A 55,333-nucleotide genomic window follows, 5' to 3' on the forward strand; every position below is an offset into this window, starting at 1 on the left:
GCGCCCGTCGGGGGCGGCGCCCCGGGGGGCGGGTTGCGGCCCGGGGTATTTCCGCGGGGGGGCGGGCCGTACGCGGACGCCTGGGCGGGCACCTGCGCGACCGGCGGCCCGTAGCCCGCCGGTGACTGGGGATTCGGGTAGGGGTAGGCGCTCGGGGCTGCCGCCTGGGTGGGCGGCTGCGCCTGGACCGGCGTCTCCGCCTGCGTCGGTGTCGGGACGGGAGTCGGCCCCGGCGGCTGGCTCCGGGGGTCGGGCTGTCCCGGCGGCGGCCAGGCCGGGGACGCGGACGGCTGGTCCTGCGGCTGGGGCTGCGCCGGCGCACCCTCGGGGCGGTCGGTCATCGGCTTCTCCTCGTGTCGTGGTGGACGGGTCCCCGGAGCGTCGGCCGCGCCTGAAGATCCAAGCCTCGCAGAACGCCGCCCGCGCGGTCGTCCGTAGAACTACGCACCTCTCCTACGCAACCCGACGGCCGGACCGGGGCGGGGGCGTCATGGGGCGGAGGCCGCCGCCCGGTGCTTTCATGGGATCCATGACCAGCAGGAGTGTCGTAGTCGAGCGGCGGGTCGGCGCTTCCCAGGGACGGGTGTGGGAGGCCCTGACCGACCTGCGCCGGATGGATCGGATGCTGAGCGGTGTCACGCGGGTCGAGGTCCTGACGGACGGGGTCTTCGGGGTGGGCACGCGATGGCGGGAGACCCGGCGCATGTTCGGCAAGGACGCCACCGAGGAGATGTGGGTGACCGTCAGCGAGCCGCCCGAGCGCTATGTGGTGGAGGCCGAGTCGCACGGCTCCCGCTATGTCTCGCAGTGGCTGCTGCGGGCCGACGGGCCGGAGTCGACGACGATCCTGCTGACGTTCTCGGCCGAGCCGACCGGTGCCGTCGCGGGGCTGCTCGCCCGGGTCATGGGGCCCGTGGGCGCCCGCGCCGTGCGCAGGGCGGTCGCGAAGGACCTCGACGACGTCGCCCGGTGGGTGGAGGGCGGCGGGGGCTGAGTCGCCCCGGCCGCCCCGTACGGTCACCGTGACCGGCCGCTCGTCAGGAGTCCAGGCCGAAGCCCGAGGTCACGTAGGCGCATTCCGTGTAGATGTAGCCCGACTGGAGCTTGGCGGTGTCGGAGGCGGCGCTGGAGGCGTTGTCGCCCTTCGGCTTGTGCAGGAAGTACGTGGTGCCGACCGGCAGGCTGATCGTGCGCTGCGGGTACTTGTCGTTGCCGCTGCACGGCTTGAAGCCGCTGGCGAGTGTGCTGCTCCAGTCGTAGCTGGAGCAGGTGCCGCAGCCCTTGAGCGTGAAGGTACCGGTCACCGGGCCGGTGTACATGACCTGGATCTCGTCGGGGCTGTCGTTCTTGACCGTGACGGAGATGCTGCCGCCGGAACGCGTCGTGGGCAGCTTCTTGCCCGCCGCCGGGACCTCCTGCGCGATCTCCGCAGCGATAGCGATCTTCTTGGCGCGCGGCGCGTTCTTGTGCTTCTTGTGGGCGTCGACGAAGTCGTTCATCGAGGTGACCGCCTCGGCGAAGTCCCCGTCCCGGTACTGGTCGACGCCGCAGGTGTAGACGCCGGTGGACGCGGAGTCCTCGGCCCGTCCGGCGTCGGCGGCCAGGGCGTCGGCCACCCCGGCCTTGTCCCCCGGCAGGGCCTTGACCTGGGAGCCGAGCGTCTTCAGCCGGTCCACGGCGGTGCACGGGTCGTCGCCGCCGACGGCCTTGACCGCCTTGTCGACGGCCCGCTTCACGTCGGGCTCGACCTTCGCGGCCTGGTCCGAGTCGGGGAACGTGGTCAGAAGGTCGCTGAACTGGTCCTGCCAGCCCGCGGTGTCGGCCGCGAGGCCGGCGGAGGCGCACTCGTACAGCGAGGTGGCGAGCCGGTCGTCGGGCCAGTCGGCCAGCGAGCCGAGGTCGCGCTTGCTCACGGTCTGCGGGACCGTGCGCAGGTATGCGAGGGGAGCGACCGCGTCGCAGTACTCCTGCTTCGCGTACGGGGCGCCGACCGTCGTGTAGAAGGTCTTCAGCCGGTCCGGGACCTTCTCGGCCGCCCGGGAGTCGGGGTGGTCGGTACTGAGGTCGTCGTAGGCGGTCAGAGCCCGGCGGAACTCGGACTGGGTGGTGGAGAAGGACTCCCCGGAAGCCTTGTCCACGAGGTCGTCGGCCTTCTCCAGCCGCTCCAGGAGCATCTCCTCGACGGCTTCCTTGCGCGCGGTCTCGTACAGCAGACCGCCCGCGACCGGTACGCCGAGGAGGAGGACGCCGAGCACGATGGCGAGCGGGGACTGCGCGGGCCACACCAGGCGGGTGCGCAGGCCCAGGAAGGCACCGTGGGCGGCGGCGAGGAGGAGGAACAGACCGTAGACGGCGAGGGTCGCGCCCGAGACGCCGTCGGGGTCGGCCGGCAGCACCGTGAAGATCAGGAGACCGGTGGCCACCCAGCACACCAGCGTCAGGAGCGGGCGGCGGATCAGGGCGTAGCCGAGGCCGAGTCCGCTGAGGTTCAGCAGGCCCACACCGACGGCCCGCCAGGCGTCCGCCGGGCCGGGCGGCGGCCCCGGTGGCATGGGCGGTACGGGCGGCACGACGTAGCTGTGGCTCCAGCCGTCCTGGTCTCTTGCCCCGTACTGATCCCCGGACATCTCGGATCCCCCCGTCAAGTCCACCCGCATGCTTACGAATTGTCAGTGTACGGCCGAAACTCGATGCCGCGACAGGCGTTTCCCGGGCACCGGCGGAGATCGATTTCCATTCGTGACCACCGCCCGAGTGGTGCTCCGCGGGGTCGCGCGCACCGCCCGTCGATGCGCGAGGACACGGACCCCACAACCTGTTGACGCGCGGAGGTCACCGCCCGGTTCGCTCGGCGAGCGGGGTATGCGCCGCGTCCGGAGCGGGGCCGGCGGAGGCCGCGTGCGCGAGGAGGACGGCCACCGCCGCTGCCGTGGTGAGGACGCCTGCCGCAAGCAGGATCCCGAGGGGGACGGTCGGGTCGTACGGGGCGCGGCCGGTGTGGGCGGTGGCGGTGACCGCCGCGAAGGCAGCGGTGTAGCCGAGGGCCGCCACGGCCAGGACGGCCGCCGCTCGCCGGGGCCCGAGGCGGCCCGTGTCCCCCAGGATCGCGAGCAGGGCGAGGTCCTTCGGGGCGAAGTACGCCAGCACACCGGGCGGGACGAGCAGCGCGCCGGGCGCGGCCCGGCGGGGGCTCGCGCACAGGCCCAGCGAGTGGACGGCGCCGCGCCCCGCCGGCCGGGGTCAGCGGACCCGGGGCCGGCCCACAGGGCCTCGACGGCGAGCCCGGCCGTGCCCACCGCGAACCCGGCCGGCGGGGCGCGGCGCCGGAACGCCAGGCTCCGGCGATCACCGCGGCGAGCGCGACCGCCACGGCCGGGGAGGCGTCGGTGCCGCTTCTGGCACCCAGCCGGACGGCCACCATCGCCACGAACACGACGGCTGCCGCCGCGACATCACCCGGCGGCAGCCGTCGTGCCCCGACCTCCGCCATGCTCCGCCCCGGGTCGTTCGGTACAGGATCGAATCCCGTCCAAATGAACAAGGCCGGCGGAGCATGGGGATCCCTCCGGCCCGTATCGCGCGGGTCAGTAGTTCCCGCGCCGGACCCGGCGGAGCAGGACGATTCCGGCGAGCACGGCCACGCCGCCGATCATCGCCGGCCACAGCTGCGCCCCGGTCTCGGCGAGGTCGCCCGTCGCCGACTGCGACCCCTGCGATCCGGACTGACCGGCGGGCGAGGGGGCGTTGGCGGCGGGCGTCGTCTGCGCGGGGGCCACGATCGCGCCGGAGTCGTCATCGCCGCCCTCGCCCTTGTCGGCGCCCTTGTCGGCGCCGGGGTTGCCTCGCTGGGTCGCCTTCAGCGAGCCGAGGACCTGGGGCTCCTTGTCGTCGCCCTGGTTCGCCCGGTCGTCCCCGGCGCCGGGAGCCTGCGCGGACTTGGTCGGCTCGGCAGGGTTCTCGTCCTGGTCCTGGTCGCCGCCCGGCTTCTCCTGCCCCTGGTCCTGATCGTTGCCGGACTGGTCCTGCCCCTGGTCCTGGTCGTTGTCGCCACCCTGGTCGCCACCGCCACCCTGGCCGCCGCCGTTGCCCTGGTCACCCTCGCCCTGGCCGCCACCATCGCCCTGGCCGGCGTCGTCGCCCCGGCCCCCGCCGATGTCGGCCGCGTCGCACTCGCGGCCGTCGTTGATGCAGTCCACCATCTCCCGCATCAGGTCCTCGTCGAAGACGTTGATGAAGTCGCCGTGGTCGGTGACGGGCTTGTGCAGCTGCTCGGGGAAGGCGTCCACGGCGAACAGCGGGCTCGTGCGCCCGCCGTCCTGCAGACTCGGGGCGTCGACGTCGTAGACGATGCGCTGGACCAGCTGCGGGATGGCCTTGAAGCCGGCGCCGCAGCTGCCGTCCGCCGCGGCGAAGGCCACGTGGGTGCGGTGGTTGGCGCTGTCGATGTTGCGACCGTCCCAGCAGCTCTGGAACTTGAACGTGCGGACCACGTCACTGCCGGCGGGGCAGAGCGGGTACTTGTCCTTCAACTGCCGGTCCTCGAACCCGGTGCAGCTCCAGGACGCGTTGGCGTTGGCCGTGCCGTTGACGAATGCCTTGGCGTCGCCGGTGATGATGCGCAGCAGTCGCGGCATCTCCGTGACGTCGCCGCGCGGGCTGCCCTCGAACGTCATCGTGACCTGCTTGGGCGTCACGATCTCGCCGACGTTGCCCTCGATGCCGCCGCCGGGCGAGTTGGCGTCCTGCTCGGCGGTGCCGTTCTGCAGGCGGATCACCGGCCAGAAGTACGAGGACCTGTCGCCCTGGTTCTCGCAGCTGGTGTCGGCCGTGGCGAGGTCCTCGTCACTGGCGAACGCGCTGTTGCCCTGGTTGCCGACGTAGTCGTGGAAGTGGTGGGCGCCGTTGGAGACACCGGGGGCGACGATGACGTTGTCCGAGTTGAACAGGCCGCCCGCGTTCACACCGCAGTCGGTGCTGAAGGAGCCGGTGGAGCCGTTCTGCCGCCGGTCCCCGGCGCCCGCGTTCGGCTGGACGCTCGTGATGTCGGCGTAGTCCGCGGCCACCGGCCCGTTGCCGGCCTGGCCGCCGTTGCCCTGCTGGCCCTGGTCCTGACCGCCCTGCTGGTCGCCCTGGCCGTCACCGCCGTCGTTCTGGTCACCACCGTTCTGACCGCCCTCGTTCTGGTCGCCACCGTTCTGCTCTCCGCCGTTCTGGTTCTCGGCGGGGCGCAGCGCGCAGGCGGCCAGGGAGTCCAGTCCGTCGGGGCGGTCACCGACGCGGGCGATGGCGATCGCGATCCGTTCGATCGTCGCGGCCCGCTTCTCCTTGAGCGGATTCATGATCGCGTTGTCGGCGAAGCCGCCGTCCTGCTGCTGGGCCTGTGCGGAGTTCTGCAGCCGCTGGTAGGCCTCGGCTATCTGCTGGTCCAGGGCGGCGAGTTCCTTGTCGACCTCGGCGCGGGCCCCGTCGGGCACCTCCGTCAACTTGTCGCCGACGTCCGGGCAGTCGATCGTGCCGGCGGCGGAACCGACCTGCTGGACGGTGTCGTCGGCCGGGTCCTCCTCGGTGGCCGACGCGTAGACGTTGACGGCCACGAGCCCGCCTCCGCCCAAGATCAGCGCGATCGCGGCCGAGGTCGCGCGCCGTGCTCCTGATGGGCGTCTGCGCCTGGTGGTGCGTCCCACGGATAGCTCCTACAACGTCGTGATCGGGTCCGGGCATGAAAATCCCCAGCTTCATACGGAGCCGGAGCCCGAAGTGTTCAAACGTCCCGGGAATTCACAGAAACCTGACAGGTAGCGGTAAGTCACACATGGTCAAAGCGGCAGCAAGCGCTCTCCGCGCCGCTTCGCCGACGGCACCGGCCGTGACCGGGTGCGACCCCCTCTCGCCTCCGGGCGCGGGGCAGTGTAGACATGGGCACATGGTCCGTCTCCTGGGTCGATCTCGCTCTCAGTCGACCCGCCGCCTCCAGGGTCGGCCCGCGCAGGGCCCGGACGACCGCGGCCGGCGGGTACGGCACGGAGCCGACGGCGGCGCGAGCCGGGAACCGGAACACCGCGGGGGCCCGCTCGCGGGGCTGCGGTCGGCGGTGGGCGGACGCAGTGTCGCCGGGCAGGTCTTCCTGCTCCAGGTGGTGATCGTGCTGGTACTGGTCGTGTCGGCCGTCGTGGCCCTGGTGCTGCAGGTGCGGCACGACAGCAGCGAGGAAGCGCACAACCGTTCGCTCGCCGTGGCGGAGACGTTCGCCAACGCGCCGGGCACCCGGGAGGCGCTGTCCGCCGACGATCCGACGGCGGTGCTCCAGCCGAGGGCCGAGGCCGCCCGGGTCCAGTCCCAGGTGGACTTCATCGTCGTGATGAACACCGACGGGATCCGCTACACCCATCCGAAGACGGACCGTATCGGCAAGAAGTTCGTCGGCACCCTCGAGCCCGCGCTCAAGGGCGAGTCCTTCACCGAGGAGGTCAACGGCACCCTCGGCCCGCTCGTCCAGGCCGTGGTACCGGTCAAGGACCCCGACGGAAAGGTCGTGGGCCTGGTCTCGGCCGGGATCACCACCGAGAACGTGGGCGGGGTCGCGGAGCAGCAGCTGCCCTTGGTGCTGATCGCCGCCGCGGCGGCGCTCGCCCTGGCCACGGCGGGCACGGCGCTCGTCAGCAAGCGGCTCCTGCGGCAGACCCACGGCCTCGGCCCGTCCGAGATGACCCGCATGTACGAGCACCACGACGCGGTGCTGCACGCCGTGCGGGAGGGCGTGATCATCGTCGGGGGCGGAGGGAAACTGCTGCTCGCCAACGACGAGGCGCACCGCCTGCTCGGCCTCCCCGCGGACGCCGAGGGGCAGGACGTCCACGCCCTGGGCCTGGAATCCCCCATGGCCGACCTGCTGGCCTCGGGGCGCGTCGCCAACGACGAGGTGCACCTGGTCGGCGACCGGCTGCTCGCCGTCAACCAGCGGGCCACCGATCTGCAGGGCGGCCCCTCCGGCAGCGTCGCCACGCTCCGCGACTCCACCGAGCTGCGCGCCCTGTCCGGCCGCGCCGAGGCCGCCCGGGAGCGCCTGCGACTGCTCTACGACGCCGGAGTGGGCGTCGGCACCGGGCTGGACGTGACCCGTACCGCCGAGGAGCTGGCGGAGGTGGCCGTCCCCCGGTTCGCGGACTTCGTCACGGTGGACCTCGCCCCGGCGGCGCTGAACGGCGACGAGCCCGACACGGTCACCACGCTGCGCCGTACGGCGTGCAGCGGCATCCGCAAGGACGCCCCCCTGTACAAGGTGGGCGAGCGGATCGACCTGGTCGCCTCCTCGCCGCAGGCCCGCAGCATCGACAGCGGCTCCTCGACCCTGGTGACCGACCTCAGCCGGGCCTCCGGCTGGCAGGCGCAGGATTTCGAACGGTCCGCGCAGGTCGTGGAGTACGGCATCCACTCGCTGATCACCGTGCCGTTGCGGGTGGGCCAGCTGACGATGGGGGTCGCCAACTTCTGGCGCTCGCAGAAGCCGGAGCCGTTCGACCAGGAGGAACTGGCGCTCGCCGAGGAACTCGTCGCGCGGGCGGCGGTCTCCATCGACAACGCGCGCCGGTACACCCGCGAGCACACGATGGCCGAGACGCTGCAGCGCAGCCTGCTGCCGCGCAACCTTCCCGAGCAGAGCGCCCTGGACGTCGCCTACCGCTATCTTCCGGCGCAGGCCGGGGTGGGCGGGGACTGGTTCGACGTGCTCCCGCTGTCCGGCACCCGGGTCGCGGTCGTGGTGGGCGATGTCGTGGGTCACGGGCTGCACGCGGCGGCCACGATGGGACGACTGCGCACCGCCGTGCACAACTTCACCGCGCTGGATCTGCCGCCGGACGAGATCCTCGGGCTGCTCGACGAGATGGTCAGCCGTATCGACCAGGACGAGGCGGCCCTGGACGGCACCGCGCCGATCACCGGGGCGACGTGCCTGTACGCGATCTACGACCCGGTCTCGCGGCGCTGCGACGTCGCCCGGGCCGGTCATCCGCCGCTCGCGGTGGCCCGGCCGGACGGGAGCGTGGAGTTCCCCGAGGTGCCGGCCGGTCCGCCGCTCGGCCTGGGCGGCCTGCCCTTCGAGACCGCCCGGCTGGAGCTGGACGAGGGCAGCCGGCTGGTGCTCTACACCGACGGGCTCGTCGAGCACCGTGAGCGGGACATCGACGACGGTCTGGAACTGCTGCGCACGGCGCTGACCGGGGCCGACACCTCCCCGCAGGGCACCTGTGAGGCCGTGCTCGACGCGCTGCCGCCGAGCCGCGCGAGCGACGACATCGCGCTGATCGTCGCCCGCACCCGGGCGCTGGACCGGGACCGTGTCGTGGAGTGGGAGGTGCCGGGCGACCCTGCGGCCGTCCGCCGGGCGCGCTCCGACGCGACCCGGCAGCTGACCGCCTGGGGCCTGGAGGAGCTGGAGTTCACCACCGAGCTGATCCTCAGCGAGCTGGTCACCAACGCCATCCGGTACGGCGGCGGCCCCATCCGTGTCCGGCTGATCCACGACCGGCAGCTGATCTGCGAGGTCACCGACAGCAGCCACACCTCGCCCCATCTGCGGTACGCCGCGACGACCGACGAGGGCGGCCGGGGGCTGTACCTGATCGCGCAGCTCACCCAGCGCTGGGGCACCCGCTACTCCCCCACGGGCAAGACCATCTGGACCGAACAGGCACTGCCCTGACGGTCCCCGACAGGCCCCGCCCGCGGGGGCGGGGCCTCCATCTGCGCAAGGAGAACCGGAGCATGCGTATCGGACTGCTCGGAACCGGACCGTGGGCCGAGATGGCCTACGCCCCCGCGCTCAGCGCGCACCGGGAGCTGGACTTCGCGGGGGTGTGGGGCAGGCGCCCGGAGGCGGCCAAGGCCCTCGCCGCCCGGCACGGTGGCGTACCGGTGTACGAGGAGGTGGACGCCCTGTTCGCCGACGTGGACGCGGTCGCCGTGGCGCTGCCGCCCGCCGTCCAGGCCCCGCTGGCGGCGCGGGCCGCCCGGGCCGGCTGCCATCTGCTGCTCGACAAGCCCCTGGCGACGGACGTCGGACAGGGGCGGGCCGTCGTCGAGGCGGTGGAGGCGGCCGGGGTGGCCTCGGTCGTCTTCTTCACCGCCCGCTTCCAGGCCGCGATCGACGCATGGATCACCGAACAGGCCGCCGCCGGGGGCTGGTTCACCGCCCGCGCGGAGTGGTTCGGGTCGCTGTTCGACGAGGAGAGCGACAGCCCCTTCGCGGCCTCGCCGTGGCGGCGCGAGAAGGGCGGCCTGTGGGACGTGGGCCCGCACGCCCTGTCCGTCCTGCTGCCGGTCCTCGGGGACGTGGACCAGGTGGCCGCCGCCGTACGCGGGCCCGGAGACACGGTCCACCTGGTCCTCCTGCACACCGGCGGGGCGTCCAGCACGCTCGCCCTGAGCCTCACCGCCCCGCCCGCGGCCTCCGGCGCGACGGTCGAGCTGCGCGGCCGGACCGGGACGACCGTGGTGCCGGAGTCCGTCGAGGGCGCCGTAGAGGCTCTCGTACGGGCGGGGGACGCTCTGCTGGCCGCCGTGCGCAGTGGCCGTCCGCATCCGTGCGACGCCGCCTTCGCGCTGCGCGTGACGGAGCTGCTCGTCGCCGCGGAAGGAAAGCTGACCGGCTGACACGCGCGGCGCCCGAGTCCGCGTTCGAGTTTATGTGCGCTTTATACCGGACATCGTCCGGTGGCGGGGCATGCCTCCGCCTCGCGCGTCCCCGGAGCGTGAGGAGGGCCCCGTGAGCGCGACGGACGGGAGCGCCGCCGAGAACCTGCGGCGCAGACTGGCGGCCTCGAAGAAGGATCAGGACGAGCGGACGGCCATGCGGCTGCGCCTGGGGGTCGGGATCATCGGTGTCCTGCTGCCCCTGGCGCTGCCGGCCGGCAACTGGATCGCGGCGCGGCTCACCGGCGTGACCGGCGAGGACGTCTGGCCGGGTTCGATGAGCGGCTCGTACCACACCAGCACCCGCGACCTCTTCGTCGGCGGCCTCTGCGCCCTCGGGATCTTCCTGGTCGTCTACCGCTTCAACAGGTTCCACGACGTGCTGGGCACCGTCGCCGGGCTCTGCGCGCTCGGCGTCGCCCTTTTCCCCACCGCGCCGGGATCCGGGGGCGACGCCTGGCAGCAGACGGTCTCGGTCCTCCACCAGGTCTTCGCCGTCGCCCTGCTGACGGCGATGGCGGCCTTCTGCCTCTTCATGCACGGGGCGCCGGGTATCAGGGAACGCTCGTACGTCCGGGGTCCCTACCTGGTGGCCGGGGTGCTGATCCTCGTCTTCATGGCGCTCGCGGCCGCCGCCGCGGCCACCGGGGTGGGCGAGGACTGGACGATCACGCCCCTGTACCTGTGCGAGTGGCTCTCCGTGTGGTCGTTCGGCTTCGCCTGGACGGGCGCGGCCCTGTCCCTGGCCGCCGACATCGACCGGCTGCCCCGGACCCGTGCGGCCGTGGGCGCCGTCCTCGGGTGGCTCCGCACGCTCGGTGGCCTCCTGGGCCGGGGCCGGACGCGCTCGCGCCCGGCCGTGTGACGCCGGGGGTTCAGGGGCGGGCGCCGGTGAGGAAGCGGTCGAGGGTGGCGGTGAGTTCCGCCGGCTTCTCCACGGGGAGTTCGTGGCCGGCGTCCAGGATGCGCACCTCGGCGTCCTGGCACGCCTTGGCCATCCGCAGCATCTGGGAGACCGGGAGCTGGATGTCGTGGTAGCCGTGGACGAGGAGGGTCGGTGTGCTGATCTCCCCCAGCCGGTCGAGGACGTCGAAGGCGCGCATGGCGCCGTACAGGGTCATGACGACCTCGCGCGGGGTGGCCGCCGAGGCGCGGATGTACTCCCGGATCTCCTCGCGGGGGTAGCCGGGGGCGAAGGCCCGCTGGATGTTGGCGGCGACGAACAGCTTGAAGGGGACACGGGTGGAGACCGCCATCAGCAGCCCGCGGCCGCGGCTGTAGGTCATCCGGCCGATGGAGTTGACCAGCACCAGGCGCTCGACGCGCTCGGGGTGGGCGAGGGTGATGGTCTGGGAGATCATGCCGCCCATGGAGTGGCCGACGAGGACGAACCGCTCGACCTCCAGATGATCGAGGAGAGCCAGCACGTCCCTGGCCAGTTCCTCGATCGTGCGCACCCCCGCGCCACGGCTCTCGCCGTGCCCGCGCAGGTCCAGCCGGATCACGCGCCGCTTTCCGGCGAAGTGCGCGACCTGGTGGTCCCAGCGGTGCCGGTTCGCGGTCCACCCGTGCACGAAGACCACGGGGACGCCGTCACCGTCGCGGGGGCCCTCGTCGTCGTACGTCAGCACGGCGCCGTCGACTTCGAGCTGCGGCATGGGGCCCTCCTGCGATGCGGTCCGGTTACTGACCGGTACGGTATCCGCCCGCCCGGTCCCTCGTCACCGCCGTCGGCGGAGCAATCTGCCGAACGGTGCGGACGGCCGCGCCGGTGGCGACCGACGGCGGGGGGCGGAGGGCTCGACAGCGGCGACCCCGCGGGGCGCGGGGCGGGACGGATGACAGACTGGTGGCATGGAAGAACGCGCATTCGGTAGGTCGGGTCAGCACGCGTCCGTCGTCGGTCTCGGCACATGGCAGCTGGGCGCCGACTGGGGAGACGTCGACGACACGGAAGCCCTGGCGGTGCTGGAGGCGGCCGCCGAGTCGGGAGTGACCTTCTTCGACACGGCCGACGTCTACGGCGACGGGCGCAGCGAGGAGACCATCGCCACGTTCCTGCGGAGCAGGCCCGACCTCCATGTGTTCGTCGCGACGAAGATGGGCCGTCGCGCGGACCAGATCCCCGAGAACTACGTCCTCGACAACTTCCGCGCCTGGAACGACCGTTCCCGCCGCAACCTCGGTGTGGACCGGCTCGACCTGGTCCAGCTGCACTGCCCGCCCACGCCCGTCTACTCCTCCGACGAGGTGTTCGACGCGCTCGACACCCTGGTCGAGGAGGAGCGCGTCGCCGCGTACGGCGTCAGCGTGGAGACCTGCGCGGAGGCGCTGACGGCGATCGCCCGGCCGAACGTGGCGAGCGTGCAGATCATCCTCAACCCGTTCCGGATGAAGCCGCTCCTCGACGTCCTCCCCGCCGCGGAGAAGGCGGGCGTCGCGATCATCGCGCGCGTTCCGCTGGCGTCGGGGCTGCTGTCCGGCAAGTACACCAAGGACACGGTCTTCGCGGCGAACGACCACCGCACGTACAACCGGCACGGCGAGGCCTTCGACCAGGGCGAGACCTTCTCCGGCGTCGACTACGCCACGGGGGTGGAGGCGGCCGTCGAGTTCGCGGGGCTGACCCCCGACGGTTACACCCCGGCCCAGCTGGCGCTGCGCTGGATCGTCCAGCAGCCGGGGGTGACGACGGTGATCCCGGGCGCCCGCACCCCGGACCAGGCCCGCGCCAACGCGGCGGCCGCCGCGCTGCCGGAGCTGTCCGGTGAGACGCTCGCGGCGATCCGCGACCTGTACGACCGGCGCGTCAAGGCGCAGGTGGAGGGCCGCTGGTAGGGCGGCCGGGCGTGACGGGCCGTCGCGCGGGAGGCGGCCGGCCGGCCACCTTCCCGCGCAGGGCGCCGCCGCCTTCCCGCGCGGGGGCGCCGCCGCGCGACGGGCGGGTCAGATACGGCCGCCCGTGAGCCGGGTGAGCGGCCCCTGCACCTGGCGTCCGGAGCGGCGTCCGACCGCGTAGGAGGCGGCGGTCAGGGCCGTCAGGCCGGCGCCCACCCCGGCGGCGACGAGCTTGCGGTGGGCGATGACGGTCATGGCCGTCCTGGCGGTGGCCGCCACCTGGCCGGACGCCTGGACGACCGCCTGGCGGCCCGCCTCGACGCCCTTGGCCGCACTCTGCACCGCCGCGCTCGTGGTGTCGGCGGCGCGCTTGGTCGCCTCCGCGGCGTGTCCGGCACCGGCCTTGACGGACGACGCGGCGTCCTCGGCCTTGCCCGTGGCCGCCTTCGCCGTCCCGGTGGCCGGTGCCGTCGCCTTGGCGGCGGTCCGGCGGGCCTTGGCGGCGGTCGTCGCGGTGGACGCGGAGTTCTCGTTCGGGTCCTTGTTCGATCCAGTCATGGAGACCGCGTTGCCGTTCATCGCCGCGGCAAACACCCTGTCGGCGACCGTGTCCGTCGAGGGCCCCCGGGCCACTCCCGCCGTCCGCCCATTCCCCCGCATGGCATAAGATCGCCTTATGAGGTCATAGACCCGACCCGCGTACCTGGTAAGGGTTGCCTTAGTTTAGGGTTGCCGACGAGACGCATTTCTTCCGCTCGAAGGGAACCTGAACATGCCCCGCCCCCTGCGGGTAGCCATTGTCGGAGCCGGACCCGCCGGGATCTACGCCGCCGACGCGCTGCTGAAGTCCGACGTCGCCACCGAGCCCGGTGTGTCCATCGACCTCTACGAGCGGATGCCCGCCCCGTTCGGACTGATCCGTTACGGTGTGGCCCCCGACCACCCCCGCATCAAGGGCATCATCACCGCCCTGCACCAGGTGCTCGACAAGCCGCAGATCCGCCTCTTCGGCAACGTGGACTACCCGGGGGACATCAACCTGGACGATCTGCGCGCGTTCTACGACGCGGTGATCTTCTCCACGGGCGCGACGGCCGACCGCGCGCTCGACATCCCCGGCATCGACCTCGACGGCTCGTACGGCGCGGCCGACTTCGTCTCCTGGTACGACGGCCACCCGGACGTCCCGCGCACCTGGCCCCTGGAGGCCGAGAAGGTCGCCGTCCTCGGTGTCGGCAACGTCGCCCTCGACGTGGCCCGCGTCCTCGCCAAGACGGCCGACGAGCTGTTGCCGACCGAGATCCCCGCCAACGTGTACGAGGGTCTGAAGGCCAACAAGGCGCTGGAGGTCCACGTCTTCGGCCGCCGCGGCCCGGCGCAGGCGAAGTTCTCCCCGATGGAGCTGCGGGAGCTGGACCACTCCCCCAACATCGAGGTCATCGTCGACCCCGAGGACATCGACTACGACGAGGGTTCCATCGCGACCCGGCGCGGCAACAAGCAGGCCGACATGGTCGCCAAGACCCTGGAGAACTGGGCGATCCGCGACACCGGCGACCGCCCGCACAAGCTGTTCCTGCACTTCTTCGAGTCACCCACCGAGATCCTCGGCGAGGACGGCAAGGTCGTCGGCCTGCGCACCGAGCGCACCGCCCTCGACGGCACCGGCAACGTCAAGGGCACCGGCGAGTTCAAGGACTGGGACGTCACCGGCGTCTACCGCGCCGTCGGCTACCTCTCGGACAAGCTGCCCAAGCTCCCCTGGGACGTCGAGTCGGGCACCGTCCCGGACGCGGGCGGCCGGGTCATCGAGGAGACCGGCGCGCACCTGCAGTCGACGTACGTCACCGGCTGGATCCGGCGCGGACCGGTGGGCCTCATCGGGCACACCAAGGGCGACGCCAACGAGACCGTCGCCAACCTCCTGGACGACTTCGCGAACGGCCGGCTGCACGAGCCGTCCGCGCCCGCCCCGGAGGCCGTCGACGCCTTCCTCGCCGAGCGCGAGGTGCGCTTCACCACGTGGGAGGGCTGGTACCGGCTCGACGCCGCGGAGAAGGCGCTGGGCGAGCCGCAGGGCCGGGAGCGCGTGAAGATCGTCGAGCGTGAGGACATGCTGCGGGAGAGTGGCGCGTAGCGCTCCGCTGACGGGCCGGGGGGACTGCGGACCGTTGTCCGGCTGCGGGTGGTTCGTGGCCGGACGCGCAGTTCCCCGCGCCCCATTCGGGGACCTGCGGCCCCATCGACGGGTGCGCGGGCCCCTGAGGCATAAGCTCGGACAATGGCCAAGTACTACGACGTGCACCCCGACAATCCCCAGCCGCGTGCCATCGGGCAGGTCGCCGACAGCATTCGTCAGGGTGGGCTCATCGCGTATCCGACGGACTCCTGCTTCGCGCTGGGGTGCCAGCTGGGCAGTCGTGACGGCATCGAGCGGATCAGGACGATCCGGCAGCTCGACGACCGCCACCACTTCACCCTGGTGTGCGAGAACTTCGCGCAGCTGGGCCAGTTCGTCCACGTCGACAACGACGTGTTCCGCGCCGTGAAGGCGTCGACGCCCGGCAGTTACACCTTCATCCTCCCCGCCACGAGGGAGGTGCCCCGCAAGCTCCTGCACCCCAAGAAGAAGACCGTCGGGGTGCGCATCCCCGACCACCGCGTGGTCCAGGCCCTGCTCGCCGAGCTGGGTGAGCCGCTCGTCTCCAGCACCCTGCTGCTGCCCGACGAGGAGGAGCCGCTGACGCAGGGCTGGGAGATCAAGGAGCGCCTGGACTACCTGGTGGACGCGGTGGTGGACTCCGGGGACTGCGGCACCGAGCCGACGACCGTGATCGACTTCTCCAGCGGTGAGGCGGAGATCATCCGCAAGGGTGCGGGCGACACCTCACGCTTCGAGTGACCCCGGCGGCGGGCCGGCTCAGGTCTGCCGCAGCGGCTCGTACGCCTCGGAGCTCAGCCCGAACGTCCAGGCCACCCCTTCGCGGGCCGTGGTCGTCGTGGGCGGCACCCGCAGCCAGTAGGTGCGGCTCGTGCCGTCCGGCTCCGGCGTGGAGTTGACGACCTCCACCATCACCACGTCCTCGTCGCCGGGCAGGGCGATGCGCCACAGCACGCCCGTCTCGTCACGGTGCACCGGCTGTGCGCCGGACTCCTCCAGATAGCGGTCGTAGCCGTAGAACTCCAGCATCACGCGGCGCAGTTCCGCGTTCTCCTCCGCCCGGATGTCCGCCGGTGTCAGCGAGCCCAGCCGGTCGAGGAAGGCGCCGGGGACGGGCAGGCCGCGCCAGGCGTGCAGGGCGAACCCGTCGGCGTAGGCGAGCGCGGGCCCGTCGCCGCGGTCCAGTCGGCCCGCCTCGTCGCGATGCAGTTCCACGGGCCGCTCGGTGAGGACCGCGACGTGCTCGTACGGCCACCACCAGCCCGCCGTGCAAGCCACCTCGGCGAGTCCGTCGAGGCCGGGGGCGGCGTCGAACGCGGACAGCCAGGCCGCGTCGTGCTGACCGAGGACGGCGTCCAGCAGGAGCAGGCGGATGCCGGTCTCCTCCTTGCGGTCCGCGGGGGCCAGGGCCTCGACGACACCGGTGCGGACGCGGTCGACCAGCGGGCGGGTCGTCTCCCACAGGGCGGCGCCCGTCGCACTCCAGTGCTCGCTCCAGCCGGTGGGACCGAGCCGGGTGTGCAGCCGGGCCCGTTCGGCGGCGACGGCTCTGTTGCGGACCGCGTCCCGCACGCTCGCCCCGGTCGCGGGCAGCGTCTCGCCGCTCCCCGTCGCTGCTCCCGACAGCAGACGCACCGCCTCCAGGGGCGAGCGGGCCCACACGATCCGTCCGGGCTCCCGCAGCCCCGCCCGCCGGTAGGCCAGGCGCACGCCCGCCTCCGCCCGGGCCCGGTCGCCCGCTCCGGTGGCCGCTGCCACCGCCCGCCAACTCGTCCGTTCCGTCACGCCGTTCCTCCTGGATCCCGTTCGTCCGTTCCCGCGGGCCGCCGCACGCCACGACCGCCCTGTTCCCGCCGGTTCAGTCGGCGACGATCCGCACCGAACCCGGCACGTACTCCCGCTGCCGTACGACCCGGTACCAGCCCTTGGGCAGGGAGATGGCCGCGTGCTCCTCGTGCACGACTCGGGCACCCTCCGGCACATGCAGCAGCATCGGCCCGAACGCGCCCGCCTCACGGACGAGACGGCCGGGGCCGACCACGGCGTGGGCGTGGCCGGTGACCTCGCCGAGGGCGAGGACGAGGCGTCCGCGCCCGTCGCGCGGCTCCGAGGCGGCGTCGAGCGCGCCGCCGGGCACGGCGCTCGGCGCCAACGGCGCGATGAGGACGTCTCCTTGCCGGTACATGGGTCTCCCTCCCGTCGGGCACTCGCTGTGCCACGACAGACCGTAGGGGCGACCACTGACAATCGGCCCGCGCACGCCCGTTCGCCGGGGCGCGCACCCCTGTTCGTCCACAGGACAGGGGTCCGCCGCACACGTTGTCAGTCGGACTTGGTAGAACTCCCCTACCCGGCTGCGCCGCGCGCTCCGGGTGCGCAGCGGGCGGGCCGGGCATGGACTCGGCGCCGCTCTCGGACATGGAACGAAGGGGCGGGGCGCACATGACCATCGGGAGCCATCTGGAGGAGTTCCACGGCCTGCCGGTCCACCGCTTCCCCGCGTCGGTGAAGGGCCCGGAGGGTGCCGCGCACCTGCCCGCCCCCGAGTCGGTGGCCTGGAGCATCGCCGTGGAGTCCTACGACAGCGAGGAGGAGTGGGAGGAGGCGTTCGCCCGGTTCCTGGCCTCCGTCGGCACCGAGAAGGTGCGGGCGCTGGTCGTGGGCGCCTGGAGCGACGCCTACGACAACGGTCCCGAGGGGATCGTCGAGGCCCTGATCGCGGCGAAGGACCGACTGCCCGTGCTGCGCGCCCTGTTCCTCGGCGACATCGTGGGGGAGGAGTGCGAGATCTCCTGGATCAACCAGGGCGATGTCGGCCCGCTGCTGGACGCCTTCCCCGAGCTGGAGGAGTTCGGTGTGCGCGGCGGCCAGGAGCTCCGGTTCCCGGCGTTGCGGCACGAGCGGCTGCGTTCGCTGACGGTGGAGACCGGCGGCATGCCCGTCGACGCCGTCCGGGGCGTCGCGGGCAGCGACCTGCCGGCCCTCGTCGAGCTGGACCTGTGGCTGGGGACGTCCGAGTACGGCGGCGACGCCGAGGTGACCGACCTCGCGCCGATCCTCGCGGGCACCCGCCTGCCGGCCCTCAAGCGCCTGGCCCTGCGCAACAGCGAGATGCAGGACGAGATCTGCGTGGCCCTCGCCTCGGCCCCCGTGGTGGCCCGCCTCGACGTCCTCGACGTGTCCATGGGCGTCCTCACCGACGACGGCGCGACCGCGCTGCTCACGGGCCAGCCGCTGTCCCACCTCACCACGCTGGACCTGCACCACAACTACCTCAGCCCCGCACTGCGCGACCGTCTCCGGGACTCCCTGGAGGCCGAGGGGGTCCAGGTCGACGTCGACGCCGACGACGCCGAGTCCGACGAGGAGGAGGACGGCACGGTCTGGCGGTTCGTCGCGGTGGGCGAGTGAGCGCGTAGCGGTCACGGTCGGGAAAAAAGGGGGCGGCATGTCCGGTTGGAGCGGTGCGGCGGGGGCGGGTCCCGGCCCGTACCGGTGGGTGGTCGTCGGGAACGGGGAGAACCGGCGGGTCGGGCTGTTCCGCGCCGCGGCCGAGGCGGCCGGTGCCGGTTCGCCCCGGGTCGTGGAGTGGCGGGACGTGCTGCGCGACGGCGGCCACGCGTTCGCCGACGACGAGATCGTCCGGCTGGACTCACCGGGCGAGAACGCCGAGGTGGACCGGCTGCTGCGGGGCGTCGGCGATCCGACGCGGGTGGAGGGCTCGGCCACCTGGTACGGCCGTTTCCTGGCCGCGGTGGGGTCGTTGCGGGGCGGGCTGCGACTGGACGATCCGGCGGATCTGCCGGTGCTGTTCGACAAGCGGCTGTGCCATGCCCGGCTCGACGCGGCGGGTGTCCCGGTGCCCCCGTCGCCCACCTCGGGCGGCGCGTGGCCGGTGCGCGGCTGGGACGACGTACGGGCGGCGATGCGGGAGCACGGCATGCCGCGTGTCTTCGTGAAACCGGCCCACGGGTCCTCCGCGTCCGGTGTGCTGGCCGTGGAGTCGTCGGCGAGCGGGCGGATCAGGGCCACCACCTCGGTGGAGGTCTCCGCCGACGGCGGGCTGCGTGCCCCGCTCCGGCTGCACAACTCGCTGCGGGTGCGGCGCTACGCGGACGAGCGGGAGATCGCCGGCATCGTCGACGTGCTCGCGTCCGACGGCCTGCACATCGAGCGCTGGCTGCCGAAGGCGTCCGCGCACGGCAGGTCCGCCGATCTTCGGGTCCTGGTCGTGGCGGGCCGGGCCACGCACGCCGTCGTGCGCACCAGCCGCTTCCCCATGACCAATCTCCATCTGGGTGGTGCTCGGGGCGATCTCACGTCGGTCGTGGACGCGGCGGGCGACCGCTGGCGGCAGGCGCTCGACATCTGCGAGCGGGCCGCCGCCTGCTTCCCCGGCACGCTGAGCGTCGGCGTGGACCTGCTCCCGGCGATCGGCTGGCGCCGGTTCGCCGTGGGCGAGGTCAACGCGTTCGGTGATCTGCTGCCCCGGCTGACCGGGCTGCCCGGCGGTCCTGCGGAGGGCCTGGACACCTACGCGGCGCAGCTCGACGCCGTGCGCGACGCCCTGGCCCCGGGCCCGTCGCCCACCGCCCCCCGGCACCACCCCCACGCGAGGAACGACCATGCGCCCTTCTGACCCGGCCGGCACGGGCGGCACCCCCGACATGAACGAGGTCGTGGGCCGCGACGACCTGCTGCTGCTCACCCTGGACACGCTGCGGTACGACGTGGCGGCACGGCTGGTGGCCGAGGGCCGGCTGCCGAACCTGGCCGGCCGGCTGCCGGGCGGTGTCTGGGAGAAGCGGCACGCACCCGGCAGCTTCACCTACGCCTCGCACCAGGCGATGTTCGCGGGTTTTCTGCCGACCCCGGCGGCGCCCGGCCCGCATCCTCGGCTGTTCGCGAGCCGGTTCGCCGGCAGCGAGACCACCGCGGGAGGCACCTTCGTCTTCGACAGCCCCGACCTGGTGTCGGCGCTCGCCGGGCGCGGCTACCGCACGGTGTGCGTCGGGGGTGTCGGCTTCTTCAACAAGCAGGGGGCCCTCGGCAGCGTCCTGCCGGACCTGTTCCAGGAGAGCCACTGGGAGCCGGAGTTCTCCGTGGCCTCCCCGACCTCCTTCGAGGCCCAGGTGACCCGCGCCGAGCGGATCGTCGCCGAACTGCCCGCCGGGCAGCGGCTGTTCCTGTTCCTCAACGCCTCGGCGCTGCACCAGCCCAACTGGTTCCACCTGCCGGGCGCCACCCGGGAGGCGGGCGACAGCCTGGACACGCACGCGGCGGCCCTGGAGTACATCGACCGCCACATCGGGCGGCTGTTCACCGCGATGAGTGCGCGGCGCCGCTGCTTCGCCGTCGTCTGCTCCGACCACGGGACCACCTACGGCGAGGACGGCTACACCGGACACCGCCTCGGCCACGAGGCCGTGTGGACCGTCCCCTACAGCCACTTCTTCCTGGAGCCGTCCGCATGACCGTGACCGCCACCGACACCACCGCGTCATCGCGCCCCTACCAGCACTACGTCTACGCCTACCCGCACAAGACGGCCTACCGGAAGCTGCCCGGCGCCCCACGGCTGGCGGAGCTGTGGGCAGGGGAGTCCCGGCAGGCGCTGTCGCTGTACGCGCACATCCCGTTCTGCGAGGTGCGCTGCGGCTTCTGCAACCTCTTCACCCGCATCGGCGCGCCCGACGGGCTGACCGGGCGCTATCTGGACGCCCTCGAACGGCAGGCGATCGCGGTACGGGAGGCCCTCGGGGACGAGGAGCCGGTGCGGTTCGCCAACGCCGCCTTCGGCGGGGGGACGCCGACCTTCCTGGAGGCCGCCGAGCTGGAGCGGCTGTGCGACATCGCCGAGCGGCACCTGGGCGCGGACCTGCGCGCGATCCCGCTGTCGGTGGAGGCGTCGCCCGCCACGGCGACGGCCGACCGGCTGGCGGTGCTGGCCGAGCGGGGCACCACACGACTGAGCCTCGGGGTGCAGAGCTTCGTGGCCGAGGAGGCCCGGGCGGCCGTACGCCCGCAGCGGCGCTCCGACGTGGAGGCGGCACTGGCCCGGATCCGCGACGCCGCCCTGCCGGTCCTCAACATCGACCTGATCTACGGCATCGACGGGCAGACGGCGGCCAGTTGGCGGCTTTCGCTGGACGCGGCCCTCGCCTGGCGGCCGGAGGAGCTCTACCTCTATCCGCTGTACGTCCGGCCGTTGACGGGGCTCGGCCGCCACGCGGACCCGGCGGTCGCGGACCTCGACTGGGACGAGACCCGGCTGCGGCGCTACCGCGAGGGCCGGGACCATCTGCTCGCGCACGGCTACGAGCAGGTCTCCATGCGGATGTTCCGCCGCACGGACGCACCCGCGCAGGGCCCGGACGACCACGCCTGCCAGACCGACGGCATGATCGGCCTGGGCTGCGGCGCGCGGTCGTACACGTCGAGGCTGCACTACTCCTTCGACTACGCGGTCGGCATGAGCCGGATCCGCACGATCATCGACGAGTACACGGCCACCGAGGACTTCGGCCGCGCCGTGCACGGCCGGGCGGTCGACGAGGACGAGGCACGGCGGCGCCACCTGCTGCAGTCGCTGCTCCAGGCCCGGGGGATGCCGGTGGCGGAGTACCGGCGGCGGTTCGGATCGGACCCGTACGCGGACTTCCCCGCGGAGCTGGAGCTGCTGGCCGGGCGCGGCTGGCTGGCGGAGGCGGGCGAGGGGCTGCTGCGCCTGTCCGACGAGGGACTGGCCCACTCGGACGCGATCGGGCCCGGGTTCTTCTCCCCCGCCGTACGGGCCGCGATGGCCGAGTACGAGCTGAGGTGACGGAGCCCATGGACCTGACGATCCTGTACCGGGGCCCCCTCGCCTCCTGCGACTACGACTGCCCGTACTGCCCCTTCGCCAAGCGCCGCGACTCCCCCGACCGGCTGCGGGCCGACCGCGCGGCCCTGGAGCGCTTCACCGGCTGGGCCCGGGAACAGACCGGTGACCGTCTCTCGGTCCTCTTCACGCCGTGGGGCGAGGGGCTGACCCGTTCCTGGTACCGCGAGGTGCTGGTCGGCCTCTCCCACGAGCCGCACATCGACCGGGTGGCGATCCAGACGAACCTGAGCTGCCGCACGGAGTGGCTGGCACGGGCCGACCCGGACACGGTGGCCCTGTGGTGCACGTACCACCCCGGGCAGACCCCGTACGAGCGGTTCCTCGACAAGACGCGAAGGCTGACCGCCACGGGGATCCGGTTCAGTGTGGGGATCGTCGGGCTGCCCGAACATCTGGAGCACGCCCGGCGGCTGCGCGGGGAGCTGCCGGAGGAGGTGTACCTGTGGGTGAACGCCGCCGAGGGGCACACCTACACCGACGAGGAGGCGGCGGTGTGGAGCGGGCTCGACCCCCTCTTCCCCTTCAGCCGCCATCCGCACCGCTCGGCGGGCCGCGCCTGCCGCACGGGCTCGACGGTCGTGTCGGTGGACGGCGAGGGGACGGTGCGGCGCTGCCACTTCGTCAAGGCGGAGCTGGGCAATCTCTACGACGGTTCCTTCCGCGCGGCGCTCGCGCCCCGCCCGTGCCCGCTGTCCGTCTGCGACTGCCACATCGGGTACGTCCACCTGGAGACACTGCCGCTGTACGACGTCTTCGCGGGCGGCGTGCTGGAACGCGTACCGACGCCGGAAGCGCGCCGGGCGGCACGACAAGGAACCGGAAAGCGAGTGAGTCCATGACCTCAGCGGTCGACGGCGGCGCGTGGATCCGTCGTTACCGGCCCGCCCCCGAGGCGGCGGTCCGACTGCTGTGCCTGCCGCACGCGGGCGGCTCGGCCGGCGCCTACCTGCCGATGGCGCGTGCCCTGGCACCTCGGGCCGATGTGCTGGCCGCGCAGTATCCGGGGCGCCAGGACCGGTACGCCGAGCCGCCGTCGACGAACCTGCGGGAGCTGGCCGAGCGGGTCGTCGAGGCCGTCGAGGCCCTCGGCGGGGACGACGACCGTCCGCTCGCCCTCTTCGGCCACAGCATGGGCGCGGTGGTCGCGCACGAGGCGGCGCTGCGGCTGGAGGCGGCCGGCCGGGCCCCGCTCCGGCTGTTCGTGTCGGGCCGGCGCGCCCCTTCGGTGATCCGGGAACCCGGGAACCTGCACAGGGCGGGCGACGCGGAACTCCTGGCCGCCGTACGCGATCTGAACGGCACCGACAGCGAGGTGTTCGAGGACGAGGAGCTGGTCCAGCTCGTCCTGCCGGCCCTGCGCGGCGACTACACGGCCCTGGAGACGTACGAGCCGCGCCCCGGCGCCCGGCTGGGCTGCCCGGTCACCGTCCTCACCGGAGACGCCGATCCCGTGACCCCGGTGGCGGACGCGCGGGCCTGGGCGGACCATACCGACGGGCCCACGGAGGTGTGCGTGTTCCCCGGCGGCCACTTCTTCCTCAACGACCGGCCGGGGGAGGTCGCCGACGTCGTGCGACGGCACCTGGGGCTGTAGTCCGGGCGCCGCGGTCCGGGGTCGGCAGACGGTGCCGGTCGGGGGCTGTCACACCCGCCAGCTGTACCGGCGCTCCGGCCGCCCGGCCACTCCGTAGCGCAGGGAGACGTCCGCGCTGCCGGTGCCGTGGAAGTACTCCAGGTAGCGGCGGGCGCTGACGCGGGAGATGCCGGTGAGGGTGGCGCACTCGGTGGCGGAGAGGCTGCCGTCGGTGCCGCGGAGGGTGCCTTCGATGAGTTCGGCGGTCTCGACACTCATGCCCTTGGGCAGGGCGCCGGCCGAGGAGGCGGGCGCGGCGGCCCCGGCGAGGACACGGTCGACGTCGGCCTGGCCGCGTACGACGGTGGTGAGCAGGCGGCCGCGCTGGGCGGCGTACCGCTGCAGCCGGGAGCGCAGTTCCTCGAACTCGAAGGGCTTGAGGAGGTAGTCGACGACGCCGTGCCGGACCGCGCCGCGCACGCTGTCGGCCTCCCGGGCGGCGCTGATGACCATGACGTCGCAGTCGTGGCCTGCGGTGCGCAGCCGGGGTATGACGTCGAGGCCGAAGCCGTCGGGGAGGTAGAGGTCGAGCAGCACCAGGTCGGGGCGGAGTTCGTCGACGGCGAGGACCGCCTGTTCGCCGGTGCTGGCGACGCCGACCACGCGGAAGGGCTCGACGCGTTCGACGAAGGCGCGGTGGACCCGGGCCACCATGAAGTCGTCGTCGACCACGAGCACGTCGATCGTGCCGGGCGGGCTGCTCGTGCCGTTCATGGTGTCGCTCCTTCCGCCACCGCGTCGGCGAGGTGGCTGACGGTCATGCGGGCGGTGAACATGGCCCCGTCCGGGGTGTTGGTCACCGAGATCTCACCGCCGTGGCGTTCGCAGACCAGGCGGGTGAGGGCCAGGCCGATGCCGCGTTCGCCTTCGCGCGCGGCCTTGGTGGTGAAGCCGTGGGAGAAGACCTCACGGGCGAGTTCGGGGGCCACGCCGGGGCCCGAGTCACGGACGACGATCTCCACGCCGGAGGCGTCCTGGCGCAGCTCCACCTCGACCCAGGCCTCGTGGCCGTCGGGGACGGTCGTGGTGGCGGCCGCGTCCACGGCGTTGTCGACGAGGTTGCCGACGACGGTCGCCACGTCGGCGGCGTCCTCGGGGGCGAGCCGGTCGAGCGCGGTGCCCTCCGAGATGCGCAGGGTTACCCGGCGTTCGGCGGCCAGGGAGGTCTTCGCCGTCAGCAGGGCGGCGACGGTGGTGTCGCGGACGCGGCGGCTGAGGGTGACGTCGAGGGAGTGGCGGCGCCGGCTCAGCGCGCGGATGTAGTGGACGACCTCGTCCTGCTCGCCGATCTGGATGAGTCCGGAGATGGTGTGCAGCTGGTTGGCGAACTCATGGGCCTGGGCGCGCAGCAGTTCGGCGGAGCTGCGGAAGGAGCCGATCTCCCGTTCGAGCCGGGCCAGCTCGGTGCGGTCCCGCAGCGTGGTGACGGAGCCGAGAGGTCGGCCGTCCTTGGTGACGGTCATCCGGTTCATCACCAGGACCCGGCCCCGGCGGACGACCACCTCGTCCCGCCGGTCGGCGGGCGCGTCCTGAGCCCCGGCGGGGCTGCCGGGGCGACCGGGGTTCCCGTCAGGCGTCTCCGCGCCGCCATCACCGGAGCCGGCGGCTCCGGCCGGGACACCGGCACCGGCGGCCGTGCCCTGGGCACCGGCCTCCCCGGCGCGGGCACCGACGGCTGCGGCGCGGGCACCGGCCTCCCCGGCGCGGGCACGGAGGGCTGTGGCGCGGGCACCGGCCTCTCCGGCACCGACGGCTGCGGCGCCGCCCCCCGTGCCCGCATCGCGGCCCCCCGTGCCCCCTCCCGTGCCCGTCCCCCCGTCGCGGACGCCACCGCCCGGCTCCTGGGCGCCCATCAGGACGTCCCGCAGGCGTCCTTCCACGCCCAGGTCGGACAGGCTCTTGCCGACGCAGTCCTCGGGCAGGTCGAGCAGGCGCCGGCCCATCTCGTTGGCGAGGGTGAGCCGGTGCTGGGGGTCGAGGGCGATCACGCCCTCGGCGATGCCGTAGAGCATGGCCTCGCGGTGTTCGGCGAGGCCGGCGATCTCCTGGGGTTCCAGACCGAGCGTCTGCCGTTTGACGCGCCGGGCCAGCAGCCAGGAACCGGCGAGACCGAGGCCGCTGGCGATGCCGAGATAGGCGAGGAGGTACGAGGAGGCTCCGCTGAGGCGCTGCCACACGGTCGGGGCGGCCTCGCCGATCATCACCGTGCCCAGCAGCCGGCCCAGGTCGTCGTCGACCGTCGCGCCGAGCACGGGGACCTGGGCGACCAGTTCACGGCTGCCGTCGAAGGTCAGCGGCCCGGACCAGCCACGGCCCGACACCACGCCCTCGTCGGCGGGCAGGGTGTCGCCGATCACGGTGGGGTCGGTGGAGCTGACGATCCGGCCGTCGGCGTCGGCGACGGTGACGGACGTGACCCCGGACTGCGTCTGGACGGAGTTCACCAGGGGCGCCAGCGCCTCGTGCGCGACGCGCTGGGCGAGCCGGTCACGGACCAGGGGATTGGCGGCGAGCTGCTCGGCGAGGGCGGTGACCCGGCGTCCCTCGACCCGGTTGAAGGTGGCCGCCGACTGGGTGAGCGAGACCGCCGCGACCGCCAGCAGCACCACCACGACGATGGCGAGCTGGAGGACCAGCATCTCGCCTGCGAGGGTATGGCGACGGAACACCACGACGGACTCTTCTCTCGTGCCGACACGTTGTCAGGCGGCTCGGGCGCCGGCCTGTGCGGTGGGTCGCACAATCATGGCGCCCGGTCCCGATCCGGGAAAGAGAGGTGTGCGGGACGTGCTCATACGGTGACAGGGGCCGTGACCACTACGACCACAACCTCCGTTGTTTGCGCAACGGAATCGGTTCCGCTCCCCATGGGCACGATGTGGTCCAGATCACTCATCTCCCGACCCCGACCGACAGGTGGTGGCATTCGTGCGGCTGCGCACCCCCCTCGCCCTGCTCGGGGCGGCCGCTCTCGTGCTCGTGGGGCCGCCGCTGCTGACGACCGGCAGCGGCGGCGAGTCCGGCACCCAGATCCCGGGCCTGCGCTTCATGGTGCCGAACACCCCCGGCGGCGGCTACGACATCACGGCCCGGACGGCCGCGAAGAACGCCGAGGACGCCGGGCTCACCCACAACATCGAGGTGTTCAACCTGCCGGGGGCCGGCGGCACGGTCGGTCTGAGCCGGCTGGTCGGCGAGCACGGCAACGGCCGGCTCGCGATGTCGATGGGCCTCGGCGTCGTCGGCGCCGTCCGCTCCAACGACGCGCCGAAGACGCTCGCCGACACCACGCCGATCGCCCGCCTCACCGAGGAGCAGGACGTCGTGGTGGTCGCCAAGGACTCGCCGTACAAGACGATCGACGAGTTGATCGGGGCGTGGAAGGAGGACCCGGGCAAGCTGCCGGTGGGCGGCGGGTCGGCGCCGGGCGGGCCGGACCATCTGGCGCCGATGCTGATGGCGCGGGCCGCCGGGATCGCTCCGAAGGACGTCAACTACATCCCCTTCGACGGCGGCGGCGAACTGCTCGCCTCGATCCTCGGCGACAAGGTCGCCTTCGGGGTGTCGGGGGTCGGCGAGTACCTGGACCAGATCAGGGCGGGCGAGCTGCGGCTGCTCGCGGTGACGGGCCCGAAGCGGGTGGCCGGGCTCGACGCGCCCACCCTCCAGGAGGCGGGCTACGACGTGAGCTTCACCAACTGGCGCGGCATCGTCGCCCCGCCCGGCCTCACCGAGGCCCAGCGCGACAAGCTCACCCGGCTGATCGAGGAGCTGCACGACTCACCGCAGTGGCGGCAGTCGTTGAAGCGACACGGCTGGGACGACGCGTTCCTGACCGGCGACGAGTTCGGCGCGTTCCTGGACGCCCAGGACAGGCGTGTGGTGTCGGTGCTGAAGGAGCTGGGGCTGTGACGACGGACACGGACACCACCGGCACTCCCCCGCCGCCCGCCGCCGAGAGCCGCTCCTGGCTGCGTGACCGCTCCGAGCTGGGGGTATGCGTCCTGCTGCTGGCGCTCGGCATCCTGGTCCTGACCGACGCGCTCACCATGGACGTGGACATCGCCCAGCGCGGGCCGGTCGGCCCGAGGACGGTTCCTGTCGTGGTCGGCGCCGGGCTGCTGCTGATCGCCGCGCTGCTCGCGGTGGACGTGCTGCGGGGCGGCCGGGGCCAGGCCGAGGGCGGCGAGGACATCGACCTGTCCGAGCCCGCCGACTGGCGCACGGTGCTGTTGCTCGCCGGGGTCTTCCTCGGCGCGGCGGTCCTGATCGAGCCGCTCGGCTTCCCCGTGGCCGGCGCCCTGCTGTTCTGGGGCGCGGCCTACGCGCTCGGCAGCCGGCACCTGGACCGCGACCCGCTGATCGCGGCCGTCCTCTCCCTGGTCACGTACGTCCTGTTCGACAACCTGCTCGGGGTACCCCTGCCGGGCGGCCCGCTGATGGGAGTGCTCTGACGTGGACGCCTTCAGCTCCCTCCTCGACGGCTTCGGCACGGCCCTGACGCCGGTCAACATCCTGTGGGCCGCGGTCGGTGTGCTCCTGGGCACCGCCATCGGTGTGCTGCCCGGTATCGGGCCCGCCATGGCGGTCGCGCTGCTGCTGCCGGTCACGTACGGGCTGGATCCGGTGGGCGCGTTCATCATGTTCGCGGGCATCTACTACGGCGCGATGTTCGGCGGTTCCACCACCTCGATCCTCCTCAACACCCCCGGCGAGAGCGCGGCCGTGGTCGCGGCCATGGAGGGCAACCCGATGGCCAAGGCGGGGCGCGGCGCGCAGGCGCTCGCGGCCGCCGCCATCGGGCACTTCGCGGGCGGCATGGTCGGCACGCTCCTGCTGGTGGTCCTCGCGCCGAAGGTCGCCGAGCTGGCCGTGGACATCGGCGCCCCCGACTACTTCGCGATCATGGTGCTGGCGTTCATCGCCGTGACGTCCGTGCTGGGCTCGTCCCGGGTCCGGGGCCTCGCCTCCCTCCTCGTCGGCCTGACGATCGGTCTGGTGGGCCTGGACCAGATGACCGGCCAGCAGCGGCTGACCTTCGGCTCGCTCCAGCTCGCCGACGGCATCGACGTGGTGATCGTCGCGGTGGGCCTGTTCGCCATCGGGGAGGCACTGTGGGTGGCCGCGCACCTGCGGCGCAGTCCGCCCGAGCCGATCCCGGTGGGCCGGCCGTGGCTCGGCCGGTCCGATGTGAAGCGGACCTGGAAGTCCTGGCTGCGGGGCCCGTTCATCGGCTTCCCGTTCGGCGCGATCCCGGCGGGCGGCGCCGAGATCCCCACCTTCCTGTCGTACGTCACCGAGAAGCGGCTGTCGAAGCACCCGGACGACTGGGGCAAGGGCGCCATCGAGGGCGTGGCGGGCCCGGAGTCGGCCGCCTCGGCCTCGGCGGCGGGCACCCTGGTCTCCATGCTGACCCTGGGCCTGCCCACCACGGCGGTGGCGGCGGTCATGCTGGCCGCCTTCCAGCAGTACGGCATCCAGCCGGGTCCCCTGCTGTTCGAACGCGAGCCCGACCTGGTGTGGGGCCTGATCGCCTCGCTGTTCGTCGGCATGGTGCTGCTGCTCGCCCTCAACCTGCCGCTGGCCCCGCTGTGGGCGAAACTGCTGCGCATCCCGCGCCCGTACCTCTACGCGGGCATCCTCTTCTTCGCCGCGGTCGGCGCGTACGCGGTCGGCGGTGAGGTGATCGACCTGGTGATCCTGTTGGTCATCGGCCTGATCGGGTTCGGCATGCGCCGCTACGGTCTGCCGGTGCTGCCGGCCGTCATCGGCGTCATCCTCGGCCCGAACGCCGAGCAACAACTGCGCCGCGCCCTCCAGATCAGCGACGGCAGCGTCACAGGGCTCGTGAACACGCCGTTCTCGGTGACGGTGTACGCGATCATCGCCGTGCTGCTGGCCTGGCCGCTGCTGCGGCGACTGCTCCCCGGCGCCCGGAACCGCGACCGCACGCCCGCCGGCGCCGGGTGAGCCCCAGCCCCGGGGCGACGGTCAGCCCGCCGCCCCCCGCTCCGCCTCCTCGTGCAGGAACGCGCTGATCTGACCGGCGATGCCCTCGCGGCCCGGGCCGGCCGCCGGGTCGAGGAGGTCCTCGTCGATGCCGATGCCGCCGGACCACAGGTACCGCTCGGTCCACTCCTCGTCGACCCGCAGCTGGACCTGGATGTCGAACTGGGTGAGGTGGGCCTCGGGAGCCGCCGCGTAGAGCACGGAGGTGGCGCGCCGCAGCGGGTAGAGGTCGAAGCCCTCGATGAACCGGGAGTTGCGCCAGTCGAGGAACGCGCTCTCGCCGTCGGCTCCGGTGCGGATGTCGAGCTGGCCGTCCTCCAGGTGCAGGCCGACGTGTTCGGCGCCGCGGTTCTCCACCGTCACCCGGAACCGGAAGTACGCGAGGCCCTCGGCGGCGTCGTCGCGGCCCCGTGGGGGCTCGGCGCACTCCACCTGGTGGACGCGCACGCGCAGGCCGGCCAGGTCACCCTCGTACTCCTGCCAGTCCCCGATCACATTGGGCTCGCGCACCGTCCACCTCTCCACATCGGCGGGACCTCTCCCGCGTTCGCGCGCACCACAGTGCCACACCCGTCGGACGTCCGGGTTCGGGGCATCTCCGCCGGTCAGAGGTGATCAAGCCGTGTGCAGCGACGATTGCCGGGAGGGCCTCGCACAGGCGGGTGCGCACGTGCCGCACATCACGTTCACGGCCCACGGTGCGGATGCGTGGCGGCCGACTTGCCGATTCCCCGCGCGCGACGTCGGGGTCGTACGCTACGTTCGATCACCGCCGGTTGGCGCACCGCTCGGCGAGGTCACGTGCAGGGAAGGTTCTGAGCGTCGCATGGGCAACTTCGGTCTTGCTCCACCGACGGGACCGGTCATGGCCGGAGGGCTGGCCGACGCACTGTTCGAGACGGCATACCGTGATCCCGCTCTGCCGCAGATCGCCCGCCGCGACCCTGCCTTCCCGGACGCCTGGACCCGGGTGAGCGCGGCCGAGACGCGGGACGAAGTGGCCGATCTGGCCAAGGGGTTGATCGCGTCGGGGATCCGGCCGGGCAACCGGGTGGCCGTGATGGCCCGCACCCGGTACGAGTGGACGCTGCTCGCCGTCGCGTTGTGGGCCGTGGGCGCCGAGATCGTACCGGTATGCCCCACGTCGTCGCGCGACCAGATCGAGTGGATCCTTCGGGACGCGGCCTGTGTGGGTGTGGTCGTCGAGGACGAACTGGGCGTGATGACGGTCGGGTCGGTGTGCGCCAAGCTGCCGCTGCTGCGCCACGTCTGGCAGTTGGACGCCGACTCCCTGCCGCAGCTCGTCGAGGCCGGCCGGGAGGTACCGGACGCGACGGTGGACTCGCTGCGCCGCATCGTCATGCCGGACTCCACGGCGGTGATCGCGTACACCTCCGGCACGACCGGCCGCCCCCGGGGCTGTGCGCTCTCCCACCGCAGTCTGGCCAGCCCCTGCGACGTGCTGCTCGCCGGCTGGCGGCAGACGACCGCCGCGCCGGGCGAACAGCCGGCGATCCTGGCGTTCCTGCCGTTCTCACACGTCTACGGCCTGATGATCCAGGGCATGTGTCTGCGCGGCGGGCTGCTCCTCGCGCACGAACCGCAGCCGACCGAGGAGGCGCTGTCCGCCGCGCTGCGGTCTTTCAAGCCGACCTTCCTCTTCGGTGTGCCCTATCTCTTCGAGAAGATCTACAAGAACTTCCTGCGCAGGGCCCAACAGGCCGGCCGGGGACCCCTGTTCGAGCGCGCGGTGCGCACGGCCCAGGACTACGCCCTCGCCGCCGAACGGCAGCGGCTGGGCACCGGCCCCGGCCCCGCGATGGACCTGAAGCTGCAACACGCGTTCTACGAGAAGGCGGTGTACCGCAAGCTGCGCGGGGCCCTCGGCGGCCGGGTGCGCGGCGGCTGCTCCGGCGGCTCCCCCCTCAACCGTGACCTCGCGCTGTTCTACGCCGGCATCGGCATCCTCGTCCATGACGGGTACGGCCTCACCGAGACCGCCGGCGGCATCACCGCCCAGCCGGTGGGCCGGGAGAAGTTCGGCACCGTGGGCCGTCCGCTGCCGGGGACGGAGATCCGGGTGGCCCGGGACGGGGAGATCCTCGTCAACGGCCCTTCGGTGTTCCAGGGTTACGTCAACGACGAGACGGGCACGCGGGCCGCGCTGCAGGACGGCTGGCTGGCCACCGGGGACATCGGACGGCTGGACAACGAGGGGTATCTGTCGATCACCGGCCGCAAGAAGGAGATCATCATCACCAGCGGGGGCAAGGGCGTGGCCCCGGCACCGCTGGAGGAGCAGCTGCGGATGCACCCGCTGATCCACCAGGCGGTGGTCGTGGGCGACAACCGGCCCTGCGTGGGGGCCCTGCTCACCCTGGACCCGGAGTTCCTCGCGCACTGGCGGGGGTCGCTGTCCGCGCCGGGTGAGCTGCTGGGCCGGGAGGCGCGGGAGGAGAACGCGCTGCGGCAGGAGGTGCTGCGGGCGATCGCGGCGGCCAACAGCACGGTGTCGCGCGCGGAGTCGATCCGTGTGTACCGCATCCTGCCCGAGCCCTTCGACCTCGCCAACGGCCTGCTCACCCCGTCGATGAAGCTGCGCCGGGACGCCATCGTGCGGCGGTACGAGGCGGAGATCGAGGCGATGTACGCGACCTCGGCGCGGGCGCTGCGCCGCGGCGTGCCGGAGGAGGCCGGGGGCTGGGACGACTCGGACTCCGACGACGTCTTCCGCCGCGCCCGGCACTGACCGTACCGCCGGCACCGCCGTACTGACCACACGGTGGTGCGGAGCCGAACAGAACGAACAGAATCCAACAAGGGGGACGATCCATGGCGCGTATGGGGCCGAGGAAGCTGTTGACCACGGTGATGGCGCTCGGCGGCGGAGCTTTTCTGTTCGGAGCGGGGGTGCTCCGGCTGGAGACGCAACTGAACGGGGTGGCGGGGCAGTTCGTCGTCGCCCGGTGCCAGGTTTCCGAGTCGGACGGTGAGGAGGACTGGTCGTGCGAAGGGTCCTTCCGGGCCGACGACGGCTCCTTCCGCATCCCGAGGGTCGAGGTCGACACCACGTTCGCGAGCAGGCCCACCGGGCCGGTGCGCGTCCACGTGGACGACGAGTCGTCGACCACGGCCGTCGTGCGGGACAACGGCGTCTGGCTCTACCCGGGCGCCACCGGCCTGGTGTGCCTGGCCGTGGGCGGCTGGAACGTACGGTCCGCGCTCAGACGGCCGCGGCAGGAGCCGAGCCGGGAGCCGACGGCTCCCGCACCCTCCTGACCACGGACCGGGCGACTGTTGACGAAACGGTCCTCCGGATGCGGAGATGCTCCGGGCGACAGCGGGAAACCGCTTCCCGCGAGCACTCCGCACCACCGTGAGACGAAGGCTGAGGACCAGAACCCATGGCACTGCAGATCAGCGCCACCAACCCGGAACACCCCGCGCTGCTCCTCGAACTGCCGTGGCACGTGCCGCTGGAGGAGTGGCCCGAGCACCATCTCGTGCCGCTCCCCCGCGGTATCTCCCGGCATGTCGTGCGCTACGCCCGGGCCGGAGACGAGGTCGTCGCCGTCAAGGAACTCGCCGAGCGGCCCGCCCTGCGCGAGTACGAGCTGCTGCGCGACCTGGACCGGCTCGGCATCCCGGCCGTGGACGCCCTCGGTGTGGTCACCGGCCGTCTCGACGACGCGGGCGATCCCCTGGAGTCGGTGCTGATCACCCGGCATCTGGGCGGCTCGATGCCGTACCGCTCGATGTTCGAGACGACCATGCGTCCCGCCACCATGCACCGGCTGATGGACGCCCTCGCCGTCCTGCTGGTGCGCCTGCACCTCACCGGGTTCGCGTGGGGCGACTGCTCACTGTCCAACACGCTGTTCCGGCGGGACGCGGGCGCGTACGCCGCGTACCTGGTGGACGCGGAGACGGGCGACCTGCACAGCCGGCTCAGCTCCGGGCAGCGGGAGTACGACCTCGATCTCGCCCGGGTGAACATCAGCGGCGAGCTGCTGGACCTGGAGGCGTCCGGCGCGCTGCACCCCTCGGTCGACCCCATCGAGTTCGGCAACGAGATCTGCTCCCGCTACCACGGGCTGTGGGAGGAGCTGACGCGCCGGTCGGTCTACCCGGCCGGGAAGTACCACTACATCGAGCGCCGGATCCGCCGCCTCAACGAACTCGGTTTCGACGTCGCCGAGATGCAGATCGAGCACGCCGACAACGGTGACACGGTGACGTTCGTGCCCAAGGTCGTCGACGCCGGCCACCACCAGCGGCAGCTGCTGCGGCTCACCGGTCTGGACACCGAGGAGAACCAGGCCCGGCGGCTGCTGAGCGACCTGGAGAGCTGGATGGCCACCCAGGACGACTACGCCCCGGGCGACCCTCTCGGCGCCCGCCCCGAGGTGCTGGCCCACCGCTGGGTGCGGGAGGTGTTCCGGCCGACCGTGCGGGCCGTCCCGCTCGAACTGCGCGGCTCGATGGACGCGGCGGAGATCTACCACCAGCTCCTCGAACACCGCTGGTACCTGTCCGAGCGGGCCCAGCACGACATCGGCCTGGACACGGCCGTGAAGGACTACATCGACAACGTCCTGCCGAGGACCCTGGCGCTGCTTCCGCCACCGGCGGAGGACGTCACCCCCATGTGAGCCGCCGGGCGGCCGGCACCGCCGACCGCCCTCACTCGTGCGGGACGACGGCCACCGGGCAGTGCGCGTGGTGCAGGACGCCGTGGGTGACCGAGCCGAGCCGGGCGCCGACGGCCGTACGACGGGCGCGGCGCCCGACCACCATCAGCTGGGCCCGGTGCGCCACGGACAGCAGTACCTGCCCGGCGCTGCCGATCTCGACGTGCTCGGTGACGGGCACCTCGGGGAACCTCTCCCGCCACGGCTCCAGCGCGGCGGCCAGCGCCTTCTTCTCGTACGGCTCCAGGCCGCCGGCCTCGTCGAGGAGCTTCAGCGAGCCGGGGCTGTACGCGTACAGCGGCGGCAGCGCCCACGCCCGGACCGCGCGCAGGGACGCCCCGCGGGCCGCCGCCGTCTCGAACGCGAACCGCAGCACGTCGGCGCTGTCCTCCGCCGTTCCCTGCTGGCCCACGACGACCTCACGCCCGGCGGCCTCTCCCGCCGGGCTGTCCTCGGCGCGCACGAGCACGACGGGACGCGGCGACTCCACGATCACCTGCTGTCCGACGGAGCCGAGCAGGAAGCCGATCACCGCCCCGTGCCCGCGCGAGCCGAGCACCAGCGTCTCGGCCGAGCCGGCGACGCCGGCCAGGATCTCGACCGGCGGCCCCTCCAGCAGTTCCGTCGTCACCGCCAGTGCGGGGTGCCGCTCGCCGACACCCCGCGCCGCCTCGGCGAGGGCCTCCTCGGCCCAGCGGGCCTGTCCGTCCCGGTCCACGGCGACCGCCTCGTGCGGCTCCCACTGCCACGCGTGCACCACCCGCAGCGCCAGGTCCCGGCGTATGGCCTCACGGCCGGCCCACGCCAGGGCGGCGAGGCTCTCGGGCGTGCCGTCCACTGCGGCGGTGATGGGGCGCGTCGTCATCGCCCACCTCTCTGTAGTCACATCGCTGACGGGCCCAGTCTTCACTACGCTCGCCGTATGACCCTGGAGTGGGAGCAGTTGGTGGTGGACGCCGCCGATCCGGCGGCCCTCGGGCGCTGGTGGGCGCGGGCGCTCGGCTGGGTCGTCGTCGACGACTCCCCCGAGGAGTGCGAGATCCGTCCGGCCCCGGACCGCCTTCCCGGACTGCTGTTCGGACGCGATCCGGGGGCGAAGCACGTCAAGAACCGGCTGCATCTCGACTTCCGCCCCGACGACCAGGCCGCTGAGGTCGGCCGCCTGCTCGCCCTCGGGGCCCGGCACGCGGACGTCGGGCAGCGCGGTGACGAGCCCTGGGTGGTGCTCGCGGACCCGGAGGGCAACGAGTTCTGCGTCCTGGCCCCGCGTAGGACCTGAACCCCGGCGTACGCTCCCGGTCCCGCTCGGGGGAACCGAGCGAACCCGGACGGTCGTACATACGATGGGCCCATTGGCTCGGGGTGGAGGCGTATGACTCAGGCGGTCGGTCCGGCGCGGAACGTGATCCTCATGGTGGATGACGATCCCGGGGTCTCGCGTGCGGTGGCAACGGGACCTGCGGCGCAGGTACGGCGAGTCATACCGGCTCGTGCGGGCGGAGTCCGGGCAATCGGCGCCGGAGGCCCTGCGGGAGCTGAAGCTGCGCGGGGGCTCAGGGACCCGGGGCCCGGCTTCTCAGGGGCGCGGGGACCTGCGCGGTCAGCCCCCCACCGGGGTCGCGGACGACGCGGCGCCAGGCTCTCACCGGGGCCGCAGCCGACCGCACCATCGAACGGAGTACGAACGTGTTGATCGGGATCGACGAGATCCGGGAAGCCGCCGCGACGATCGCCGGCCATGTCGTGCGGACGCCGACCGTCCCGAGCCCGGGGCTGTCCGAGCTGCTCGGTGTCCCCGTGACCACGAAGCTGGAGCTGCTGCAGCGCACCGGCTCGTTCAAGGCCCGGGGCGCCACGGCGAAGTTGCTGGCGCTCACTCCCGCCGAGCGGGCGGCCGGCGTCGTCGCGGTCAGCGGCGGCAACCACGGGATCGCGCTGGCGCACATGGCCGCGGCGCTGCACATCAAGGCGACCGTGGTGATGGCGCGGAGCGCCCCCCGGCGTGCCATCGACCTCGTCGAGGCGGCCGGGGCCTCGCTGCGGCTCACGGACGGCATGGCGGAGGCGTTCGCGCTGACCGAGCGGCTGCGGGAGGAGGGCCTCACCCTCGTCCACCCCTTCGACGACCCGCTGGTGATCGCCGGTCAGGGCACCGTCGGCCTGGAGTTCGTCGAGGACACCCGGGGCACCGGCGACACGGACGACCCCGGCGCGCTCACCGACGTACTCGTGAGCATCGGCGGTGGCGGGCTGATCGCCGGTGTCGCTGCGGTCTTCGAGGCCCTGCGTCCCGGGGTCCGCGTCTGGGGCGTGGAGACCGTCGGCGCGACGGCCATGACCGAGGCGCTCGCGGCCGGCGGCCCCGTCACGGTCCCCCTCTCCTCCGTCGTCACCACGCTCAGCGCCCCCTCCGCCTCCCGGCTCACCTACGACCATGTGACCGCCCTCGTCGAGGACGTCCTCGTGGTCCCCGACGCCGAGGCCGTACAGGGCGTCCTCGACTTCGCCGAGCACGCCAAGGTGTGGACGGAGCCCGCCGCCGGATGTCTGCTGCCCGCGGCCCGGCAGGTGCGGGAGCGGGTCGGCGACGGCGCCCGGCTGGGTCTCGTGGTCTGCGGCGGCAACGCCACCACGGCCGACATCACGGACTGGGCACGGCGGTTCGGGCTGCGGTGACGGGGCCGGCCGGGTCCGGCGACAATGCTCGGATGAGCTCAACGGCCGAACACACCCCCGTCGTCATCGTCGGTGCCGGGCCCGCCGGACTGACCGTCGGCAACGTCCTGCGGGCCGCCTCCGTGGACTGCGTGGTGCTGGAGACCGAGAGCCGGGAGTTCATCGAGACCCGGCCCCGGGCCGGGTTCCTGGAGGAGTGGGTGGTGCGCGCCCTGGAGCGGCGCGGGCTGGCGGGGCGGCTCGTGGAACGGGCGCCGGTGCACACGGAGTTCGAGTTCCGCTACGCCGGTGAGCGCCGGCGGTTCCCGTACACGGAGATCACGGGGCACCACCACTACGTGTACCCGCAGCCGCTGCTGGTGACGGACCTGGTCAGGGAGTACGCGGACGTCCGGGGCGGCGACATCCGCTTCGGCGTGCGGGAGGTCGAGCTGCACGGCATCGACGGCGAGCGCCCCTCCGTGTCGTACCTGGACCCGGCGAGCGGCGAACGGCGGCTGCTGCACTGCGAGTTCGTCGCGGGCTGCGACGGCGCGCGCGGTGTCACGCGCACCGCGCTGCCCGCCGGCCACGCCACGGTCGCCCGGCACGACCACGGGGTGGGGTGGCTGGCGCTGCTCGCCGAGGCGCCGCCCTCGTCCGACTGCGTGATCCTCGGCGTCCATCCCCGGGGCTTCGCCGGGCACATGGCGCGCAGCCCGGAGATCACCCGCTACTACCTGGAGGTCCCGGCGGGGGACGACCCGGTGAACTGGCCGGACGAACGGGTCTGGTCCGAGCTGCACGCCCGGCTGGCCGTCCCCGGCACCCGGCCGCTCACGGAGGGCCCGTTGGTGGAGAAACGGGTGCTCGACATGCACAACTACGTGACCGAGCCGATGGCGTACGGCCGGCTGTACCTCGCGGGCGACGCGGCCCATCTCGTCGCGCCGATCGCCGCGAAGGGCATGAACCTCGCGCTGCACGACTCCTTCCTCCTCGCGGACGCCCTGATCGCCCGGCTGCGCGAGGGGGACGACGGCGGGCTGCGCGGCTATTCCGCTGCCTGTCTGCGCCGGGTCTGGCACTACCAGGAGTTCTCGCAGTGGCTGGCGGAGCTGCTGCACGGCCCGTCGTCCGGCGACGCGTTCCGGGCGGGCGCCGCCACCGCCCGGCTCCGTCGCGTCCTCGGCTCCCCCGCCGCCGCGTCCACCTTCGCCGAGCTGTTCATCGGCAAGGACACCGACCACTAGCACCGGACGCCCCTCAGGGGCCGTCGTGGCAGCAGCTGTCCTGGCGCATCGTGCGGCCGACCTCCAGCCAGTCCTCCTCGGTCCCGGCAGCCGTGGCGCGGCGGGCCGTGGGCCGGTGGGCGGCCACCAACTCCTCGGTGGTGTACGGCGTTCCGCCGCGCAGGACCGACACCGTGCGGACGAGATCGGCGAAGTCCGTGAAAGGGTCGCCGTCGACGACGGTCAGGTCCGCCAGCTTGCCCGCGCCGACCGTGCCGAGGTGGTCGTCGAGGCCGAAGATCCGGGCCGGGAGCACGGTCGCGGTGCGCAGGGTCTCGGCCGGGGTGAGCCCGCCGGCGTGCAGTGCGCGCAGGGCGAGGTGGAGGAAGAGGCCGACGGGTACGAGCGGCTGGTCGGTCCCGAGGGCGACGAGGCCGCCGGCCGTGAGGACCCGCCGGTAGACGTCGGTCTCGGTACGCAGCGCGGCGAGTTGGGCGGGCGTGGGCGGAGTTCCCGCTCCCTGCCGGACGAGGGCGGCGTCCCACGGCGGCATCACGGCCGTGACCCGGGGGTCGTCGGCCAGGGACGGGTCCGCGCCCATGAGGGGCAGGGCCGTGAAGGGGGTGGCGATCAGGGAGAAGTCCACGCCCTGCCGGGTGTAGATCTCCACGACGTCCTCGTACGCCTGCCCGCTCGCGGTGACGGCGTGGCCGAACTCTGCGCGCTGGGTGGCCTGCAGATGGGTCGTCAGGTCCTGCCCGAGCTGCACGCCCGGGGAGAGCAGGTGGCCGCCGGTGCGCACGCCGAGACGTTCGTGGGCGAAGCGGGCGGCCTCGCTCATCACCCAGCCGGGCGCCCGGACATACGTCTTGACGAAGTCCCAGTCGAGGGCGGCGGCCCGCTCCAGTGAGCGCCGCAGTCCCGCCCTCGTCCGGTGGGCGCGTCCCATGCTGTACGCGACCCGCGCGCCGTCGAGGAGTTCGCCGGTGGTGAGCAGCCGCGGTCCGGCGAGCCGTCCGGCGTTCACCTCCTCGCGGATGCGGGCCTGTTCGTGGGCGAAGCCGCCGAGGGAGACGGCGGTGGTGACGCCGTAGGTGAGCTGGCCGACGGCCTGGCGGCTGCCGTAGGTGCTCTGCCAGGGGTGGGTGTGGGTGTCCCACAGGCCGGGGAGCACGGTGTGCGCGGAGGCGTCGACGCGGCGCAGGGCGGCCCGGCGGTCGCCCCGGTGGGGTTCGACGGCGGTGATCCGGCCGCCGCGTACGACGATGTCGACGTCGTCGCGGACGGTCTCGCCGGTGCCGTCCCACAGGCGTCCGGCGTGGACGACGGTGTCGGCGGGGGTGGGCCGGGTGCGGTCGAGCGGTACGCGGACGGTGCGCACGCGGTCGCCGGAGATGTCGACGAGCCGGAGCCGGGTGCCCGACTGGTGGAGCAGGGTCCTGGCATCACCGGACCAGGTGGGATGGTCGGCGGGGTCGGTGGTGAGGGTGCGGAGTCTTCCGCGCGGGGTGCCGTCCGGGGTCACCGGCAGCAGGCAGAGGGCGGACTCGACGATCACGGCCATCCAACGGCCGTCGGGCGACCAGGCGGGTCCGGAGTCGTACCGGTCGGCGATCGAGGTGTGGGGCGCGACCGCGTGCAGCCGGTCGGCACCGGTGGTGGCGTCGACGATCCGGATCAGGTTGTGGCCCTCGCGGAATCGGGCGCCGAGCCGGTTGCGATCGCACAGCGCGAGGTACCGGCCGTCCGGCGACCAGCTCGGCCTGCCGGGGATGCCGCCCCCGCCCAGCGGTGCCACGAGGACGCGTTCCTCGCCGCTCGCCAGGTCCCGTACGACGAGGCGGCCGGCCATGTCGAGGCAGGCGAGCCGCTGCCCGTCGGGCGACAGGGCGGGCATGACCCGGCCGCCGGTGGCGAGGGCGGTCTCCTCGCCGGTGGCCAGATCGTGCCGGTACACGCCGAGGAGGCCGTCGCGGTCGTCGGCGTAGACGAGGGACCGTCCGTCGTGCGCCCAGGCGGGTGCGAGGAGCCATCGGGTGGGCGGCGACTGCCGCAGCCTCTTCGGCGCGCGGCCGCCCGCCGTGTCCGCCAGCCAGAGCGCGTTGAGGGCGGCGAACGCGACGCTCCGCCCGTCCGGGGAGAGTGCGGGCAGGTGGATGCCCCGCGCGGGCCGCACCCGTGCCTCACCGAGGTCGTACTCCTTGGTCCGGCGGCGGGACCGGTCGACGGGGAGGACCGCCTCGAAGGGGATCTCCTCGGTCCGCGCGGGCGCTTCGGGCCGCAGGAGGGTGAACCGGCCGTCCAGGGTGAGAAGCAGCTCGCCCCGGGCCGTCCAGCGGGGCGGGACGGGTGCGAGGTCGCCGTCGACCGGGACGGGCTCTCCGGCGACGACGAGCGTGCACGTGCCGTGGGGGGAGGGGGTGGTGCGCAGGTACGCGAGGCGGCCGTCCGGGGCGAGGGCGGGGGTCATGACCTGGGCGGCCTCGGTCTCGGTGTGCTCGACGGTCACCGGGCCCGTGCCGTCGGCTGCCACCGCGGCCACGGTGCGGGACTCCACGGACGGGGTCGTGCCCGTGGTGACGACCTTGCCGCGCACGAACAGCAGCCGGGTGCCGTCCGGTGACCAGGTGGGGTCGAAGTCCTCCCAGCCGCCGTCCTGGAGGGGGCCGTCCTGGCCGGGGAGGCCGGTGACGCGGGTGATGTCGCCGGTGGCCAGGTCCAGGACGTGGACGCGGTAGGGGCATCCGTTGGCGGGGCTGTCCGGGTCGCCGCCGCGTTCGGAGCAGAAGGCGAGCCGGGTGGCGTCGGGCGACCAGGCCGGGGCCCGGTCGTCCCAGGGGCCGTCGGTGCGCTGTCGCAGCCCGGATCCGTCGGGGCGCACGGTCCACAGGTGGAAGCCGCCGCCCCGGTAGGCGCAGAACGCCACGAGGCCGCCGTCCGGGGAGTGGGTGGGCCGGTTGGGTTCGAGGTCGGCCGGGGTGAGGGGGACCGCTCTGCCGCCGCCGCGCGGCAGGGACCACAGGCCGCTCTGGACCTCGGCGATCAGGGTGTCGCCGCTGGTGGCGAGGGTCGCCGCACCGTTGGTCGCCCGGGTGAAGGTGAGGGAGGGTCCGGTGCCGGAGGCGCCGGGCCCGGCGGCGGCCACGGCCGGAGCGGCGGTGCCGAGGACCGCGGCGGCCCCGGTGGCCCCGGTGGCGGCGAGGAGTTGACGGCGGGTCAGGGGCGGGGTGCGGTGACTCTGGTCACGGTCCATGACACCGCACGCTCGCGCACCGCACGGCACACGGGCAACATCGCCATTCACGCCACCGGGGATGTCACCCACCGGTGTGACGGCGGCCGATGGCACGGCTCGGGTCGGCGTGGCGGTGTCCTGGGCCGGTCAAGACCGCGCGTCGGCGTCCGGTATCAGAAGCCCGGCATGGCGGTGCTCGGGATCAGAAGCCTCTCGCGGGACCCACCGTCGGCCGGTCGCGCTCACCCCGAGACGGTCACCGGCACGGCGGCGCCCCGGTGTCGACGCGCGGGATCAGTCGTCGGCGTCCCGGCGCCGGATCCACGCGGGCAGTACGAACCAGCACAGCAGGTACCAGAGCAGGACGCAGCCCACCAGCCAGGGCACGAACTCGTCGTGCGTGGCCACGCGCAGGATCAACAGCAGCGCCGACGTCATCGTGGCGAGGAGCAGTACCAGGCCGACGACGGTCAGGCGGGCCGCCCACCGCACGGCGGCGGGTTTGATGCGGCGACCGGCGACGATCCGGTGGAAGGAGACGGGCCCGATGAGCGCGCCGGTGGCGGCGGCGCCGAGGACGACGGTCACGATGTAGATCGTCCGCTCGGTCTGCGCCAGATCCTCGTAGCGCGGCGTGAACACCACGGTGAGCAGGAAACCGAACAGGATCTGCACCCCGGTCTGGGCGACCCGCACCTCCTGGATGAGTTCGCTCCAGCGGCGGTCGGCCCGCTCGTCCTCGGTCTCGTCGCGCCCTCTGCTCCGGTCGCCCCGCGCCTCGGTCACGTGTCCTCCCGGCTGAAGTCGGTGTTCCCCTCCCTCCATGACGCCGTGCGCCCGGACCTCAGGCACATCGCGTGCCATGTCAGTCGCACGAGCGAATCCGCTCGGCCGAATCCGTTCCGGCCGGGGCGATCTCCGCCACCGGCCGGGGCTGCCTCACCCGCCTCCTCCCCCGCCGCCTCACACCTCGCGTCTCACACCTTGCGCCAGCGCGCCATCGCGAAGGAGAACACCCCGAACAGCACGAGCCCGGCCGCGACACACGCGAGGAGCGCCGGTCCGGCGGGGGCGTCGGCGAAGGAGCGGATGGTGTCGTCGAGGCCCTTGGCCTCGTCGGGTTCGTACTGGATCGCGGCGCGGACCGCGAAGACACCCGCCGCGGCGAACACCAGGCCGCGCGCCACCCCGCCGCCCACACCGCTCACGTCGACGAGCCGCCGCGTGCGCCGGGACATCTCACCGAGCCGCAGGTGCTTGCGGTACGACCGCATCGCGGCCCGCACGCCGATCCAGCCGCCCGCGACGACGACCCCGACACCCGCCGCGCCCACGATCCACTGCCCGCCGGGCAGTTCGAGGGCGCGTGCCGTCACGTCCCGGGACTGCTCGTCGCTGGAGCCGCCCCCGCCGCCCTCGCCGGCCGCGAAGGCCAGCACCGAGTAGGCGACGAAGGAGTAGAAGACGAAGCGGGCGGCGGACGCGAGCCGCTTGGTCCACTTGCGGCCGTCCGCTCCCGCCGCGCCGAACACGGCCTCCGACAGCCGCCACAGGGCCATGCCGACCAGACCCACGCCCAGCGCCCACAGCAGCACGGAGCCGAGCGGCTTCTCGGCGATCTCCTCCAACGCTCCCTGTCTGTCGGCCTGTTCCGAGCTTCCGCCGAACGCGATCTGCAGGGCCAGCGCCCCGACGAGCAGATAGATGACGCCGCGCGCCGTCAGCCCGGCGCGCGCCGCGCCCTCCGTCACCGAACTCCGCGCGGCACGCCCGCGCCCCACCCCCAAAGTGGTCATCAGCTACGCCCCTCCCGCCCCTCGACCCGCAGTTGCAGTTGCACTTCCTGGTCACCGGCGTCCACGCCGACCTGACGGACGCTGTACTCCTCCTCCAGCGCCTCGCGCAGCAACCGTACGGCGGGCGGGCTGCCCTGCACCTCGACCGTGACGGGAGCGGACGGCGGCTGGGGGTGCTCCCCCGTGCCGGAGGGGACGGCGGCGGCAGTGTCGTACATGCCGGTCCACATCGTCGGCCGGCCGGTGCCGGTCTCGTGCGGCGGGTCGTCGGGGCGCCGGTCCGTCTCGAAGTGGGCGCGCAGACACGCGAAGACGCGTTCGGCGTCCTGGGCCGAGCAGTCGCAGAGCACGACCTCGACCTGGGACACCGGCAGACTGGGCAGGGTCACGAGCCTTCTCCCTCGTGTGGGCGGCTGGGGCGGGTACCCCGAGTACCCCCATGGTGGGCCCGAAACGGGGTTCTCGCAGGTCGCGCGAGCGGACGCCGGGAGGGGTGCGGGGCGTGGGCTATGTTGAGTGCTCGTGGGAGACGAAGGAGGCGCGCGCGTGCCATCGCCGCAGCAGGCACGTGCCCAGGCATCAGCGATCACGTCCGGGAGGACCGCCCCGGGGACCGAGCAGTCCCCCACGTCCCGGCTCAGGGAACTGTTCGACGGCCCCCGGCTCTCCCCCGGGCAGCGGCGGATCGCGCAGTACCTGATCGAGCACATCACCGAGGCCGCGTTCCTGTCGATCACTGATCTCGCGGAGCGGGTCGGTGTCAGCCAGCCCTCGGTGACCCGGTTCGCCGCGGCCGTCGGTTTCAGCGGCTACCCGGCGCTGCGGGAGCGGCTGCAGTCCATCGCGCTCGCCACCCTCGGCAGCGCCCCGGGCGTCCTGGCGGCGGACCGCAGCAACGAACTGCAGGCCGCCGTGGACGCCGAGATCGAGAACCTGGAGAACCTACGGCGCGACTTCGCCGACCCCGACCAGGTGATCCAGGTCGGCCGCGCCCTGTCGCGCTCGGCCCCGCTGACCGTCCTCGGGCTGCGGATCTCCGGCGCGCTCGCCGAGTACTTCGCCTACGCCGCCCGCCGTATCCACCCCGACGTCCGGCTGGTGACGAAGGGCGGCACGGTCGCCTACGACGCCCTGCTGCAGTCCCGAGAGGCGGGCGGCACCTGGGTGCTGGCGTTCTCCATGCCCCGGCACGCGCAGGAGACACTGACCGCGCTGCGCGTCGCGCACGACGCCGGGCTGCGGGTGGCGCTGGTCACCGACCTGGCGCTCGGTCCGCTGGCGGACGAGGCCGACGCCGTCTTCGCCACCGGCACCGGCTCACGCCTGGTCTTCGACTCCTACGCCGCCCCCGTGATGATGTCCTCCGCCCTGCTCCAGGCCATGACGGACGCCGACCCCGAGCGCACCCAGGCCCGCCTGGAGGCGTACGAGCAGGTTTCGGAGCAGCATCAGTTCTTCCTCAGGGACTGATCCCGTTCCGTCCCGCCCCGCCCCGCCCCGCCCCGCCCCCGGAGCCGCGTGGTCTCCCCGGTGCCTCGCCCGCCGCCTCTCCCGGCATGAATTTTTCCATGCCCTTGCATACTCAGGGGTATATATAAATACTGCTCGCGGATCGTGCCCCGGTGGAACGCCGGGTCACGTCGTCCACCCGGGTCCGTCCGCTCCTACCCGCCACGGCGCCCCGGGTGAGGCGGCCCCGGCCATCCCCTATGCCGGGGCCGCCCAGACTCCACCACCCGCTGCACCCCATGGCGTCGATGCAAGACCGGAGCGTTACACATGGCCCTGACCTCCTCGCCCCTCCGCACGGACTGGCCGTGTCAGGTCAAGACACCCGGCAGTTACGACTGGGAGAGGTCCGCGGCCAAGTGGCTGCGCGAGCTGGTGCCGGCCCGTTACGGCAGCTACCCGGCGATGATGCGGCACCCCGTGCTGCTCGCCCGCCACGCGCAGATCCAGGTCCAGCACGAGATCCGGGTCGCCCGCACCGCCCTGCAGACCGCCCGCTCCGAACTGCCCAGCCTCGGCATGTCCGAGTCGGTCATCGAGCACACCATCAAGATGTACGCCGCCGAGGTCATGCAGCTGAACCACATGGCCCGCTCCATCCGGGCCGTCAGCCAGGCCCTGGTGGACCACAACCTCGCCCGCGCCTCGAACTGACCCGCTCACGCTCCCCGCGCGCCGCGGTACACGGGACCGCCCCGGGGGAAGACGATGGGCAGGCACAGGCCGGGCACACCGCCCGGCCCGACGGAGGGGCGGACCGATGGATTCCTGGACCTGGGGTGTGATCGCCGCGATCGCGCTGATCGCCGCCGCTGTCCTCGGCGTGGCCGTCCGGCTGCTGCTGCGGCTGGTGCGGACCCGGCGCGAACTGAACCGGGCCGGGCTGCCCACCGGCCCCAAGTGGGTCTTCTGGGGCGCCGTCCTCTATCTCGTCCTGCCGACGGACCTTGTCCCGGACCCGGTCTACCTGGACGACATCGGCGTCCTCCTGCTCGCTCTGCGGTCCATGCGCAGCGGCCGCCAGGACGTCCTGGCCGACGAGGGCCGGGAAGGCACGGGAACCGCACTGCGGGGGTGAGACGTTGTCGGGCCGACGGTCACTGCGACGGACGGCACCGATGAGCGAGCTGGTTCCCGGGGGCAATCTCCCCCTGCCGGGCGGCACCCTGACGATCAGGGTGCCGGGCCCCTTCGACGTGTCCGCGCTCGTCACCGACGACACCGGCAAGGTCCGCGGCGACGCCGACTTCGTCTTCTACAACCAGCCGACGACACCGGGCGCCCGGCTGACCGGCCAGAGCCTGACGGTGGACCCGGCCGCCCTGCGCCCCGGCGCGACCCGCCTCACCGTCGCGGTCAGCCCCGCCGTCCCGGGCACGCCGCTCGGCCACCTGCCCGCCCCGACCCTGCTCGTCACCGGCCCCGCGGGCCGCACGATCGCCCGCTTCACCCCGCCGAGGCCCACCGACGAGACCGTACTGCTCCTGGCGGAGCTGTACCGCAGGGGACCGGGCTGGAAGCTGCGGGCCCTCGGGCAGGGATACGCGGACGGCCTGGCGGGAGTGGCCAGGGACTTCGGCGTGGAGGTGCTGGAGGAGGAGACGCCCACGCCACCGCCCCGGCCGGGGCGCGGAGCCACGCCCCCCGCGGCTCGGCCGCGCGGGCGGGGCCTGCCCTCACCGACGCACCTGCGCCCCACCATCCCGTCGCCCTCCCCCGCCGCCACCGACTTCCTCGGCCTGGTCAACGCCGTCCGCTCCGACGCGGGTTCTGCGCCCGTCTCCCTCGACAGCCGTCTGTCGGCCGCCGCCCGGGCGCACGCCGCCGCGATGGCCGCCCAGGGCCGGCTCGCCGCCGAGGGCCGGGACGGCGTCTCCGTCCACCAACGCGTCACCGGCACCGGCTACGCCTACCTCACCATCGGCGAGCACCTGGTCTCCGGCCCCCGCACCGCCGCCGAGTTCGTGGACTACTGCCGTTCCGACGACACGGCCGGGCGTACCCTCCTCGACTCCGCCTGGAGCGAGACGGGGCTCGGTCACACCACCGACCCCCGGTCGGGAACCGTCTTCTGGACGGCCCTGTGGGCCCACCCCTTCTCCCTGGCCGGCCTCCACCGGACCGCCACCGAGGTCATCACCCTCACCAACACCGAACGGGCCGGGGCCGGCCTCCCGCCGCTCTCCCCCGACCCGCACCTGACCGACGCCGCCCAGGCGCACAGCGCCGACATGGTGGCGCGGGCCTTCTACGCGCACACCTCTCCCGACGGGGGCGAACCGTGGCACCGCGCGGCCGCGGCCGGATCCGCCCACCGGTCGGTCGGTGAGAACATCGCGTGCGGCCAGCGCTCCGCCGCCGAGGTGGTGCGCGGCTGGATGAACAGCCCCGGGCACCGCGCCAACATCCTCAAACCCGGCTTCACCCACATAGGTGTCGGTTTCGTCGGCGGTGGCACGGCCGGCACCTACTGGACCCAGCTGTTCGGCGGCTGAAACCGACCCGCCGTGACTGTCCCTCTTTCGGGTCGGTCAACTCGCCTCCCCACTCAGCTACTTGACTCTCCGTGATCACTGGACTCCAATGCACCCTGTCGATGACGGAGAGCAACGGGAGACGGATCAGATGGTTTCGAGAACCGTGGGTACGGGTGTGGCGGCGCTGGGCGCGATCGTCCTGTCCCTCGTGACGGCCCCCGCCCACGCGGCCCCGCAGGCGGGGCCCGACACGACCGGGCTGCGAAAACTGCTGCGCACGGCGCTGTCGCAGGGGGCACCGGGCGCGTTCGCCAGGATCGACGACAACGGCACGGTGCACCACCTGGCGGAAGGGGTCGCGGACCGGTCCACCAAGCGGGCGCTGGGCACCGGGGACCGCATCCGGGTCGGCAGCGTCACCAAGACGTTCACGGCGGTGGTCCTGCTGCAACTGGTCGACGAGGGCAAGGTCAAGCTCGACTCCTCGGTCGACACGTATCTGCCGGGACTGCTGCCGGACAGGAAGATCACCGTGCGGCACGTCCTCAGTCACCGCAGCGGGCTGTACGACTACGCCAACACCCTCTTCTCCCCGAGCGTGGCGGGGTTCGAGAAGGTGCGGAACAAGGTGTTCACCTACCGTCAGCTGATGGACATGTCCCTCGCCGAGCCGCGCACCAACAAGCCGGGCGCGGCCTACGCGTACTCGAACGCCAACTTCGTGGTCGCGGGCATGCTCATCGAGAAGATCACCAAGAAGCCGGTGGCGACGGCCTACCAGGACCGGATCATCAAGCCGCTGAAGCTGACCGAGACGTTCTACGTCCACCCGAAGAACACGATCCCCGGCAAGTACTCCCGCGGCTACATGACCGCCGACTCCACCGGGAAGAAGATCGACTCGACACAGCAGACGACGTCGTGGGCGCAGAGCGCGGGCGGTCTGGTCTCCGGCGCCAAGGACCTCAACAAGTTCATGTCCGCGCTGGTGCGGGGCAAGCTCACCTCGGCCGCCCAGCTCAAGCAGATGCTGACGTGGACACCGGTGAACAGCACCCAGGCGTACGGGCTGGGGCTGCGCCGGCGTGATCTGTCGTGCGGGGTCTCGGTGTACGGGCACACGGGGACCGTGCAGGGCTACTACACGTGGGCGTTCACCTCGAAGAACGGCAAGCGCAGCGTGACCTCGTTCGCCAACACGTCCAACAACGGCACGGTGTACGCGACGGTGAACAGCACGCTGGAGTCCACCTTCTGCGGCTGAGCCGGCCGGTGCGCCTCCGGCGGCGGATGAGGGCGGGCCGCTTTCACCGTCTGCTGATGCCACCGCCACCGTGGGCACGGCCGAGGGTGTGGAGGTGTTCCAGGGCGTCGAGGACGACGGTCCGGTCGTACCAGGCGAGCCACTCGCCGGCCTCGGCGCCCACGACGGTCAGCTCCTTGGTCTGGGCGCGGGTCAGACCCCGCAGCGGGCGTTCGAGATGGGCCGAGACCATGCCGACGACCAGCCCGGAGGAGGAGGTGAGCGGCACGCTGTGGCAGGCGCGGCTGCCCGCGCGCAGGATCGCCTCGCGGGCGTCCTCGGTGAACACCGGGTCCGTGGCCACGTCCCGGACCGTGACCTGGGACGCCTCCCGTGCGGCACGGGCGCAGGCGGTGCCGTCGTCGCCGACGTACGCGAAGAAGTCGACGAAGTCCGCGGTGAGTCCCGTGTGTCTCTCGATGCGCAGTCCGCCCTCGGCCCGGTCGGCGATCTGGACGTTGCCCATGCCGGTGCCGACGACGGCGAGGGTCCGCTCGAGGACGGCGGCGAGCACCTCGCTCCGGTTGCCGCGCCCGGCGCGGGGCGGGCGTGCCGCCGCGAAGCCGAGAGCCGGCTCGGCCCGCCGGATGCGGCCGGGGAACCACCGGGCGCTCCGGCCGTCCGGGCGGGGCGCCCCCAGTGCCGCGCCGGCCAGGGTGCGCAGCTTGACGTTGTACTGCTGCGAGGCCCGCTGCAGCAGTGCGAACGCGGTCTCGGCGTCCTGCAGCGCGTAGCGCTCCCGCAGCATGCCCTGGGCCTGGGCGATCAGGGTCCGCCCGTCCGCCCCGGTGCGCAGCCTGCGTACCTCGGCGCGCAGCCGCGCCAGTTCCTCCCGGACCGCCTCGTCCCCGCCCTCGGGCTCCGGCCTGGGTCCCGCTCTCATCCCGCACCTTCCGCTGTTCTCGTTCCGGCAGCAGCGCTGCTCGTCTGCCCGGTCCCTGTCCGAGTACGCCGGAGGGAGGCTACCGTCGACGCATGCCCCTGACCTTCGACGACCTGCTGCGCCGGGCCGCCTCCCTGGCCCGCCCCGGCCGCCGGACCCTGCTCGGTATCGCCGGCGGCCCCGGCGCGGGGAAGACGACCCTCGCCGAGCGGCTCACCCGGGTGCTCAACGGCGACGGTGCGCCCTGGGCCGCCCATGTCCCCATGGACGGCTTCCATCTGGCCGACGCGGAACTCGACCGCCTCGGCCGCCGGGACCGCAAGGGCGCGCCGGACACGTTCGACGCGGCGGGCTACGCGGCCCTGCTGGAGCGGCTGCGCCGGGACGGGGACGACGTCGTGTACGCGCCGGGGTTCGAGCGGACCCTGGAGCAGCCCGTCGCGGGGGCGATCCCGGTGCCGCCGTCCGCCCGGCTGGTCGTCACCGAGGGGAACTACCTCCTGCTGGAGGAGGGGGTCTGGCCGCGCGTGCGGTCCCGGCTCGACGAGGTCTGGTTCTGCGACCTCGACGAGGGCGAGCGGGTGCGGCGGCTCGTGGCCCGGCACGAGGAGTTCGGCAAGGGCCACGACGAGGCGGTCGCCTGGGTCCTGGGCTCGGATCGGCGCAACGCGGAGCTGGTGGCGTCGACGAGGTCCCGCGCCGACCTGGTGGTGCCGGCGGCGGCGATGCCGGCGGTGGAGGCGGGCACCTGGACATGAGGCAGCCCGGCGTCGTCAGGAACGCCGGGCTGCCGGTCCGGGAGGGGTGTCAGGCGCGGAGCGTCAGGGTCGGCTCGCCCCGTTCGTCGCCCGCCGGGTCCCCGATGACGGCCGTGAACGCCTCCGTGCTCACCCGCAGTCCGTCCGGGGTCCGGTCGAAGGCGGGCTCGAAGACCTCGCCGGGGCCCCCGTACCGTACGGCGAAGACGTGCAGGTCCTCGGGTGCGCCCGGCGCGGGCGTCGCCTCGACGGCCGTGGAGGCCACCAGGTGGGACCAGCCCTCGTCGGGGTTGCCGTACCCGCGGGGGTCGGCGGCGAGGGCGAAGGCGGCCTGCTCCTGGGTGGTGTCGGCGCGGGCGTCGAAGTACTCCGGGCCCTCGGCGGCGGGGTGGGTCAGCCACAGGTCGCCCGCGGAGGCCACCTCGGCGTCCGCGATCCGGCGCAGGCCGTCGGCGTCGTCCACCAGGTAGGGCAGGCCGGCCAGCAGGTACGGCTCGCCGGGGAGGCGTTCGACGGCGACCGTGGTCCACAGCCGGGTGCCGTCGGTGACGTACAGGGAGCGCACGTGCCGCAGGACGTGGTCGCGGGTGACGACCGGCTTGGTGACCAGCTTGGCGGTGAGGCCGTCGGTCCGGACGTCCCGGACACGGGTCTCCCCCATGGGGCGGCAGAGCAGGAAGCCGTCGACGACCGGGCCGAAGCCGTGCTGCCGGTTGACGGCGGCCGGGAGGAAGTACGTCCTGTCGGCCTCCACCAGGCAGGGGGTCATCCTCCCGTCGAAGGCGACCGAGACGCGGCCGGAGCGCAGCTGGTGGCGGGCCGTCGCCGGGGACGGGGTGCGGTGCCAGGGCGTGGTGTCCTCGATCTGCCAGACCAGCATCCACGCGAAGTGGCCGTCGACACCGCCGTCCGGCTTGACCGCGTGGCGGCCCCAGCGGGTGTCGCCCCGGTAGCGGCCGAGGTCGGCGCCGACGCGGTGGCCGAAGTAGCGCAGCCCGAGGACGGCCTCGAAGCCGGAGTGCTGTTCGCTGTAGCGGGGGCCGCCGAAGTCGAAGCCGCCGTTCGTCAGTCGGGCGTCCAGGTAGCGGGCGACCGCCTCGCCGTCCTCGGCGAAGACGGCCTCGCCGCTGACGCGGTGGGCCTGGGCGAGGAAGGACAGGGAGATCGGGCCGTAGTTGTTGTCCCAGGCACCGCCGTGCTCCGGCGGGAGGAGGGCGCCCCGGTCGCGTACCCGGTGGGCGCGGATCTCCTCGGTGTAGAGGGTGAGCGCGTGGGCGCGGACCTGCGCGCCCTCCTCCGGAGGGAGGTGCCGGGCCAGCATCAGGCCGCCGACGACACAGCCGAGGGCCTGGTTGCCGGCCTCCTGCGGGTTGAAGAAGGTCGCCTCGGTCAGCCAGCGCCAGTACCCGCGGCTCATCTCCCTGAGGGCGGCGGTGCGCTCGTCGTCGAGGAGGCCGTCGGCGAGGTCGAGCAGGTCGACCGCCTGGAGCAGCGCCCACACCGTGCTCGGCCAGTCGCCGATGGGGTGGGCGCCGGACTCCAGGGTGTAGCGGGCGTAGGGGAAGCCGGAGTCACGCACGCGCAGGTTCGGGTAGCCGGGGTTGTCGTCCGTGTAGACCCGCTCGCGGAGGTGGAAGTCGGTGCTGCGGCGGACGGCCTCGGGCAGCCGCGGGTCCTTGGTGCGCTGCCAGGCGAGGGCGAGCAGGGAGGTGATCCCGAGGGAGGTGTCGCCGATGTCGTCGAAGCAGTCGGGGTGTTCGAGGCTGCCCGCGGGCGTGAGGCGCGCGAGGGCCTGCTCGGTGACGTCGGCGAGCACGGCGTCGTACGCCTCCGGGGTGTCCGGCAGGTCGTGCAGCGAACCGAGCTGGCGGGGGAGGTGCACGGGGATCAGTCCTTCATGCCTGGGGTGGCGATGGCGTGGTTGTCGGGGTCACGCGGGGGGGTGCGGACCGGTGGGCGCGCAGGGCGAGGGTCAGGGTGTGCGGGCCGGAGCCGCCGAGGTGGACGCGGTTCCCCGTCGTCGCGTCGGTGCCGCCGACCACGGTGTGGTCCTGGCCCGGGTCGTACCGCAGTATGTCGGCGCGGTCGGGCCCGGCGAGTGGTTCACCCGCCTCGATGCCGACCTCCACCCGGATCTCGTCGTCACCGGCCCGGTAGGTCATCGGCCCGTTCGTCAGGCACCAGCGTCCGTCGCCGATCGGTTCGGCGCCCTCCGGGGAGCCGCCCGGCCGGAAGGTGAGTTCGAGGGCCCAGGGCACCCGGGGGCCGCTGATGTCGATCCGCAGGTCGGCGCCGTCGTCCCTCAGGTCCACCTCGACGCGGGTCGTGTGGGAGACCTCGTCCCGGGGCCGGCCCGGGAAGGCCATGGAGGCCGAGAAGCGTCCGTCGTCCACCAGCCGGTAGGCGCCGTCGTCCCGCCTCTCGCCCTTCGGGAGCGGCTGGTAGTAGGCGGCCGTGAGGGTCTCGGTGAGCCGGTACCGGTCGTCGGTGAGCTGTTCCGTGTCGGCGGCGCGGAACGGGCCCAGGTCGAAGAACCCCCGCGAGAGCCGGACGGCGTCGAGGACGGCCTCGCCGGCGAACAGCCGCAGGAAGGTGGGGTTGCAGGCGAGGCCCGAGCGGATGCGCCGGTGCCGGGGCACGTCAGAGCCGCCGTACACCACCGTGTGCGCGGTGGCCGAGGCGCGCGCGGCGAGGCGCGCGGTGGGGAGGTACCGGCCGCGCGGAAGTGTCTCCTCGGCCGGGGCCGGCAGGGCACGGCACAGGTCCGGGGTGAGGAGGGTCCGGGCGAGCAGGTCGGGGTCGTCGATGCCACCGGCGGCCGCCAGCCGGGCCGCCCGGGCGAAGTCGCCCCGGCCGGTGCGGATCGCTAGCAGCCGGTAGTGCGACAGGTAGGGCGCCAGCGGGAAGGGATGGTGCTGGTCCTGGCGGCGCGAGTGGACGGTCTCCACGGTGCCGTCCGGCCTGATCAGGTCCAGGGTCGTGGCGAGATTGCGTTCGACGGCGTCCAGGAGGTCGGCGCGGTCGAGCACGTCGGCCAGCAGAAGCAGCGACGGGTTGGTCACCTGGGACGCGTAGACGGCACTGCGTTCCGAGTACAGGCCGTCCGCGTCGATGTCGACGCCCTCGGCGAGCCATTCACCGACGCGGTCGAGCAGCCGGTCGTCCGGGAACGAGCGGTGCAGCCGGGCGAGCGCCGCTGCCAGCTCCCAGCGGTGGTTGGGGGTGTGCACCCCACCGGTGAGCAGGCTCCCGGTGGCGGCGTCGGCGATCTCGGCGAGCGCGGCCGTGACGTCGTGCAGGTCCGGACCCGCGTCCGCGGCGAGGACGTAGGCGTCGCACACGTCGTTGACGGTGAACGCGGAGTCCGGCGGTGACTGCACGTTGTCGCCGCCGGCGAAGAGGCCGGTGGTGGTCTGCGCGGCCCGCAGGGCGCCGAGGTGGGTCAGCGCGGCGGCGACGGCCCGCCCGTCGCCGTGCAGGGCCGAGTCGGGGGAACGGTAGGCCGCGACCAGGGTCTTCACCCGCGACGCCAGACCACGGTGCGGCACACCGGTGGGTTCCCCGTCGGGGCGGGCCGCGAGCGGGGCGGCCGTCCGGTCGGCGGCGTGGGCCGCCGCACGGACGAACGCGTGGTCGAGCGGGGTGGACAAGGTCAGTCCTTCAGGCCGGCGTTGATGTCGGCGCCCATGACATAGCGCTGGAAGACCAGGAAGACGAGGATCAGCGGGATCATGGAGATGACCGAAGCGCCGAGCAGGATCGACCAGTTGATGTTCTGCGCGCCGACGATGCTCTGGATACCGATCTGCACGGTGAACTTGTTGGGGTCGTTGAGCATCAGCAGCGGCCAGATGTAGTCGTTCCAGCGCCACTGGAAGGACAGGATGGCGAGGGTGAGCATGATGGGCCGGGAGATCGGCACCATGATCCGCATGAAGATCGACAGCTCACGCGCGCCGTCGATGCGCGCGGCTTCCACGAGTTCGTCGGGAACCGTCAGGAAGAACTGGCGGAACATGAAGCATCCGGTCGCGGTGAGCACGGCCGGCAGGATGATGCCGCTGAACGAGTTGTAGAGGCCGAGGTCGCGGACCACCAGGAACGACGGGGCGAGCATGACCTCGCCCGGCAGCATCGTGGTGGCCAGGATGCAGATGAAGAAGGCCTTGAGCCATCGGTTGTCGTACTTGGCCAGCGCGTACCCGGTGCAGCAGCTGACACCCACCGTGAGGATCGTCGTGATCACGCACACGATGGCCGTGTTGATGAAGTACTGGGAGAAGTTGGCGCTGTCCCACGCCGCCTCGAAGCCCGACAGGGTCGGGTTGTGCGGGACCAGCGTCAGCGGATAGGAGAACAGGTCGCTGGCCGGCTTGAAGGAGCTGAGGATGAACCACAGCACCGGCAGCCCGTACAGGCACGCCAGGATCCACAGCAGGGTCGTCGCGGAGACCGCCTGCCGGAGGCCGCCGGTGGCGGCCCCACGGGGCCGCTTCTTGGAGACGGGCCGTCCGGACCCGGCGTCGACCGGGCGGGGGATGTCTGTGGTTGTCATCGGTTCTCCACCCGCCGGTTGACGATCAGCTGGATGATCGCGACGGCCATCAGGATGAGCATGAGCACGAACGACGCGGCGCTCGCGTAGCCGATCTGGCCCCGTTTGAATCCGGTCTCGTAGATGTACTGGACGAGCAGGTTGTTCGACGTGCCGGGTCCGCCGTTGTTGAGGGCGACGAACACCGGGTATTCCTTCATCGCGTTGATCGTGTTGAGCAGGATGACGATGAACGAGGTCGGCGCGATGCTCGGCAGCGTGATGCTGAAGAACTGGCGCCACGGGCCGGCGCCGTCGAGCGAGGCCGCCTCGTAGTAGGACACCGGTACGTTCTTGATCGCCGCGATGAACAGCAGCATCGAGAAACCGGTCCAGGCCCAGGACGCGGCCATCACCACCACGATCAGCGACAGGTCCGCGTTCGACTGCCACGGAACGGCGCTGCCGCCGAACTGCTCGATGATGTAGTTGACCAGTCCGAAGTTCTCACCGAACAGCCACCGCCACAGGACACCGACGACGATGGGCGACAGGAGCCAGGGGATGAAGAAGATGACGCGGGCCACCGACCCACCCTTGGCGTGCTTGCTCACCAGCAGGTTGGCGGTGAGCAGCGAGACCGCGAAGTTCAGCGGTACGAAGAGCACGGCGTACAGCAGCGTCCGGGTCAGCGCCGCGTAGAAGGTGGAGTCCCCGAACAGGTTGTGGTAGTTCTCCAGTCCGATGTACTGGAACGCCCCCACTCCCGTGTAGTTCGTGAAGCTGTAGACGAGCCCGATCACCGCCGGCCAGACGAAGAACAGCGAGAAGAGCACGACATTGGCCGCGATGAGGACGAGCGGCGCAAGGGTGTACTTGTTCCGTCTCCTGGGCGGGCTCGCGGACACGGCCGAGGCGCGTTTTGTCATCTTCCTGACTCCGTGCTGGTGGAATGGATTGCTGCGGGCTCACCGGCGTGGGCCCTGCGGGCTCACACCATGAGCCCGGCGCTGCGCGGGCGCCCGGGCCGGGCGGCGTCTGGACCC

The 55,333-nt window shown here is 73.0% G+C and carries 48 protein-coding genes and 1 pseudogene; 29 read left to right on the forward strand and 20 right to left on the reverse strand.

Annotation, left to right across the window (positions count from 1 at the left end; all coding sequences use genetic code 11):
* The first annotated feature begins 529 nt into the window (after nucleotides 1–529).
* Complete coding sequence (locus ACFU5F_RS30410) at nucleotides 530–994, forward strand: SRPBCC family protein (protein ID WP_383894054.1); 465 nt, start codon at nucleotides 530–532, stop codon at nucleotides 992–994.
* Between the two features lie 43 nt (nucleotides 995–1,037).
* Here ACFU5F_RS30410 and ACFU5F_RS30415 read toward each other — a convergent pair whose 3' ends face one another.
* The 3 genes from ACFU5F_RS30415 to ACFU5F_RS30425 form a co-directional block, all read right to left on the reverse strand.
* Complete coding sequence (locus ACFU5F_RS30415) at nucleotides 1,038–2,627, reverse strand: hypothetical protein (protein ID WP_383894057.1); 1,590 nt, start codon at nucleotides 2,625–2,627, stop codon at nucleotides 1,038–1,040.
* Between the two features lie 205 nt (nucleotides 2,628–2,832).
* Nucleotides 2,833–3,147: a hypothetical protein gene (locus ACFU5F_RS30420; RefSeq protein ID WP_383894060.1), complete on the reverse strand. Its 315-nt coding sequence runs from the start codon at nucleotides 3,145–3,147 to the stop codon at nucleotides 2,833–2,835.
* Nucleotides 3,148–3,584: 437 nt separating this feature from the next.
* Nucleotides 3,585–5,594, reverse strand: coding sequence for a DUF1996 domain-containing protein (locus ACFU5F_RS30425; protein ID WP_383894160.1), 2,010 nt, complete (start codon nucleotides 5,592–5,594; stop codon nucleotides 3,585–3,587).
* A gap of 329 nt (nucleotides 5,595–5,923) precedes the next feature.
* Here ACFU5F_RS30425 and ACFU5F_RS30430 point away from each other — a divergent pair, with 329 nt between their 5' ends.
* The 3 genes from ACFU5F_RS30430 to ACFU5F_RS30440 all read left to right on the forward strand — a co-directional run bounded on the left by ACFU5F_RS30430 (nucleotide 5,924) and on the right by ACFU5F_RS30440 (nucleotide 10,555).
* Entirely contained in the window at nucleotides 5,924–8,701 is a 2,778-nt protein-coding gene (locus tag ACFU5F_RS30430) for a SpoIIE family protein phosphatase (protein ID WP_383894063.1), read from the forward strand.
* Nucleotides 8,702–8,763: 62 nt separating this feature from the next.
* Nucleotides 8,764–9,651 carry a Gfo/Idh/MocA family protein gene (locus ACFU5F_RS30435; RefSeq protein ID WP_383894066.1) on the forward strand — a complete coding sequence of 296 codons (888 nt, stop codon included), beginning with the start codon at nucleotides 8,764–8,766 and terminating at the stop codon, nucleotides 9,649–9,651.
* A gap of 112 nt (nucleotides 9,652–9,763) precedes the next feature.
* Entirely contained in the window at nucleotides 9,764–10,555 is a 792-nt protein-coding gene (locus ACFU5F_RS30440; RefSeq protein WP_383894068.1) for a hypothetical protein, read from the forward strand.
* A gap of 10 nt (nucleotides 10,556–10,565) precedes the next feature.
* Here the strand turns inward: ACFU5F_RS30440 and ACFU5F_RS30445 are convergent, their stop codons facing one another.
* Entirely contained in the window at nucleotides 10,566–11,348 is a 783-nt protein-coding gene (locus ACFU5F_RS30445) for an alpha/beta fold hydrolase (RefSeq protein ID WP_383894071.1), read from the reverse strand.
* 196 nt (nucleotides 11,349–11,544) lie between these two features.
* Between ACFU5F_RS30445 and ACFU5F_RS30450 the strand changes: the two genes are divergently transcribed.
* Nucleotides 11,545–12,528, forward strand: a complete 984-nt coding sequence (locus tag ACFU5F_RS30450) for an aldo/keto reductase (protein WP_383894074.1) — start codon at nucleotides 11,545–11,547, stop codon at nucleotides 12,526–12,528.
* 108 nt (nucleotides 12,529–12,636) lie between these two features.
* Here ACFU5F_RS30450 and ACFU5F_RS30455 read toward each other — a convergent pair whose 3' ends face one another.
* Nucleotides 12,637–13,122 (reverse strand): hypothetical protein, encoded by a 486-nt coding sequence (locus ACFU5F_RS30455; protein ID WP_383894162.1) that lies wholly within the window; start codon nucleotides 13,120–13,122, stop codon nucleotides 12,637–12,639.
* A 178-nt stretch (nucleotides 13,123–13,300) separates the two neighbouring features.
* On the opposite strand from ACFU5F_RS30455, the gene ACFU5F_RS30460 reads away from it, so the two are divergent.
* Together ACFU5F_RS30460 and ACFU5F_RS30465 are read left to right on the forward strand one after the other, a co-directional pair.
* On the forward strand, nucleotides 13,301–14,665 hold the full coding sequence (locus tag ACFU5F_RS30460; RefSeq protein ID WP_046913041.1) for an FAD-dependent oxidoreductase: 1,365 nt from the start codon (nucleotides 13,301–13,303) through the stop codon (nucleotides 14,663–14,665).
* 144 nt (nucleotides 14,666–14,809) lie between these two features.
* Complete coding sequence (locus ACFU5F_RS30465) at nucleotides 14,810–15,430, forward strand: L-threonylcarbamoyladenylate synthase (RefSeq protein ID WP_012998703.1); 621 nt, start codon at nucleotides 14,810–14,812, stop codon at nucleotides 15,428–15,430.
* A gap of 18 nt (nucleotides 15,431–15,448) precedes the next feature.
* Here ACFU5F_RS30465 and ACFU5F_RS30470 read toward each other — a convergent pair whose 3' ends face one another.
* Both ACFU5F_RS30470 and ACFU5F_RS30475 read right to left on the reverse strand, forming a co-directional pair.
* Nucleotides 15,449–16,474 (reverse strand): DUF6745 domain-containing protein, encoded by a 1,026-nt coding sequence (locus tag ACFU5F_RS30470; protein ID WP_383894078.1) that lies wholly within the window; start codon nucleotides 16,472–16,474, stop codon nucleotides 15,449–15,451.
* Nucleotides 16,475–16,547: 73 nt separating this feature from the next.
* The gene (locus tag ACFU5F_RS30475; RefSeq protein WP_383894080.1) at nucleotides 16,548–16,874 is read right to left on the reverse strand and encodes a hypothetical protein; all 327 of its coding nucleotides are present in this window, start codon (nucleotides 16,872–16,874) and stop codon (nucleotides 16,548–16,550) included.
* A 257-nt stretch (nucleotides 16,875–17,131) separates the two neighbouring features.
* Between ACFU5F_RS30475 and ACFU5F_RS30480 the strand changes: the two genes are divergently transcribed.
* From ACFU5F_RS30480 to ACFU5F_RS30505, 6 genes are read left to right on the forward strand one after another with little or no spacing between them, the layout of a single operon-like run.
* Complete coding sequence (locus tag ACFU5F_RS30480; RefSeq protein ID WP_383894082.1) at nucleotides 17,132–18,100, forward strand: STM4015 family protein; 969 nt, start codon at nucleotides 17,132–17,134, stop codon at nucleotides 18,098–18,100.
* A 37-nt stretch (nucleotides 18,101–18,137) separates the two neighbouring features.
* Nucleotides 18,138–19,328, forward strand: coding sequence for an STM4014 family protein (locus ACFU5F_RS30485; protein WP_383894085.1), 1,191 nt, complete (start codon nucleotides 18,138–18,140; stop codon nucleotides 19,326–19,328).
* Nucleotides 19,329–19,356: 28 nt separating this feature from the next.
* Complete coding sequence (locus ACFU5F_RS30490; protein WP_383894163.1) at nucleotides 19,357–20,163, forward strand: STM4013/SEN3800 family hydrolase; 807 nt, start codon at nucleotides 19,357–19,359, stop codon at nucleotides 20,161–20,163.
* On the forward strand, nucleotides 20,160–21,512 hold the full coding sequence (locus ACFU5F_RS30495) for an STM4012 family radical SAM protein (RefSeq protein ID WP_383894088.1): 1,353 nt from the start codon (nucleotides 20,160–20,162) through the stop codon (nucleotides 21,510–21,512). Before ACFU5F_RS30490 ends, ACFU5F_RS30495 begins: the two co-directional genes overlap by 4 nt.
* 8 nt (nucleotides 21,513–21,520) lie before the next feature.
* Nucleotides 21,521–22,411: an STM4011 family radical SAM protein gene (locus ACFU5F_RS30500; protein WP_383894091.1), complete on the forward strand. Its 891-nt coding sequence runs from the start codon at nucleotides 21,521–21,523 to the stop codon at nucleotides 22,409–22,411.
* The gene (locus ACFU5F_RS30505; RefSeq protein WP_383894093.1) at nucleotides 22,408–23,166 is read left to right on the forward strand and encodes a thioesterase II family protein; all 759 of its coding nucleotides are present in this window, start codon (nucleotides 22,408–22,410) and stop codon (nucleotides 23,164–23,166) included. Before ACFU5F_RS30500 ends, ACFU5F_RS30505 begins: the two co-directional genes overlap by 4 nt.
* A gap of 48 nt (nucleotides 23,167–23,214) precedes the next feature.
* On the opposite strand, the gene ACFU5F_RS30510 is transcribed toward ACFU5F_RS30505, so the two are convergent.
* Complete coding sequence (locus ACFU5F_RS30510; RefSeq protein WP_383894096.1) at nucleotides 23,215–23,919, reverse strand: response regulator; 705 nt, start codon at nucleotides 23,917–23,919, stop codon at nucleotides 23,215–23,217.
* A complete protein-coding gene (locus ACFU5F_RS30515; protein ID WP_383894099.1) occupies nucleotides 23,916–25,844 on the reverse strand; it encodes an ATP-binding protein in 1,929 nt (642 codons plus the stop codon). Before ACFU5F_RS30515 ends, ACFU5F_RS30510 begins: the two co-directional genes overlap by 4 nt.
* 289 nt (nucleotides 25,845–26,133) lie before the next feature.
* Here ACFU5F_RS30515 and ACFU5F_RS30520 point away from each other — a divergent pair, with 289 nt between their 5' ends.
* The 3 genes from ACFU5F_RS30520 to ACFU5F_RS30530 are packed head-to-tail and all read left to right on the forward strand — an operon-like array spanning nucleotide 26,134 to nucleotide 29,175.
* On the forward strand, nucleotides 26,134–27,117 hold the full coding sequence (locus ACFU5F_RS30520; protein WP_383894166.1) for a Bug family tripartite tricarboxylate transporter substrate binding protein: 984 nt from the start codon (nucleotides 26,134–26,136) through the stop codon (nucleotides 27,115–27,117).
* A complete protein-coding gene (locus ACFU5F_RS30525; RefSeq protein ID WP_383894102.1) occupies nucleotides 27,114–27,659 on the forward strand; it encodes a tripartite tricarboxylate transporter TctB family protein in 546 nt (181 codons plus the stop codon). The genes ACFU5F_RS30520 and ACFU5F_RS30525 overlap by 4 nt, the downstream gene beginning before the upstream one ends.
* A gap of 1 nt (nucleotide 27,660) precedes the next feature.
* A complete protein-coding gene (locus ACFU5F_RS30530) occupies nucleotides 27,661–29,175 on the forward strand; it encodes a tripartite tricarboxylate transporter permease (protein WP_383894104.1) in 1,515 nt (504 codons plus the stop codon).
* Between the two features lie 21 nt (nucleotides 29,176–29,196).
* Here the strand turns inward: ACFU5F_RS30530 and ACFU5F_RS30535 are convergent, their stop codons facing one another.
* A complete protein-coding gene (locus ACFU5F_RS30535) occupies nucleotides 29,197–29,724 on the reverse strand; it encodes a hypothetical protein (protein WP_383894107.1) in 528 nt (175 codons plus the stop codon).
* Nucleotides 29,725–30,040: 316 nt separating this feature from the next.
* On the opposite strand from ACFU5F_RS30535, the gene ACFU5F_RS30540 reads away from it, so the two are divergent.
* The 3 genes from ACFU5F_RS30540 (at nucleotide 30,041) to ACFU5F_RS30550 (ending at nucleotide 33,866) form a co-directional block, all read left to right on the forward strand.
* The gene (locus tag ACFU5F_RS30540) at nucleotides 30,041–31,963 is read left to right on the forward strand and encodes an AMP-dependent synthetase/ligase (protein ID WP_383894109.1); all 1,923 of its coding nucleotides are present in this window, start codon (nucleotides 30,041–30,043) and stop codon (nucleotides 31,961–31,963) included.
* 83 nt (nucleotides 31,964–32,046) lie between these two features.
* The gene (locus ACFU5F_RS30545) at nucleotides 32,047–32,493 is read left to right on the forward strand and encodes a hypothetical protein (RefSeq protein ID WP_383894112.1); all 447 of its coding nucleotides are present in this window, start codon (nucleotides 32,047–32,049) and stop codon (nucleotides 32,491–32,493) included.
* Nucleotides 32,494–32,618: 125 nt separating this feature from the next.
* Nucleotides 32,619–33,866 carry a DUF4032 domain-containing protein gene (locus ACFU5F_RS30550; RefSeq protein ID WP_383894115.1) on the forward strand — a complete coding sequence of 416 codons (1,248 nt, stop codon included), beginning with the start codon at nucleotides 32,619–32,621 and terminating at the stop codon, nucleotides 33,864–33,866.
* A 31-nt stretch (nucleotides 33,867–33,897) separates the two neighbouring features.
* Here ACFU5F_RS30550 and ACFU5F_RS30555 read toward each other — a convergent pair whose 3' ends face one another.
* A complete protein-coding gene (locus tag ACFU5F_RS30555) occupies nucleotides 33,898–34,770 on the reverse strand; it encodes a universal stress protein (RefSeq protein WP_383894118.1) in 873 nt (290 codons plus the stop codon).
* Nucleotides 34,771–34,827: 57 nt separating this feature from the next.
* On the opposite strand from ACFU5F_RS30555, the gene ACFU5F_RS30560 reads away from it, so the two are divergent.
* The 4 genes and pseudogenes from ACFU5F_RS30560 to ACFU5F_RS30575 all read left to right on the forward strand — a co-directional run bounded on the left by ACFU5F_RS30560 (nucleotide 34,828) and on the right by ACFU5F_RS30575 (nucleotide 37,813).
* On the forward strand, nucleotides 34,828–35,184 hold the full coding sequence (locus tag ACFU5F_RS30560) for a VOC family protein (protein WP_383894121.1): 357 nt from the start codon (nucleotides 34,828–34,830) through the stop codon (nucleotides 35,182–35,184).
* A gap of 93 nt (nucleotides 35,185–35,277) precedes the next feature.
* Nucleotides 35,278–35,455 (forward strand): annotated as a pseudogene (locus tag ACFU5F_RS30565) (fused response regulator/thioredoxin-disulfide reductase); the annotation flags it as partial.
* 139 nt (nucleotides 35,456–35,594) lie between these two features.
* Nucleotides 35,595–36,581 (forward strand): threonine/serine dehydratase, encoded by a 987-nt coding sequence (locus ACFU5F_RS30570; protein WP_383894169.1) that lies wholly within the window; start codon nucleotides 35,595–35,597, stop codon nucleotides 36,579–36,581.
* Between the two features lie 32 nt (nucleotides 36,582–36,613).
* Nucleotides 36,614–37,813: a 4-hydroxybenzoate 3-monooxygenase gene (locus tag ACFU5F_RS30575; protein WP_383894172.1), complete on the forward strand. Its 1,200-nt coding sequence runs from the start codon at nucleotides 36,614–36,616 to the stop codon at nucleotides 37,811–37,813.
* Between the two features lie 13 nt (nucleotides 37,814–37,826).
* On the opposite strand, the gene ACFU5F_RS30580 is transcribed toward ACFU5F_RS30575, so the two are convergent.
* From ACFU5F_RS30580 to ACFU5F_RS30595, 4 genes are all read right to left on the reverse strand, one after another.
* On the reverse strand, nucleotides 37,827–41,045 hold the full coding sequence (locus ACFU5F_RS30580; protein WP_383894124.1) for an amidohydrolase family protein: 3,219 nt from the start codon (nucleotides 41,043–41,045) through the stop codon (nucleotides 37,827–37,829).
* Nucleotides 41,046–41,321: 276 nt separating this feature from the next.
* Nucleotides 41,322–41,852: a DUF6328 family protein gene (locus tag ACFU5F_RS30585; protein WP_383894175.1), complete on the reverse strand. Its 531-nt coding sequence runs from the start codon at nucleotides 41,850–41,852 to the stop codon at nucleotides 41,322–41,324.
* A 152-nt stretch (nucleotides 41,853–42,004) separates the two neighbouring features.
* Entirely contained in the window at nucleotides 42,005–42,823 is an 819-nt protein-coding gene (locus tag ACFU5F_RS30590; RefSeq protein ID WP_383894126.1) for a DUF1206 domain-containing protein, read from the reverse strand.
* Nucleotides 42,823–43,212, reverse strand: coding sequence for a hypothetical protein (locus ACFU5F_RS30595; protein WP_383894129.1), 390 nt, complete (start codon nucleotides 43,210–43,212; stop codon nucleotides 42,823–42,825). Before ACFU5F_RS30595 ends, ACFU5F_RS30590 begins: the two co-directional genes overlap by 1 nt.
* 157 nt (nucleotides 43,213–43,369) lie before the next feature.
* Between ACFU5F_RS30595 and ACFU5F_RS30600 the strand changes: the two genes are divergently transcribed.
* The 5 genes from ACFU5F_RS30600 to ACFU5F_RS30620 all read left to right on the forward strand — a co-directional run bounded on the left by ACFU5F_RS30600 (nucleotide 43,370) and on the right by ACFU5F_RS30620 (nucleotide 48,073).
* Nucleotides 43,370–44,293: a MurR/RpiR family transcriptional regulator gene (locus tag ACFU5F_RS30600; protein WP_383894132.1), complete on the forward strand. Its 924-nt coding sequence runs from the start codon at nucleotides 43,370–43,372 to the stop codon at nucleotides 44,291–44,293.
* 309 nt (nucleotides 44,294–44,602) lie between these two features.
* Nucleotides 44,603–44,986, forward strand: a complete 384-nt coding sequence (locus ACFU5F_RS30605; protein ID WP_383894135.1) for a hypothetical protein — start codon at nucleotides 44,603–44,605, stop codon at nucleotides 44,984–44,986.
* A 106-nt stretch (nucleotides 44,987–45,092) separates the two neighbouring features.
* The gene (locus ACFU5F_RS30610; RefSeq protein ID WP_383894138.1) at nucleotides 45,093–45,410 is read left to right on the forward strand and encodes a YkvA family protein; all 318 of its coding nucleotides are present in this window, start codon (nucleotides 45,093–45,095) and stop codon (nucleotides 45,408–45,410) included.
* Between the two features lie 40 nt (nucleotides 45,411–45,450).
* The gene (locus ACFU5F_RS30615) at nucleotides 45,451–46,827 is read left to right on the forward strand and encodes a CAP domain-containing protein (protein ID WP_383894140.1); all 1,377 of its coding nucleotides are present in this window, start codon (nucleotides 45,451–45,453) and stop codon (nucleotides 46,825–46,827) included.
* A gap of 130 nt (nucleotides 46,828–46,957) precedes the next feature.
* The gene (locus ACFU5F_RS30620) at nucleotides 46,958–48,073 is read left to right on the forward strand and encodes a serine hydrolase domain-containing protein (RefSeq protein ID WP_383894143.1); all 1,116 of its coding nucleotides are present in this window, start codon (nucleotides 46,958–46,960) and stop codon (nucleotides 48,071–48,073) included.
* A 43-nt stretch (nucleotides 48,074–48,116) separates the two neighbouring features.
* Here ACFU5F_RS30620 and ACFU5F_RS30625 read toward each other — a convergent pair whose 3' ends face one another.
* The gene (locus tag ACFU5F_RS30625) at nucleotides 48,117–48,995 is read right to left on the reverse strand and encodes an ANTAR domain-containing protein (protein ID WP_383894146.1); all 879 of its coding nucleotides are present in this window, start codon (nucleotides 48,993–48,995) and stop codon (nucleotides 48,117–48,119) included.
* A gap of 92 nt (nucleotides 48,996–49,087) precedes the next feature.
* Between ACFU5F_RS30625 and ACFU5F_RS30630 the strand changes: the two genes are divergently transcribed.
* Complete coding sequence (locus ACFU5F_RS30630; protein WP_383894148.1) at nucleotides 49,088–49,753, forward strand: nucleoside/nucleotide kinase family protein; 666 nt, start codon at nucleotides 49,088–49,090, stop codon at nucleotides 49,751–49,753.
* Nucleotides 49,754–49,802: 49 nt separating this feature from the next.
* On the opposite strand, the gene ACFU5F_RS30635 is transcribed toward ACFU5F_RS30630, so the two are convergent.
* Genes ACFU5F_RS30635 through ACFU5F_RS30650 form a run of 4 tightly spaced genes read right to left on the reverse strand, consistent with a single transcriptional unit; the run spans nucleotide 49,803 to nucleotide 55,216 of the window.
* Nucleotides 49,803–51,635 carry a hypothetical protein gene (locus tag ACFU5F_RS30635; RefSeq protein ID WP_383894150.1) on the reverse strand — a complete coding sequence of 611 codons (1,833 nt, stop codon included), beginning with the start codon at nucleotides 51,633–51,635 and terminating at the stop codon, nucleotides 49,803–49,805.
* Between the two features lie 13 nt (nucleotides 51,636–51,648).
* The gene (locus ACFU5F_RS30640) at nucleotides 51,649–53,403 is read right to left on the reverse strand and encodes a hypothetical protein (protein ID WP_383894152.1); all 1,755 of its coding nucleotides are present in this window, start codon (nucleotides 53,401–53,403) and stop codon (nucleotides 51,649–51,651) included.
* Between the two features lie 2 nt (nucleotides 53,404–53,405).
* Entirely contained in the window at nucleotides 53,406–54,308 is a 903-nt protein-coding gene (locus tag ACFU5F_RS30645; protein ID WP_383894154.1) for a carbohydrate ABC transporter permease, read from the reverse strand.
* On the reverse strand, nucleotides 54,305–55,216 hold the full coding sequence (locus tag ACFU5F_RS30650; protein ID WP_383894157.1) for a carbohydrate ABC transporter permease: 912 nt from the start codon (nucleotides 55,214–55,216) through the stop codon (nucleotides 54,305–54,307). Before ACFU5F_RS30650 ends, ACFU5F_RS30645 begins: the two co-directional genes overlap by 4 nt.
* Nucleotides 55,217–55,333 lie beyond the last annotated feature (117 nt).

It is taken from the genome of Streptomyces sp. NPDC057438, assembly GCF_042802995.1.
GTDB lineage: Bacteria > Actinomycetota > Actinomycetes > Streptomycetales > Streptomycetaceae > Streptomyces.

What these genes read in the sequence shown, in the direction of transcription:
- ACFU5F_RS30410 (WP_383894054.1), top strand. Translation starts at nt 530, where the DNA reads ATGACCAGCAGGAGTGTCGTAGTCGAGCGGCGGGTCGGCGCTTCCCAG.
- ACFU5F_RS30415 (WP_383894057.1), bottom strand. Translation starts at nt 2,627, where the DNA reads ATGTCCGGGGATCAGTACGGGGCAAGAGACCAGGACGGCTGGAGCCAC.
- ACFU5F_RS30430 (WP_383894063.1), top strand. Translation starts at nt 5,924, where the DNA reads ATGGTCCGTCTCCTGGGTCGATCTCGCTCTCAGTCGACCCGCCGCCTC.
- ACFU5F_RS30435 (WP_383894066.1), top strand. Translation starts at nt 8,764, where the DNA reads ATGCGTATCGGACTGCTCGGAACCGGACCGTGGGCCGAGATGGCCTAC.
- ACFU5F_RS30445 (WP_383894071.1), bottom strand. Translation starts at nt 11,348, where the DNA reads ATGCCGCAGCTCGAAGTCGACGGCGCCGTGCTGACGTACGACGACGAG.
- ACFU5F_RS30450 (WP_383894074.1), top strand. Translation starts at nt 11,545, where the DNA reads ATGGAAGAACGCGCATTCGGTAGGTCGGGTCAGCACGCGTCCGTCGTC.
- ACFU5F_RS30460 (WP_046913041.1), top strand. Translation starts at nt 13,301, where the DNA reads ATGCCCCGCCCCCTGCGGGTAGCCATTGTCGGAGCCGGACCCGCCGGG.
- ACFU5F_RS30465 (WP_012998703.1), top strand. Translation starts at nt 14,810, where the DNA reads ATGGCCAAGTACTACGACGTGCACCCCGACAATCCCCAGCCGCGTGCC.
- ACFU5F_RS30475 (WP_383894080.1), bottom strand. Translation starts at nt 16,874, where the DNA reads ATGTACCGGCAAGGAGACGTCCTCATCGCGCCGTTGGCGCCGAGCGCC.
- ACFU5F_RS30480 (WP_383894082.1), top strand. Translation starts at nt 17,132, where the DNA reads ATGACCATCGGGAGCCATCTGGAGGAGTTCCACGGCCTGCCGGTCCAC.
- ACFU5F_RS30485 (WP_383894085.1), top strand. Translation starts at nt 18,138, where the DNA reads ATGTCCGGTTGGAGCGGTGCGGCGGGGGCGGGTCCCGGCCCGTACCGG.
- ACFU5F_RS30490 (WP_383894163.1), top strand. Translation starts at nt 19,357, where the DNA reads ATGAACGAGGTCGTGGGCCGCGACGACCTGCTGCTGCTCACCCTGGAC.
- ACFU5F_RS30495 (WP_383894088.1), top strand. Translation starts at nt 20,160, where the DNA reads ATGACCGTGACCGCCACCGACACCACCGCGTCATCGCGCCCCTACCAG.
- ACFU5F_RS30500 (WP_383894091.1), top strand. Translation starts at nt 21,521, where the DNA reads ATGGACCTGACGATCCTGTACCGGGGCCCCCTCGCCTCCTGCGACTAC.
- ACFU5F_RS30505 (WP_383894093.1), top strand. Translation starts at nt 22,408, where the DNA reads ATGACCTCAGCGGTCGACGGCGGCGCGTGGATCCGTCGTTACCGGCCC.
- ACFU5F_RS30510 (WP_383894096.1), bottom strand. Translation starts at nt 23,919, where the DNA reads ATGAACGGCACGAGCAGCCCGCCCGGCACGATCGACGTGCTCGTGGTC.
- ACFU5F_RS30515 (WP_383894099.1), bottom strand. Translation starts at nt 25,844, where the DNA reads ATGCTGGTCCTCCAGCTCGCCATCGTCGTGGTGGTGCTGCTGGCGGTC.
- ACFU5F_RS30540 (WP_383894109.1), top strand. Translation starts at nt 30,041, where the DNA reads ATGGGCAACTTCGGTCTTGCTCCACCGACGGGACCGGTCATGGCCGGA.
- ACFU5F_RS30545 (WP_383894112.1), top strand. Translation starts at nt 32,047, where the DNA reads ATGGCGCGTATGGGGCCGAGGAAGCTGTTGACCACGGTGATGGCGCTC.
- ACFU5F_RS30550 (WP_383894115.1), top strand. Translation starts at nt 32,619, where the DNA reads ATGGCACTGCAGATCAGCGCCACCAACCCGGAACACCCCGCGCTGCTC.
- ACFU5F_RS30555 (WP_383894118.1), bottom strand. Translation starts at nt 34,770, where the DNA reads ATGACGACGCGCCCCATCACCGCCGCAGTGGACGGCACGCCCGAGAGC.
- ACFU5F_RS30560 (WP_383894121.1), top strand. Translation starts at nt 34,828, where the DNA reads ATGACCCTGGAGTGGGAGCAGTTGGTGGTGGACGCCGCCGATCCGGCG.
- ACFU5F_RS30575 (WP_383894172.1), top strand. Translation starts at nt 36,614, where the DNA reads ATGAGCTCAACGGCCGAACACACCCCCGTCGTCATCGTCGGTGCCGGG.
- ACFU5F_RS30580 (WP_383894124.1), bottom strand. Translation starts at nt 41,045, where the DNA reads ATGGACCGTGACCAGAGTCACCGCACCCCGCCCCTGACCCGCCGTCAA.
- ACFU5F_RS30585 (WP_383894175.1), bottom strand. Translation starts at nt 41,852, where the DNA reads ATGGAGGGAGGGGAACACCGACTTCAGCCGGGAGGACACGTGACCGAG.
- ACFU5F_RS30590 (WP_383894126.1), bottom strand. Translation starts at nt 42,823, where the DNA reads ATGACCACTTTGGGGGTGGGGCGCGGGCGTGCCGCGCGGAGTTCGGTG.
- ACFU5F_RS30605 (WP_383894135.1), top strand. Translation starts at nt 44,603, where the DNA reads ATGGCCCTGACCTCCTCGCCCCTCCGCACGGACTGGCCGTGTCAGGTC.
- ACFU5F_RS30610 (WP_383894138.1), top strand. Translation starts at nt 45,093, where the DNA reads ATGGATTCCTGGACCTGGGGTGTGATCGCCGCGATCGCGCTGATCGCC.
- ACFU5F_RS30615 (WP_383894140.1), top strand. Translation starts at nt 45,451, where the DNA reads ATGAGCGAGCTGGTTCCCGGGGGCAATCTCCCCCTGCCGGGCGGCACC.
- ACFU5F_RS30620 (WP_383894143.1), top strand. Translation starts at nt 46,958, where the DNA reads ATGGTTTCGAGAACCGTGGGTACGGGTGTGGCGGCGCTGGGCGCGATC.
- ACFU5F_RS30625 (WP_383894146.1), bottom strand. Translation starts at nt 48,995, where the DNA reads ATGAGAGCGGGACCCAGGCCGGAGCCCGAGGGCGGGGACGAGGCGGTC.
- ACFU5F_RS30630 (WP_383894148.1), top strand. Translation starts at nt 49,088, where the DNA reads ATGCCCCTGACCTTCGACGACCTGCTGCGCCGGGCCGCCTCCCTGGCC.
- ACFU5F_RS30645 (WP_383894154.1), bottom strand. Translation starts at nt 54,308, where the DNA reads ATGACAACCACAGACATCCCCCGCCCGGTCGACGCCGGGTCCGGACGG.
- ACFU5F_RS30650 (WP_383894157.1), bottom strand. Translation starts at nt 55,216, where the DNA reads ATGACAAAACGCGCCTCGGCCGTGTCCGCGAGCCCGCCCAGGAGACGG.